Source organism: Pseudoalteromonas sp. SANK 73390, assembly GCF_054966645.1.
On sequence record NZ_ARPN01000114.1, the window covers coordinates 1 to 52,484 of the forward strand.

46 protein-coding genes and 1 tRNA gene are annotated in these 52,484 nt (G+C 40.2%); 38 read left to right on the forward strand and 9 right to left on the reverse strand.

From position 1 onward, the window contains the following. The first annotated feature begins 274 nt into the window (after nt 1–274). From tig to SANK73390_RS15875, 6 genes are all read left to right on the forward strand, one after another. Nucleotides 275–1,579, forward strand: coding sequence for a trigger factor (tig, locus tag SANK73390_RS15850; protein WP_462767178.1), 1,305 nt, complete (start codon nt 275–277; stop codon nt 1,577–1,579). Between the two features lie 149 nt (nt 1,580–1,728). Then, nucleotides 1,729–2,346 (forward strand): ATP-dependent Clp endopeptidase proteolytic subunit ClpP, encoded by a 618-nt coding sequence (gene clpP / locus SANK73390_RS15855; protein WP_261594833.1) that lies wholly within the window; start codon nt 1,729–1,731, stop codon nt 2,344–2,346. A 126-nt stretch (nt 2,347–2,472) separates the two neighbouring features. Continuing rightward, nucleotides 2,473–3,756 (forward strand): ATP-dependent protease ATP-binding subunit ClpX, encoded by a 1,284-nt coding sequence (gene clpX / locus SANK73390_RS15860; RefSeq protein ID WP_462767181.1) that lies wholly within the window; start codon nt 2,473–2,475, stop codon nt 3,754–3,756. 122 nt (nt 3,757–3,878) lie between these two features. Beyond that, nucleotides 3,879–6,248 carry an endopeptidase La gene (lon, locus tag SANK73390_RS15865; RefSeq protein WP_261627059.1) on the forward strand — a complete coding sequence of 790 codons (2,370 nt, stop codon included), beginning with the start codon at nt 3,879–3,881 and terminating at the stop codon, nt 6,246–6,248. 201 nt (nt 6,249–6,449) lie between these two features. Further along, nucleotides 6,450–6,722 (forward strand): nucleoid-associated protein HU-beta, encoded by a 273-nt coding sequence (gene hupB, locus SANK73390_RS15870; RefSeq protein WP_010371157.1) that lies wholly within the window; start codon nt 6,450–6,452, stop codon nt 6,720–6,722. Between the two features lie 168 nt (nt 6,723–6,890). Then, nucleotides 6,891–8,801, forward strand: coding sequence for a SurA N-terminal domain-containing protein (locus SANK73390_RS15875; RefSeq protein WP_462767188.1), 1,911 nt, complete (start codon nt 6,891–6,893; stop codon nt 8,799–8,801). 272 nt (nt 8,802–9,073) lie between these two features. On the opposite strand, the gene SANK73390_RS15880 is transcribed toward SANK73390_RS15875, so the two are convergent. The 4 genes from SANK73390_RS15880 to barA form a co-directional block, all read right to left on the reverse strand. Next, nucleotides 9,074–9,583, reverse strand: coding sequence for a YfiR family protein (locus tag SANK73390_RS15880; RefSeq protein WP_462767190.1), 510 nt, complete (start codon nt 9,581–9,583; stop codon nt 9,074–9,076). Further along, nucleotides 9,576–11,540, reverse strand: a complete 1,965-nt coding sequence (locus SANK73390_RS15885) for a TonB-dependent receptor plug domain-containing protein (RefSeq protein WP_462767193.1) — start codon at nt 11,538–11,540, stop codon at nt 9,576–9,578. Before SANK73390_RS15885 ends, SANK73390_RS15880 begins: the two co-directional genes overlap by 8 nt. Continuing rightward, the gene (locus SANK73390_RS15890) at nt 11,537–12,814 is read right to left on the reverse strand and encodes a diguanylate cyclase domain-containing protein (RefSeq protein ID WP_462767195.1); all 1,278 of its coding nucleotides are present in this window, start codon (nt 12,812–12,814) and stop codon (nt 11,537–11,539) included. Before SANK73390_RS15890 ends, SANK73390_RS15885 begins: the two co-directional genes overlap by 4 nt. A 502-nt stretch (nt 12,815–13,316) precedes the next feature. Further along, complete coding sequence (gene barA, locus SANK73390_RS15895; protein WP_462767198.1) at nt 13,317–16,073, reverse strand: two-component sensor histidine kinase BarA; 2,757 nt, start codon at nt 16,071–16,073, stop codon at nt 13,317–13,319. 81 nt (nt 16,074–16,154) lie between these two features. Here barA and rlmD point away from each other — a divergent pair, with 81 nt between their 5' ends. The 5 genes from rlmD to eno all read left to right on the forward strand — a co-directional run bounded on the left by rlmD (nt 16,155) and on the right by eno (nt 23,625). Next, nucleotides 16,155–17,462, forward strand: coding sequence for a 23S rRNA (uracil(1939)-C(5))-methyltransferase RlmD (gene rlmD / locus SANK73390_RS15900; RefSeq protein ID WP_462767201.1), 1,308 nt, complete (start codon nt 16,155–16,157; stop codon nt 17,460–17,462). A gap of 5 nt (nt 17,463–17,467) precedes the next feature. Next, nucleotides 17,468–19,624 carry a GTP diphosphokinase gene (relA, locus tag SANK73390_RS15905; protein ID WP_462767203.1) on the forward strand — a complete coding sequence of 719 codons (2,157 nt, stop codon included), beginning with the start codon at nt 17,468–17,470 and terminating at the stop codon, nt 19,622–19,624. 17 nt (nt 19,625–19,641) lie between these two features. Further along, nucleotides 19,642–20,433 carry a nucleoside triphosphate pyrophosphohydrolase gene (gene mazG, locus SANK73390_RS15910; protein ID WP_462767206.1) on the forward strand — a complete coding sequence of 264 codons (792 nt, stop codon included), beginning with the start codon at nt 19,642–19,644 and terminating at the stop codon, nt 20,431–20,433. 124 nt (nt 20,434–20,557) lie between these two features. Further along, nucleotides 20,558–22,192 carry a CTP synthase gene (locus SANK73390_RS15915; RefSeq protein ID WP_261594820.1) on the forward strand — a complete coding sequence of 545 codons (1,635 nt, stop codon included), beginning with the start codon at nt 20,558–20,560 and terminating at the stop codon, nt 22,190–22,192. A gap of 140 nt (nt 22,193–22,332) precedes the next feature. Continuing rightward, nucleotides 22,333–23,625 carry a phosphopyruvate hydratase gene (gene eno / locus SANK73390_RS15920; protein WP_462767208.1) on the forward strand — a complete coding sequence of 431 codons (1,293 nt, stop codon included), beginning with the start codon at nt 22,333–22,335 and terminating at the stop codon, nt 23,623–23,625. A gap of 257 nt (nt 23,626–23,882) precedes the next feature. On the opposite strand, the gene mutH is transcribed toward eno, so the two are convergent. Further along, nucleotides 23,883–24,557 (reverse strand): DNA mismatch repair endonuclease MutH, encoded by a 675-nt coding sequence (gene mutH, locus SANK73390_RS15925; protein ID WP_462767211.1) that lies wholly within the window; start codon nt 24,555–24,557, stop codon nt 23,883–23,885. 432 nt (nt 24,558–24,989) lie between these two features. Between mutH and rppH the strand changes: the two genes are divergently transcribed. The 13 genes from rppH to SANK73390_RS15990 all read left to right on the forward strand — a co-directional run bounded on the left by rppH (nt 24,990) and on the right by SANK73390_RS15990 (nt 35,792). Then, the gene (gene rppH / locus SANK73390_RS15930; RefSeq protein ID WP_261594817.1) at nt 24,990–25,517 is read left to right on the forward strand and encodes an RNA pyrophosphohydrolase; all 528 of its coding nucleotides are present in this window, start codon (nt 24,990–24,992) and stop codon (nt 25,515–25,517) included. Nucleotides 25,518–25,529: 12 nt separating this feature from the next. After that, nucleotides 25,530–27,800 carry a phosphoenolpyruvate--protein phosphotransferase gene (ptsP, locus tag SANK73390_RS15935; protein WP_462767214.1) on the forward strand — a complete coding sequence of 757 codons (2,271 nt, stop codon included), beginning with the start codon at nt 25,530–25,532 and terminating at the stop codon, nt 27,798–27,800. 76 nt (nt 27,801–27,876) lie between these two features. Further along, entirely contained in the window at nt 27,877–28,686 is an 810-nt protein-coding gene (locus tag SANK73390_RS15940; RefSeq protein WP_462767216.1) for a sulfite exporter TauE/SafE family protein, read from the forward strand. Between the two features lie 9 nt (nt 28,687–28,695). Further along, entirely contained in the window at nt 28,696–29,496 is an 801-nt protein-coding gene (gene lgt / locus SANK73390_RS15945) for a prolipoprotein diacylglyceryl transferase (RefSeq protein ID WP_261594814.1), read from the forward strand. 10 nt (nt 29,497–29,506) lie between these two features. After that, entirely contained in the window at nt 29,507–30,340 is an 834-nt protein-coding gene (locus SANK73390_RS15950) for a thymidylate synthase (RefSeq protein ID WP_462767219.1), read from the forward strand. Nucleotides 30,341–30,348: 8 nt separating this feature from the next. After that, entirely contained in the window at nt 30,349–31,227 is an 879-nt protein-coding gene (gene galU, locus SANK73390_RS15955; protein ID WP_462767222.1) for a UTP--glucose-1-phosphate uridylyltransferase GalU, read from the forward strand. 130 nt (nt 31,228–31,357) lie between these two features. Further along, nucleotides 31,358–31,909, forward strand: coding sequence for an SPOR domain-containing protein (locus SANK73390_RS15960; RefSeq protein ID WP_462767224.1), 552 nt, complete (start codon nt 31,358–31,360; stop codon nt 31,907–31,909). 225 nt (nt 31,910–32,134) lie between these two features. Next, nucleotides 32,135–32,938, forward strand: coding sequence for a carboxypeptidase-like regulatory domain-containing protein (locus SANK73390_RS15965; protein ID WP_462767227.1), 804 nt, complete (start codon nt 32,135–32,137; stop codon nt 32,936–32,938). Nucleotides 32,939–33,063: 125 nt separating this feature from the next. Further along, nucleotides 33,064–33,615 carry an SPOR domain-containing protein gene (locus SANK73390_RS15970; RefSeq protein ID WP_462767229.1) on the forward strand — a complete coding sequence of 184 codons (552 nt, stop codon included), beginning with the start codon at nt 33,064–33,066 and terminating at the stop codon, nt 33,613–33,615. Between the two features lie 63 nt (nt 33,616–33,678). Beyond that, nucleotides 33,679–34,275, forward strand: coding sequence for a FlgO family outer membrane protein (locus SANK73390_RS15975; protein WP_462767232.1), 597 nt, complete (start codon nt 33,679–33,681; stop codon nt 34,273–34,275). Nucleotides 34,276–34,288: 13 nt separating this feature from the next. Further along, nucleotides 34,289–34,966 carry a FlgO family outer membrane protein gene (locus SANK73390_RS15980; protein WP_462767270.1) on the forward strand — a complete coding sequence of 226 codons (678 nt, stop codon included), beginning with the start codon at nt 34,289–34,291 and terminating at the stop codon, nt 34,964–34,966. A gap of 8 nt (nt 34,967–34,974) precedes the next feature. Further along, entirely contained in the window at nt 34,975–35,628 is a 654-nt protein-coding gene (locus SANK73390_RS15985) for a FlgO family outer membrane protein (protein ID WP_462767234.1), read from the forward strand. 89 nt (nt 35,629–35,717) lie between these two features. Then, nucleotides 35,718–35,792: transfer RNA gene (locus SANK73390_RS15990), tRNA-Arg, on the forward strand. 237 nt (nt 35,793–36,029) lie between these two features. On the opposite strand, the gene SANK73390_RS15995 is transcribed toward SANK73390_RS15990, so the two are convergent. Beyond that, nucleotides 36,030–37,223: a flagellar assembly protein T N-terminal domain-containing protein gene (locus SANK73390_RS15995; protein WP_462767237.1), complete on the reverse strand. Its 1,194-nt coding sequence runs from the start codon at nt 37,221–37,223 to the stop codon at nt 36,030–36,032. Between the two features lie 109 nt (nt 37,224–37,332). Between SANK73390_RS15995 and SANK73390_RS16000 the strand changes: the two genes are divergently transcribed. Beyond that, entirely contained in the window at nt 37,333–37,812 is a 480-nt protein-coding gene (locus SANK73390_RS16000) for an LPP20 family lipoprotein (RefSeq protein ID WP_462767241.1), read from the forward strand. A gap of 65 nt (nt 37,813–37,877) precedes the next feature. Here SANK73390_RS16000 and flgN read toward each other — a convergent pair whose 3' ends face one another. From flgN to flgA, 3 genes are all read right to left on the reverse strand, one after another. Continuing rightward, on the reverse strand, nt 37,878–38,306 hold the full coding sequence (gene flgN / locus SANK73390_RS16005) for a flagellar export chaperone FlgN (RefSeq protein ID WP_462767244.1): 429 nt from the start codon (nt 38,304–38,306) through the stop codon (nt 37,878–37,880). Beyond that, nucleotides 38,299–38,622 (reverse strand): flagellar biosynthesis anti-sigma factor FlgM, encoded by a 324-nt coding sequence (gene flgM / locus SANK73390_RS16010; RefSeq protein ID WP_462767247.1) that lies wholly within the window; start codon nt 38,620–38,622, stop codon nt 38,299–38,301. Before flgM ends, flgN begins: the two co-directional genes overlap by 8 nt. Nucleotides 38,623–38,690: 68 nt before the next feature. Then, the gene (gene flgA / locus SANK73390_RS16015; RefSeq protein ID WP_462767249.1) at nt 38,691–39,398 is read right to left on the reverse strand and encodes a flagellar basal body P-ring formation chaperone FlgA; all 708 of its coding nucleotides are present in this window, start codon (nt 39,396–39,398) and stop codon (nt 38,691–38,693) included. Between the two features lie 140 nt (nt 39,399–39,538). On the opposite strand from flgA, the gene SANK73390_RS16020 reads away from it, so the two are divergent. From SANK73390_RS16020 to flgL, 13 genes are all read left to right on the forward strand, one after another. After that, entirely contained in the window at nt 39,539–40,471 is a 933-nt protein-coding gene (locus SANK73390_RS16020) for a chemotaxis protein (protein WP_261594795.1), read from the forward strand. A gap of 17 nt (nt 40,472–40,488) precedes the next feature. Continuing rightward, nucleotides 40,489–41,322: a CheR family methyltransferase gene (locus SANK73390_RS16025; RefSeq protein ID WP_462767252.1), complete on the forward strand. Its 834-nt coding sequence runs from the start codon at nt 40,489–40,491 to the stop codon at nt 41,320–41,322. An 82-nt stretch (nt 41,323–41,404) separates the two neighbouring features. Further along, nucleotides 41,405–41,818 (forward strand): flagellar basal body rod protein FlgB, encoded by a 414-nt coding sequence (gene flgB / locus SANK73390_RS16030; RefSeq protein WP_261594793.1) that lies wholly within the window; start codon nt 41,405–41,407, stop codon nt 41,816–41,818. Between the two features lie 5 nt (nt 41,819–41,823). Next, complete coding sequence (gene flgC, locus SANK73390_RS16035) at nt 41,824–42,258, forward strand: flagellar basal body rod protein FlgC (RefSeq protein WP_261594788.1); 435 nt, start codon at nt 41,824–41,826, stop codon at nt 42,256–42,258. A gap of 14 nt (nt 42,259–42,272) precedes the next feature. Further along, nucleotides 42,273–42,953 carry a flagellar hook assembly protein FlgD gene (locus SANK73390_RS16040; protein WP_462767256.1) on the forward strand — a complete coding sequence of 227 codons (681 nt, stop codon included), beginning with the start codon at nt 42,273–42,275 and terminating at the stop codon, nt 42,951–42,953. A 45-nt stretch (nt 42,954–42,998) separates the two neighbouring features. After that, entirely contained in the window at nt 42,999–44,387 is a 1,389-nt protein-coding gene (flgE, locus tag SANK73390_RS16045) for a flagellar hook protein FlgE (protein ID WP_462767258.1), read from the forward strand. Between the two features lie 161 nt (nt 44,388–44,548). Next, entirely contained in the window at nt 44,549–45,313 is a 765-nt protein-coding gene (locus SANK73390_RS16050; protein ID WP_261594785.1) for a flagellar basal body rod protein FlgF, read from the forward strand. 18 nt (nt 45,314–45,331) lie between these two features. Continuing rightward, nucleotides 45,332–46,120, forward strand: coding sequence for a flagellar basal-body rod protein FlgG (gene flgG, locus SANK73390_RS16055; RefSeq protein WP_261594784.1), 789 nt, complete (start codon nt 45,332–45,334; stop codon nt 46,118–46,120). 15 nt (nt 46,121–46,135) lie between these two features. Beyond that, the gene (gene flgH / locus SANK73390_RS16060) at nt 46,136–46,819 is read left to right on the forward strand and encodes a flagellar basal body L-ring protein FlgH (RefSeq protein WP_462767262.1); all 684 of its coding nucleotides are present in this window, start codon (nt 46,136–46,138) and stop codon (nt 46,817–46,819) included. A 12-nt stretch (nt 46,820–46,831) separates the two neighbouring features. Further along, nucleotides 46,832–47,926, forward strand: coding sequence for a flagellar basal body P-ring protein FlgI (locus SANK73390_RS16065; protein ID WP_261594782.1), 1,095 nt, complete (start codon nt 46,832–46,834; stop codon nt 47,924–47,926). 103 nt (nt 47,927–48,029) lie between these two features. After that, complete coding sequence (flgJ, locus tag SANK73390_RS16070; RefSeq protein ID WP_462767264.1) at nt 48,030–48,986, forward strand: flagellar assembly peptidoglycan hydrolase FlgJ; 957 nt, start codon at nt 48,030–48,032, stop codon at nt 48,984–48,986. A 1-nt stretch (nt 48,987) separates the two neighbouring features. After that, nucleotides 48,988–51,009 carry a flagellar hook-associated protein FlgK gene (flgK, locus tag SANK73390_RS16075; protein ID WP_462767266.1) on the forward strand — a complete coding sequence of 674 codons (2,022 nt, stop codon included), beginning with the start codon at nt 48,988–48,990 and terminating at the stop codon, nt 51,007–51,009. A gap of 2 nt (nt 51,010–51,011) precedes the next feature. Beyond that, the gene (flgL, locus tag SANK73390_RS16080; RefSeq protein WP_462767268.1) at nt 51,012–52,229 is read left to right on the forward strand and encodes a flagellar hook-associated protein FlgL; all 1,218 of its coding nucleotides are present in this window, start codon (nt 51,012–51,014) and stop codon (nt 52,227–52,229) included. Nucleotides 52,230–52,484 lie beyond the last annotated feature (255 nt).

The following is a 52,484-nucleotide window of genomic DNA, read 5'->3' on the forward strand; positions in this document are numbered from 1 at the left end:
TTTATACTCTTCTATATTTCTAAAATTAACTAACTTTTAACCGTTCAGCCCTTATTTCTTCATAAATTTATCCTGATTGCTCGACTAAACATTTTTATAGGTTATAATGCCGCGTCTATTGTTTAACATAGCGCCCATGAAGGGCAGGCAACAAGAATGACACATGCAATTGGTGCTCAAAACGGACTTCCGTGGATAGGCTGATTAAGGCATGATGTGTAACTTGTTTGTAAAGAAGGCGCGTTGTCGCCAAAATTGAAGATTGAGGTAAATCATGCAAGTTTCTGTTGAGACGACTCAAGGCCTTGAGCGCCGTCTGACTATCACCGTTCCTGCAGAGAACGTTGAGACTGAAGTAAAAAAACGCTTACAACAACTGTCTAAAACCCAGCGTATTGATGGTTTCCGTCCTGGTAAAGTACCAGTGTCTGTTATCCAAAAACGTTTTGGTGCTGCAGTTCGTCAAGAAGTTGCAGGTGAATTAATGCAACGTAACTACATTGAGGCGATTGTTGCTGAAAAAATCAACCCTGCTGGTGCACCTTCTTTTGCGCCAAAGTCATTAGATGCAGGCAAAGACTTAGAATTTGATGCAACTTTTGAGGTTTACCCAGAAGTTGCATTAAAAGACTTAGATAAAATCACGGTTGAAAAGCCTGTTGTAGATGTAACTGACGAAGACTTAGCAAATATGCTAGATACGCTTCGTAAGCAACACGCTACATGGGCTGAAAGTGATGCAGTTGCTGGCGAAAGCGACCGTGTAACGGTTGACTTCGTAGGTACTGTTGAGGGTGAAGAGTTTGAAGGTGGCAGAGCTGAAGACTTTCCACTTGAGCTTGGCCAAGGTCGTATGATCCCAGGTTTTGAAGACAACATCATTGGCAAAAAAGCGGGCGATGAAGTTGTTGCTGACGTGACTTTCCCTGAGGAATATCATGCAGAAAACTTAAAAGGTAAGCCTGCACAGTTCACAATTACAGTGAAAAAAGTTGAAGCTCAAGCACTTCCTGAGTTAGATGACGAATTCGCAACTAAGTTTGGTGTTGCTGAAGGCGGTGTAGATGCGCTCAAAGAAGAAGTTAAAAAGAATATGACACGTGAACTTTCACAAGCTATTAAAGCAAATGTGAAAGATCAAGCGATCAAGGGTCTTTTAGAGCATAACGAAACTGAAGTACCGAAATCACTAATCGATCAAGAAATCGATGCTTTACGTCAGCAAGCTGCACAGCGCTTTGGCGGTAATGCTCAAAACATGCCTGAGCTTCCTGCTGAGCTGTTCCATGAACAAGCTGTTACTCGCGTTAAAACAGGCCTTTTATTAGGTGAAGTTATCAAAGCGAGCGATATCAAAGTTGATGACGCAAAAGTTGATGAGTTAATTGATACTGTTGCATCAGCATATGAAGATCCAACAGAAGTTGTTGCTTATTATAAGAGCAATGATCAAATGATGCAGCAAATGCGTAATGTAGCAATGGAAGAGCAAGCAGTAGAATCTATTTTAGCTGGTGCGCAAGTTTCTGAAGTTGAAAAAGCATTTGATGAAATCATGAATCCACAGCAAGGCGCATAATAAGTCATTGACTTAACGCTAAGCTAACGATTTAATGGCTCGTGATGTTCTACACTGGTTTGTAGTTTATCCGGGCCATTTTTTTTGTAGGCAAGAATACCAACTAAACGCAGCCTGCCTAGAACGCTGCGGATTAAGGAATAAAAGATATGAATGACGGTATGATCGACCCTTTCAATGCATTAGTACCTATGGTTGTTGAACAAACTGCCAAAGGTGAGCGCTCTTTCGATATTTATTCGCGCCTTTTAAAAGAGCGTATTATTTTCTTAACTGGGCAAGTTGAAGATCAAATGGCAAATTTGATAGTCGCGCAGTTATTATTTTTAGAGTCTGAAAGCCCAGAGAAAGATATTTATCTATATATAAATTCACCAGGTGGTTCTGTAACTGCTGGTATGTCGATTTATGATACGATGAACTTTATTAAACCTGATATAAGCACGGTATGTGTTGGTCAAGCAGCAAGTATGGGCGCTTTCTTACTATCAGGTGGTGCTAAAGGTAAGCGCTATTGTTTACCCAATTCACGCGTGATGATTCATCAGCCGTTAGGTGGATTTCAAGGGCAGGCGTCGGATTTTGAAATTCATGCCAAAGAAATCTTATCGATTAAAGAGAAATTAAATCGATTAATGGCTGAACATACTGGACAGCCATTTGATGTTGTATCTCGTGATACTGACCGCGACAATTTCATGAGCGCACAAGATGCTGTGGAATACGGGTTAGTGGATGCTGTTCATACTCGCAGAGATATTAAGTAACTTTTCAAGGAGCGGGGTAGTTAAACCTCGCTCTACAACTATGCGAAAGTCCATTTTATTTGGTATAGTTAAAACAATGTATATGGTTACCGTAAGTAGGTAACAATGAAAATATGAGGTAGCTGAATGTCAGACACTCCAACAGACGGCGACAAAAGTAATAAACTCTTGTACTGCTCTTTTTGTGGTAAGAGCCAGCATGAAGTACGCAAATTAATTGCCGGTCCATCGGTATATATTTGCGATGAATGCGTCGAACTGTGTAACGACATCATTAGAGAAGAGATTAAGGATATTGCACCAAAGCATGATACAGGTGACAAACTTCCAGTTCCAAAAGAAATTAGACATCATTTGGATGATTATGTTATCGGCCAGGAACACGCGAAAAAGGTGTTGTCTGTAGCGGTATACAATCATTACAAAAGACTCCGTAGCCAAGGTGCTAAAAGTGATATAGAGCTTAGTAAAAGTAATATCTTGCTCATTGGGCCGACAGGCAGTGGTAAAACACTGTTAGCTGAAACGTTAGCAAGGTTGTTAGATGTGCCTTTTACTATGGCAGATGCAACAACGTTGACTGAAGCGGGCTATGTTGGCGAAGATGTTGAAAATATCATTCAAAAGCTACTACAAAAGTGTGATTACGATGTTGAGAAAGCGCAACGTGGCATCGTGTACATAGATGAAATTGATAAAATATCACGTAAATCTGATAACCCTTCAATTACGAGAGATGTGTCAGGCGAGGGCGTTCAACAAGCGCTATTAAAGCTGATTGAAGGTACCGTTGCGTCAGTGCCACCACAAGGTGGCAGAAAACATCCTCAGCAAGAATTTTTGCAGGTTGATACATCAAAAATCTTGTTTATCTGTGGTGGTGCGTTTGCAGGTTTAGACAAGGTGATTGAGCAGCGTAGTCATAAAAATACGGGCATAGGTTTTGGTGCTAATGTTAAGTCATCTGACTCATCACGCTCTTTAAGCGAGACATTTAAAAATGTAGAGCCAGAAGACTTAGTAAAATATGGTTTGATCCCTGAGTTCATTGGGCGCTTACCTGTTGTTGCTACGCTTACAGAATTAGACGAAGATGCTTTAATTCAAATTTTGAGTGAACCAAAGAATGCGCTAACCAAGCAATTCTCAGCGCTGTTTAAGATGGAAGATGTTGAGCTTGAGTTTAGAGAAGATGCGTTAAAGGCTATTGCACACAAAGCAATGGAGCGCAAAACGGGTGCTCGAGGCTTACGTTCAATCGTGGAGGGGGTTCTGCTAGATACTATGTATGAGCTGCCGTCGATTGAGGATGTAAGTAAGGTGGTAGTCGATGAAACTGTGATCAAAGGTGAATCTGACCCTATCTTAATTTATGAGAATAGCCCGCAGGATAAAGCTGTTTCAGAGTAAGCTTGTGAATCATGTAAAAAGGAGCCAATGGCTCCTTTTTTTATCAATGAGTTGAACTTTATAACCACTATCCCCATATAGTTTGGTATTAATAAAAATTAACGAAGTGTGAAGAGAATATAATGACGCTTGAGAGAACGGATCGAGTTGAAATTCCAGTACTGGCACTACGCGACGTAGTTGTGTACCCACATATGGTGATCCCGCTTTTTGTTGGTCGAGAAAAATCGATAAGATGCCTAGAAGCGGCGATGGAAAATGATAAGCAAATCTTTTTAGTCGCACAAAAAGATGCTACGGTCGATGACCCTAAAACAGATGAAATATATGACGTTGGTACTATAGCGACAGTTTTACAATTATTGAAGCTACCTGATGGCACGGTTAAGGTACTTGTAGAGGGGACGCAGCGCGCAAAAATCGAAGAATTTTTGGTATCAGATGATTATTTCCTAGCTCAAGCACAATTTCTTGAATCACAAGATATTGAAGAACAAGAGCAAGACATTTTTATTCGCAGTGCAGTGAGTCAGTTTGAAGGTTACGTAAAGCTTAATAAGAAGATACCACCAGAGGTATTGACTTCAGTGTCAGGTATAGATGAAGCATCGCGTCTAGCTGATACTATGGCTGCGCATATGCCTATTAAAGTCCCAGAGAAGCAAAAAGTATTAGAATTAGATAGCGTTACAGAGCGTTTAGAGTATCTAATGGCGTTGATGGAAGGAGAAATCGACTTATTGCAAGTTGAGAAAAAGATCCGTTCACGTGTTAAGAAGCAGATGGAAAAATCCCAGCGCGAATATTATTTGAATGAGCAAATGAAAGCAATTCAAAAAGAGTTGGGTGAACTGGATGACGTGCCAGACGAGTTTGAGGCGTTGAAAAAGCGTATTAGCGAAGCACAAATGCCAAAAGAAGCAGAAGATAAGGCACTAGGTGAGCTGAATAAACTCAAAATGATGTCACCGATGTCTGCAGAGGCAACTGTCGTGCGTTCTTACATTGATACCATGATTGGTGTTCCTTGGAAAAAACGTTCTAAGGTAAAAAAAGATTTAGCTGGTGCACAAAAGATTTTAGATGCTGATCATTATGGTTTAGAAAAAGTGAAAGACCGTATTATCGAGTATCTTGCGGTTCAACAACGCACTAATAAACTTAAGGGGCCGATTTTATGTCTAGTTGGTCCCCCGGGTGTAGGTAAAACCAGTTTAGGTCAATCAATTGCTCGCTCAACTGGTCGAAAATACGTTCGTATGGCACTAGGTGGTGTACGTGATGAGGCTGAAATTCGCGGCCATAGACGCACTTATATTGGCTCGATGCCAGGTAAACTTGTTCAGAGTATGAGTAAGGTTGGTGTTAAAAACCCATTATTCTTGTTAGATGAAATAGACAAAATGTCTTCGGATATGCGTGGCGATCCTGCATCGGCTCTACTTGAGGTTCTTGATCCAGAACAAAATAGTACGTTTGCTGATCATTACCTAGAAGTCGATTATGACCTGTCTGATGTTATGTTTGTTGCAACATCGAATAGCTTCAATATTCCGGGTCCACTGCTAGATCGTATGGAAGTGATACGTTTATCTGGTTACACCGAAGATGAAAAGCTAAATATTTCTAAGCAGCATTTGATACCCAAACAAATTAAACGTAACGGTTTAAAAGATTCGGAAGTCGTTATCGAAGATAGCGCAATTATTGGTATTATTCGTTATTACACTCGTGAAGCCGGTGTGCGTAACTTAGAACGTGAAATTTCTAAGCTTTGTCGTAAGGCTGTAAAAAATATCTTGTTAGATAAAGAGATTAAACAGGTAGTGATTAATCAAGATAACCTTGAATCATACCTTGGCGTTCAGCGCTTTGATTACGGAAAAGCTGAAGACGGAGATCGCATCGGTCAAGTTACAGGCTTAGCGTGGACTGAAGTGGGTGGTGATTTGTTGACGATTGAATGCGCAGCTGTTCCAGGTAAAGGTAAATTGACTTATACCGGATCCTTGGGTGATGTGATGCAAGAATCCATACAAGCAGCGATGACGGTGGTCAGAAATCGAGCTGATAAATTACGCATCAATAGTGATTTTTACGAAAAACGAGATATCCATGTACACGTGCCTGAAGGTGCTACACCTAAAGATGGCCCAAGTGCGGGTATTGCAATGGTGACCGGTTTAGTTTCTAGCTTAACAGGTAACCCTGTGCGCTCTGATGTTGCGATGACAGGTGAAATTACGCTTCGTGGCGAAGTATTGCCAATCGGTGGTTTAAAAGAAAAGCTGTTGGCTGCACACCGTGGTGGTATCAAAACTGTCGTCATTCCAAAAATTAATGAAAGAGACTTAAAAGAGATACCAGAGAATGTGCTTGAAGGGCTCGATATTCATCCAGTTACGTGGATTGATGAGGTTTTATCTCTTGCTTTAGCTAACCCATTAGAGAGTTTTGCTGTCGAAAACAGCAAAAATGAAGAAAAAGTCTAAAAAAGTGTGTGAAAGGGCTTTTCAAATCTAAAAGGTATGTTAACTTAAGCACTAGTTTTAAGCCTAGCCCTTATGTGGCCTAGGCTTGATAAAGATTTTCGAATTAGAGAGTCGCTGTGATGTCTCTAAATGAACAGCAAAAGTGGCGTTGTAAAGATAACGAGACCGCTTTTGATAATAACAATGTAAGAGGATGATATTGTGAATAAATCTCAATTAATCGATCAAATCGCAGCTGATGCTGATATTTCTAAAGCGGCTGCAGGTCGTGCCCTAGATTCATTCATCGAGTCAGTAACTGGTGCGCTTAAAGATGGTGACTCAGTAGCGCTTGTTGGTTTTGGTACTTTTTCAGTACGTGAGCGTGCAGCGCGTTCTGGTCGTAATCCACAGACAGGTGAAACTATTCAGATTGCTGCCGCTAACATCCCATCTTTCAAAGCAGGTAAAGCACTAAAAGACGCTGTAAACTAATCCCTAATCGGATCTTAAGCGCGGCTTTACCGTAGCTTCACAACTTTTACCTTATAAAAGCTGTGTGCAGCTTCAACAAAAAAAGCGTATCTGATAAGATACGCTTTTTTTACATTAGCGATAAACTCAAAGTGCAGTGGTGCTTTGGCTTAGATAAGAGAAGAACAAATGCTTGAAAAGATCAGAGAAGGGTCACAGGGCCCCGCAGCCAAAATTATACTTGGCGTAGTCATCTTGTCTTTTGCTTTGGCAGGGATTGGTGGTTACCTAGGTCAGACCACAGAGCAACCTGTAGCAGAGGTCAACGGTGTCAAAATTAGTCAAACAGAGTTTTCTCGTGCATATCAAAATGAGCGGGCGAGGTTAGAACAACAGTTTGGTGAGTATTTTACACAAATTTCAGCGGATCCTGCTTATATGGCTCGTATCCGAAAGGGTGTTGTTGATAGACTGGTACAGCAAGAGTTGCAAAATCAATTAGCTACTGAGCTTGGTTTACGTGTAAGCGATGAACAGGTAAGAAATGCTATTTTGGAAATGCCGTATTTTCAAATTGGTGGGCAGTTTAGTAACGACCGTTATTTACAGCTTATTCGTCAAATGAATTTTCAGCCAGACTCGTTCCGAGAATATTTGCGTGAAGAAATGACCAGAACTCAGTTAGTTTCAGCAGTAGCTGGCACAGAGTTCATGTTGACTTCTGAGCTTAAAAAGGCGGTTGCGCTACAGCAACAAACGCGTGATTTAGACTATGTATTATTGAGTAAAGAGTCATTTAAATCACAGGTAGAAGTAGCTGAGCAAGAAATTGAAGATTATTATCAATTAAATCAAAATTTATTCCAATCACCAGAACGCGTAGCACTGGAATATTTAGAGTTAAAAGCTGATGAGATTGAACCTAGTAAAGTAATTTCAGAAGAAGATGTTTTAGCTTATTACGAAGAAAGTAAATCTCAATACTTGGAGCCAGAAAAGCGACGTGTTTCTCACGTTCTTATCGAAGGTAGTGCAGATGATGCTGAAGCTCAACAAAAAGCACAAGATATCTTGAGTGAACTAAAAAGTGGTGCAGACTTTGCCCAAATCGCTCAAACACAATCAGATGATATTGTCAGTGCAGAACTTGGTGGTGATTTAGATTGGATCGAAAGAGACATGATGGACCCTGAGTTTGAAGAAGCGGCATTTTCATTAGAGAATGTTGGCGATATCACAGAAGTTGTAACATCTGAATTTGGGTTTCATGTTATTAAATTAACTGACATTCAACGTCAGCAAGTCAAAGCTTTTGATGAAGTGAAAGATGAACTTCGTGCAGAGTTGGAGAAAGCTGAGAAAGTTGACGCTTTTTACCAAAAACAAACAGAAGTAGCTGAGTTAGCATTTGAGGTTTCTGACTCTCTTCAAGATGCAGCGATTGCAGCTGATGCTGAAGTTAAAAAGACACAGTTACTAGCACGAAATGCGCTGCCTGCACCTTTAAATTCACCAACCGTGACAAGTGTTATTTTTAGTCCAGAAGTACTTGAAGATAGAGTGAACTCTGAAGTGTTAGAGGTTGCGAGTGAACATATTGTTGTAGTACGTGTGAGTGACTATCAAGCCGCTTCGACTAAACCTTTAGAAGAGGTAAGTGCTCAGATAAAAGAAACGCTAATTAATGATAAAGCATCTGAATTGGTAAAAGAGCAAGCGCAAGAATTGTTTGCACAGCTGCAAAATGGCTCTGCCCTTGATGATATTGCACAAGCTCAATCAGTGGAAGTAAAGTCTGAGTCGGCCCTTAAGCGTCAGACTTATACGATTGCACCGGCGATTGTGAGTGAGGCATTTCAACTACCTCATCCAGAGAAAGATAAAGCGCAGCTAGCAATGGTTGAGCTCAATAATGGAGATGCGGCACTACTTAAGCTTAAAGCGGTTAATTCACCACAGATAAGTGATGAGGTTGACCCTCAGCAAAAACAGAGTATTTCAATGACACATGTAAATAAAAATTATAATGTATTTATTGCAGCTCTTGAGGCAAAAGCACAGGTACAACGCCCTCAGATAAATGTAGTGCAAGAAAACTAACCTTATCGTTTTGAAAAAAAGGTGCCAAATTGGCACCTTTTTTATATTCTAGCTGCACGCTTGGTATTCATGTTTTATATTAATTTCATTAAAACAGTGATCACTCTAGGAGCTAAGTAACTCATGAACTGCGTTAAAAGTGACACCTGTAGAATAACTACATATCAAAAATCTTGTCTGGTTACTAAGTCGTTTATTCCGTGTAGTATCTGGTCATTTACTTAATGCAATTGGTATTACCTCATTTACAGGGGCTCCAGAGCGGAGACTATTCAACGTACCTCAGACGCAAGCTTGAGTAAGTGCGCACTAAAGTTTAGCCCTCGACGTTTTGCATCGGTTAGGTTAATACGAAAACTTAGATTATTGGCATCTGCAATTAACCCGATCATTGCACCTTGGCGAAATCCTTCGCTAGTATCTGCAACAACTAAAATAGGCTGGTGTTTTAGCTCTGCAAGCCAATATTGAGTTTGTTGTCTATTCTGTTGACTCAAAAATAAAATGTCACAAAGTTGTGCTTGTTTATTACTGGGCAGCTCAATTACTTCTGAGCTATTTTGAATGTCCTGAGTATCAAATAACGCAAGTACTGCTTTGTAAAGCTCATGATTACCCACGACGCAAAAGCTGAGCTTATCAGGAGGTGGAGGTGGCCACTTGCTAAACTGACTAAAACGATATAAAAATGCAGCCTTGAGTTCATTTTCGCTGAGCCCTTGAGCATAACTAAAGGGCAGGTAAGAGATAAAAATGCACAGAGCAATGATGGCTTTAGTCATTACTCCAACTCCAGTTTATTGATAAGTGTACTTGGCGACGGCGTTGTACATAGGGGATAAAACCATCACTTGTTATTTCTAGGATTTTTTCATTGGTGATATTTCTCACACCTAAAGCAATGAATAGGCTATTGGTGCTTTGCCAATTTATACTCGCATCATGACTTGAGAATGCAGGTAATTGATAACCAAATGATTTTCTCTTACTTACTGTGTTAGAATGTAGGCTTAATAAAAAATTAGAGGCACCAAGAGGTACACTAAAGCGAAGTTGACCTATAAACTTAGGTGAATTAGCAATACCAAAACCCCCCTCTAGTTCAGAGCGTTGAAATGCCATGCTGGCAACAAGTGACATACCAGCATGCCAGCGCTTATCAATACCTAGCTCTAAACCTTTACTCCTAATTGGCGGTGTATTGAAATAAATGGGTGCGAAAAAATCTTCGTGAATAAGGTTTTTAATATTTGCTTTATAAAGGGTTGTAAAAGAAGAAAGCGAAGGTGTCCATTTTTGTATTAAGCTAACTTCATTATATTTGATTGTTTCATTCTTGGGGATATCAATATTGAAAGCGGTATTTGCATAGCGCTCTAAAAAATTGGCAACTCTAAATGCGCGGTTATGTCGAATGAGTAAGCTGTGTTTATCTGCAAAGTTATACTTTAAACTAAAGCTAGGCGACCATCGGGCGGAACTAAAATCAGAGTTATCATATCGCAGTGCCCATTGAAACTTCAAGTCAGTCGTTAACCTCCATAAATCTTGAATATATAAACCATATCTAGACTCATTATTTTTTTGCTCGAAATTGAACTCATTTGGGATACTTGAGCTGGCGCTAAACTCTTGTCGATGATCTTTTTGAAAGTCAAATCCAACCATCAGCTCGTGAGAGTCTAGCCCTAAGAACATTAATTGGCCATCTAAATTACTCCACCTTCCCGAGTTTCTTGGCCTATCAAACTCTACATCACCATTTGGTAAGATAAATGGTATCGATCGTTCTAGATCATTGCCATGGGTAGAAATATGAAAATAGGCTTCAATATCTTCAGAGAGTGTGTCATCGAAAGTGAGTGCAAATAAATAAGCTTCGCTTGTTAACTCTTCAAGTTCTGGTGTAGCTTGACTGATTAGGCTAAAGCCATCGGGGAAAATGCGTTTACGTTTTGAGCCAGCAGCTTGAAACTGCAAGCTCCCTCTTTGATGACTGAACATTAATCGAGTACTTTCATCATCATTAAGGTGTTGCCATTTGATCAATTCAGCTGGCACATTCAATACCGGATATGGTATGGCGTTAATTTTTGTTTTACTTATTGAGAGCCAGCTGTCAGAGCCTGAACTCGACCGAAACCCTATCGTCGCTCTAGCGTGTTGTGCACCATCATTGGTGATTGAGACTGCTGTATTCACGCCGCGTAATTTGCTTGTTGTTTTGGTTACAATGTTTATCACACCAAGTAGTGCATTATTTCCATACAGAGCTGCGGAGGCTCCAGGACTGAACTCAACCCGTTCAATAAGCCCTACATCCACAAAGTTTTCATATCCTAAAAGCCCTGCATCTAATAGGTTTTCGTTTATTCTAGTGCCATCGAGTAGAAATAAAAATCGCGAATTAAAGTCCCCAGGGCGACCTATCCCTCTGGCACCAACATAAATAAATGAGCTATCATCCCGAGTTGTTACGCCTGCAAATAAGGCGACAATGTCAGCAATTGATTGCAAATTAAACTGTCTTATATCTTTGTCTGTTATTACATGCGTGATAGCCATGCTATCGCTGCTAGAGCGTTCAATTCGAGATGCAGTAGAGATTTGTGTATTAGTAGGTAGTTGATTTAATTGTTGTTCAAGTAATGCTTCCAGATCAGGTAAAGATTTACTTAGCACTTGTGTGCTAAAAAATACGCTAATGCTAAGTGATAAAGCAATGTAACTTCCGCTCATGCTGAGACCTTTTTACTATACACTTTAAAGTTGTTTTTACCTGCTCGCTTTGCAGCATACATGGCATCATCAGCACAGTTTAATAAGTCCATTGCAGAACTAGCGTCATTAGGTGTATAAGCTAACCCGATGCTAATACCGATTGGCATAATAGTATCTTTAATAATAATTGGTCGATTGATGATGGAGACAACACGCTCTGCCAATCTTTCTGCATTATCGGTCGACTCTATATTAGGTAATAATAATGCAAATTCGTCGCCACCGAGTCTACAGAGTAAGTCATCGCTTCGAATGATTGAGCTTATACGCACACCTACTTCAATGAGAGTCTCGTCGCCAGCATCGTGACCAAAATTATCATTCACATATTTAAAGTTATCTAAATCAATAAACATTAAACAGCTAAGGGGGTTTGGGTAGCTTGACTCGTTGGTAATTCTTTTCAGCATTTTATTTAGGGCAACGCGATTGGGTAAGTTAGTTAAGGGGTCGGTAAGTACCATTTGTTTGAGTTGTTGGCCTTGCAGTTGCTCTTGCTCTAATTGCTGCCTAAGCTCTGCTTGCGAGATATCAACGCGCTTTAGCAATTCATTAAAACTACGTGTTAAAATCCCAATTTCATCATTACGAATGACCTTTGCTCGCAGTTGAAAATTATGTTCTTTTGATACACGTTGTGCCAGCTCAGATAATGATAACAGAGGGGTTAAGGCTTTACGCTGAACTCGCGATAGCATAAAGGCAGAGAGCGTAAAGAGGACGGTAATTAAAAGTGCCAACATTAAAGTTAGGTGCAAAAACCAATACACCATGCCAGTTAAGTCAAGCACCATGATCAAATCGCCTTCAACTTTACCTTTAATTGCCACAGGATAATACAGACGCATTCTTACCCCATCATAGACCCTTCGTGGTCGCACCGGTAATTGTTGGTATAGTTCTGAAGAAGGAACAAAGCTAGGCTCAGCGTATTCACTAAAGACCTCTCCATTGGTTTTACGCAGGGCGATAAACAGCACTTCTTTTCTATTTCCAACTAGTGAAAGTTCGTTATTTGCTGTATCTGCATCGTTAAACACCAGCATTGGCACTACATTATGAGCTAGCTGGGCTAAATTAATCTCAGCGGTTTCTGCTTGGCGGTCTCTTACAACGTACCAAAGTAATATTGTGGTGAGAGCGAAAACCAGTAGCATACTGCTTGCCATAACAGACAAGTTGAGTTGGGTTAATCTTTTAACGAGTGACATGGTAGGCATAAGTTCGCTCAATGGCTCCTTACAAAACAAATAATTGTATTGTCTTAATAAATATAGATTAGAGATGCATAAAAGGCAGTAAAATGTCTGATAATTCATCGAATATATTGAATGTATATCAATTGAAAATCGCTTTATGGCAATATTAGAGCATTGCTTTAGGTCACTTTCAGAGGGTCCAAATCACCTTAATAAGTTCACCCGAAAATCGAGCCGTGTATCTTTTTATAATATACCTCAGTACTGGATTAGCGAATTTCCCTCTATCTGAGTTATTTTCAACGGTGATAGGCAGTCATTACAGTATAAAAAAGCCTGAATTTTGAACGCAACATCATCATTGAAGACGACTGTGAGGTAAGGAAAGTTGCTGAGGATCAAAGATAGTTGATGTTTTAAAAATCCAACTACTTATTTTCACTTTTTAGCAGAGACATAGAAGTTACTGAGGCAGAAGTAAGTTTGTAAAGCGCATGTTCTCATATTATCACTGCTACACACGCTAAATCGTCTATTATCGTGTATTAGCATCTCGATAGAGGTTTGTTAGTTCATCAATTAATTCCAATAGCTCTGGTTCAAATTCACTGATAGGGCGAGATTGCTTGAGTGACGTTTCCAGTATTTCAGCCAAGCTTTTAAGTTTAGGCACGCCGGTATAACAACAAGCGCCATGAAATTTGTGAATAACTTTTAACAGTGCCTGCGTATCTTGCTGCTCATAAGCTTGCTCAAGTGTCTCTAGCAGTCCTTCTAAACCATCTAAAAGCATGTTAAGCATTTCAAGTGCTAAATCAGGTTTTCCTCCAGCATGCTGTAGTGCTAATTGCCAATCTAGTAACGGGCTCTCAAAAGGTGCAACGCTTTCATCGTTGATTACTTTGGTCTTTTGTTTGCTCAATGGAGTCTTGGCACTGTGGTCAGAAATAGTTTGTCTGAGCATATCTTCATCGATAGGCTTGGTTAAATAACCTTTAAAGCCATCTTTTAATAGCTGGTCTTTTTCACCAGCCAAAGCATGAGCTGTTACAGCAATTATTGGCGTACCTTCATTTAAAGAACACTCCAATATAGTTTTACAGGCGGTAATGCCATCCATAATTGGCATTTGAATATCCATTAAAATTAAATCATATTTGTGTGTTTTGCATAAACCAACGGCTTGGGCACCGTTATGGGCGGTGTCAATAAGCTCTACTTGATCTTCTAACAATGTGGAGAGTAGTTTTAAATTAGCGTCATTATCATCAGCAATTAACACTTTCATTGGCAAAATCTGGGTACCGCCGTCATCAACGGCAATACTTGGGTGGTCCAAGCGGTATGGGGCGGCAAGTACTTCACATAACTTTCTATGGTTGAGTGGTTTGCTCAGACAGGCATCTGCACCACTGCCAATTAGAGACTCTCGCATATTATGTGAAATAGTATTTAGCATTAAATATAAGTAGTCGGCAGCGTCTCGCGCTTTTGCTATATAGCTTTTTACCAATTGCATATGCTCAACACTGGCCATGTTACCTATTAAACAAATATCAAAGTTAAACTCCTTGTTTAATGCGTCTAAGAAGGCCTGTTCACTTTCACATGAAGTAATTTGCATATCCCACTCTTCCAATTGAGAGACAACGGCTGAATGTGTATGTGCATGTGGCTCAAAATACAAAATACGCTTATTTAATAATGAACTATTTGGCAAATCATCATTGTAGATGCGATTAGGAAGCTCAAAAATCGCATTGAAGGTAAAACATGTGCCATTACCAGGTGCTGAGTTCAAGGTGATCCGACCTTTCATTGTTTCGACAATATGTTTAGTGATAATTAAACCAAGACCTGTCCCCCCAAATTTTCGGGTAATACTAGAATCAGCTTGTGCAAAAGGAATAAATAATGCGTCTTGTTTATCCATCGCAATACCCACACCTGTATCACTCACAGAGACTAGTAATGAGGCGTGAGAGTCATCTAATAAGCGATACGTCACATCTACCTTTACGGACCCTTTTTCAGTAAATTTAATGGCGTTGCTAACTAGGTTGATCAGCACTTGTTTAAATCGAGTGGGGTCACCGACAAGGTTGTCAGGGACTTGCCGGTTAATAGCGATAGACAGCTCCAAGTTTTTATCATGCGCACTGGGTGCCAATAAAGTCATGACTTCATTGACTGCATCACGTAATTGGAATTGAATATTCTCTAAATCCATGGCACCAGCTTCAAGTTTAGAAAAGTCTAAAATATCACTAATGATAGTGAGTAGGCTGTTTGCTGAGAGCTCTATGGTATCTAAATAGTCTTTTTGGTGTTTATTAAGTGGTGTTTTATACAGCTGGCGGGTAAAGCCAATTACGCCATTTAATGGGGTTCTTAGTTCGTGACTCATTTTAGCTAAAAAATCAGACTTTACTCGGTTCGCATCTTGTGCTTCTCGTTTAGCTATATTTAATTGAATATTTTGTGTTTCATACTGTTCAAGTGTTTCTTTATAGTCGCTTGTTGCTTGGTCAATGTGCTTTTGCATTTCGTCACGCTGCGCAATCATTTTTTCATTAATGGTATTGAGACCTTGGCGCAGTAATTCAAATTCACCAATCATCTGTCTCTCAATATCGATATCTCGCTTACCTTCTACTAATTTGTCGGTAGCGAGTAGTAATTGCGATAATGGTACGGTAAACATCTTGCTGATCCGAAAAGAAAGAAACCCGCCCAATAGTAGAGCAAATAAAATGATACAGCTGCTCCAAATCAATGCTTGTTGCTGTGAAATTAAAGCTTGATTTTGGCTTACTTCAATGGCTAACACCGATAAGGTTCTTGGATGTGTGGTATGCCATCGGTCTAGCTGTTTAGAAAAGTGTTTGATGGGTGTAAAAAATACAAAAGAGTCGTTTAGCTTAACTAATTCAGTTTTATGTAGCTGGGATACATCTCCAAAAAAATAAAGTTGCTCAAACTGTTCGTGATAATTACTTGTTAGCAGTAATTGGTTATCTTGATCAAATAACGCAATACTCTTAATCAATGGTGAGTGTTTATTGTGTGCAGTGCTAATAATCCGGTGCAATGCAGCTCTGTCTTGTGTTAAAACTGCTTGTTCAGCAGCAATAGCAAGTGGCTCTGAAATGCTACTACCTTGTTGATATAGAATTTCTTCAAGCTCAACATAGCGATTTACGGTAAAATACCCGCCAAGTATTAAGCCGATCAGCACTGTTGGAATGATGGTAAGTGCAAGAATGCTGTCACGAAGGCTAAGTTTTGTCATTGTAGGGCAGTGCGCAGAGTCATTAATTTATCAATAGATTATCTAGTTAGGCGCTGATTAGCAATGTTTAAGGGGTAGAGTATGGCGCAGTTTTTCCGAGCTAAGGCAGCAACATCAAAGGGAAAAAATATAGAATTGACTGTTGAGTCTATAGATCATCAAGGTCGAGGAGTGGCTAAATACCAAGGTAAAGTGTGCTTTGTTGAGGGGGCTTTGGCTGGTGAGTGTGTTAAAGCACAAATTCAGCAAGAAAAAGCAAAGTTGATTATTGCTAAAGCAGTTAAAATTGTCACCCCAAGTGAGCAAAGAGTAATGGCATTTTGTAAAGACTACCACCTATGCGGTGGTTGTCAGTTACAGCATTTAGATCATACGAATCAGTTGACTCATAAACATAAAGCGTTAGATGCTTTGTTTATGAAGTTTACAAAAGTAGCTAATTTGCCATGGCAAGCGGCAATAGAAAGTGAGTCAACGCACTACCGTCGCGCGGCGAGAGTAGCTTGCATATTTGATAATAAAGCACAGCGACTCAAATTGGGCTTTCGAGGCGCAAAGAGTAAGCAAATTGTGGAAGTTGCACAGTGCAATGTATTGACAGACCCATTTGTACACTGCTTTTCTCAACTTAGAGAGACTTTAAATAGACACACTGCGTGTTCTTCAATTAGCCATATTCAGTTATGTGATGCTGATAATGGTCAGTTTGTATTATTTCGGCACACTAAAAAGATAGAACAAAAAGTTAAAGATGAGCTTGCCACCGAGCTAAAACCTTACAATTTGCTATGGGATGATGGTTCTGGGCATACAGCTTATATGACTTTACCAAGTTATAAAGTCGCTCAATTGAGCTTTGAATTTAAACTAGATAACTTTGTTCAAGTTAATCGTGCTGTGAATGAGAAAATGCTGTTACAAGCTCAAAGTTGGCTTGATTTGTCTCACGAAGACACGGTACTTGATCTATTTTGTGGTATCGGTAATTTTTCCTTATTGGTGGCAAAACAAGCGAGTGAAGTGATCGGTGTTGAAGGTTCGCAGTCATCGGTTGCAATGGCCAAGCAAAATGCGCACACTAACCAACTTAACAATGTGCAGTTCTTCTGTTTCGATTTAACCCAATCATTGTCACAGGCAAGTTGGTTTAAAGAATCTTTAAATGTATTACTTTTAGACCCTTCACGAACCGGGGCCTATGAGATATTAAAACAGTTACCACTTATTCAGTTTGAAAAAGTGTTGTACGTATCGTGTGATCCGGTAACCCTTGCACGAGATTGTACTTTGTTGATAGAAGCCGGTTTTAAATTAGATAAAATTGGGCTAATGAATATGTTCCCGCATACAGGGCATATTGAAACTATGGCGTTGTTCCAAAGGAGGTAACAGGAATGGTTGCAACTCGCCAGTCGCATCAACAACAGCTTCCAGCTGACTTTTCAGCACGATTGTCACTGCTGGCATTGTCGGATGAGAAGCTAGCTCGTTTAAAGCAAGCGCATGGTTTGTGTCCAACAGAGCCAAGTGCTGAGATGCTTAACAATGCCATTGAAATGGTTGAGATCCTTGCTGAACTGAACCTTGACGCTGAATCATTAGCAACGGCTTATTTGACCCCCTATTATTTGGCTAACCTGATTGATATCGATAATGTTAAAAGCGAATTGGGTGACAATATTGCGTTATTGCTAAATGGCGTGGAGCAAATGGCGACAATCAGTACATTGGCTCATCAGGGGAAAGGCCATGTACAAATTGATAATATTCGCCGCATGTTGTTGGCAATGGTTGAAGATGTTCGAGCAGTGGTGATCAAACTTGCTGAGCAAATTTGCCATTTAAGAGCGGTGAAAGATGCAGATGAAGATGAGCGTGTTATTGCGGCCAAAGCAACGGCCAATATTTTTGCTCCTCTTGCTAATCGATTGGGCATCGGGCAACTAAAGTGGGAACTAGAAGATTTATCTTTTCGTTACTTACACCCACAGACGTATAAAAAAATTGCCAAACAACTTGCGGATAAGCGTCTAGACCGAGAAGCTTATATGGAAAATATGGTTACACAGGTCAGTGATAAACTCGGTGCGGCTGGTATTAAAGCTCAGGTATATGGCCGACCAAAACACATTTACAGCATTTATAAAAAGATGTCGCAAAAAAACTATGAATTTGACCAGCTATTTGATATTCGGGCTATGCGAGTTGTCGTGGATAAACTGCAAGATTGTTATGCAGCGCTTGGTATTGTGCATACAAGTTGGCGACACTTACCTAAAGAATTTGATGATTATGTTGCGACGCCCAAACAAAATGGCTATCAGTCTATTCACACTGTGGTATTTGGCCCTGACGGAAAAACGGTTGAAATTCAAATTCGCACCCAAGAAATGCATCAAGATGCTGAACTAGGTGTGGCGGCGCATTGGATGTATAAAGAAGGTGCTTTACCTGCACGTGGTTCTGGCTATGAACAAAAAATAAGTTGGCTAAGAAAGTTACTGCAATGGCAAGAAGAAGTGGTCGATGGCAGTGATTTAGCGGATGAACTAAAAAATCAAGTAGTTGAAGACCGTGTCTATGTGTTTACGCCAAGAGGCGATATATTTGATTTACCACTGGGCGCAACACCGCTAGATTTTGCATACTATATTCACTCGAATGTGGGGCATCGCTGTATTGGCGCTAAAGTGTTTGGAAAAATTGTACCGTTTACTTATAAGCTATCAACGGGTGATCAAATTGAAATTCTAACGCAAAAAAATGCCTCACCTAGTCGAGATTGGTTAAATCCTTCATTAGGTTATATCCATTCATCTCGAGCACGCAGTAAAATTCACCATTGGTTTAAGCAACAGGATAGGGATAAAAACCTACTAGCTGGAAAAGAAATTTTAGATACGCAGCTTGCTAAGCTTGATTTAACTTATAAGCAGCTAGAGCCAGCAATTGCACGTTTTAATTTTAAAAATGTAGATGACTTAATGGCTGCTGTGGGGGCGGGTGATATTCGCCTCAATCAGTTTTTAAATTATGTGCAGGATAAGCCCGAAGAGTTACCGAAGCTTAAAATAGCGTCACCTCGTAAAAGAAAAGGCGATAAAAACGGCGTTGTTGTTGATGGCGTAGGTTCTCTAATGAGTCATGTTGCCAAGTGCTGCCAACCAGTACCCGGTGATGAAATTGTTGGTTATATTACCCAAGGGAGAGGGATTGCAGTACATAGAACGGACTGCGATGCATTTGCGCATATTAGTGACCTTCATCCTGAACGTGAAGTTGCGGTAAGCTGGTCTGAAGAAATCCAGTCGGCATATGCCATCACGATAAGAGTAGAAGCGCATGATAGACAGGGGTTGATCAGAGATATTAGTTCGGTGTTGGCGAATGAAAAAGTCAATGTATTGAATATGAATGTGCAAACAAACGATGAGCGGGCGGTGGCTATTTTTGAAATGAAAGTAGAAGTGTCTGATTTATCTTCTATGAACCGTTTACTCACTAAATTGCACCAAATAGATGGTGTATTTGAATCAAAAAGGCAACACTAAAGTGAGCGTTAACTTACATGAGTGATCAAGTAGCAGAGTTGTTGTCAATTATGGCAACATTGCGTGACCCCGAAAAAGGGTGTGACTGGGATAAGCAACAAACGTTTAAATCTATTGTGCCACACACATTAGAAGAAGCATATGAAGTTGCTGATGCAATTGAAAGTAATAGTATGGATGCCTTAAAAGATGAATTGGGGGATTTATTATTTCAAGTTGTGTTTTATGCGCAAATGGCACAAGAACAAGGGACGTTTGACTTTAATGATATCGTAACTGGGTTGAACGACAAGCTAACACGTCGACACCCTCATGTATTTAAAGGGCAGCAACAATTGTCTGATGCTCAGCTCGAAGTGCAGTGGCAAGCTATTAAAGCACAAGAAAGGGCTGCTAAGCACTTAGCTAAAAAGCTACCTTTATGGGGTGATATTCCCAAAGTGTTACCGGCTTTATCAAGAGCACACAAGATTCAAAAGTGTGTTGCAGCATTAGGCTTTGATTGGCCTAGTTACCATGGTGCACTTGATAAAGTGAGCGAAGAAGTGCAAGAGGTCAGCGAAGCGCTAGCTCAAGACCCACATTCAGCGCATAGCGCAGAAGAATTGGGAGATTTATTATTTGCTACAGTCAATGTGGCCCGACACGCTAAGCACGACCCAGAACAAGTTCTGCGTTTGGCATGTGATAAGTTTACAGACCGCTTTGAGCGAGTAGACGAAACCTTGCGTCAGCAAGGGTTATGCCTCAAAGATGCAACGTTATCGCAAATGGACAGTGCTTGGGAGCAAGTTAAACAACAAAAATAGGGCGAGAAGACAAGGCATCGCTTAGTGTGATTTTTAGCTGGATTGATTTGAGGTGCTTTGCTATACTATCGCCCCGTCTTGATTCTTATTTAAATTCCATTTTTCCTGATATTCTAGGGTTCGCATGAGTACAAAATTTATCTTCGTAACGGGCGGAGTTGTTTCCTCCTTGGGTAAAGGTATTGCAGCTGCATCTTTAGCCGCTATTTTAGAAGCACGTGGCTTGAATGTAACGATTCTTAAGCTGGATCCCTATATCAATGTTGATCCGGGCACGATGAGCCCGATTCAACACGGTGAGGTGTTTGTAACAGAAGATGGCGCAGAAACTGACCTTGATTTAGGTCACTATGAGCGCTTTATTCGCACCAAAATGACAAGTCGTAATAACTTCACTCAAGGTCGAGTTTTTGAAGATGTATTACGTCGTGAGCGTAAGGGCGAATATTTAGGTGCCACTATTCAAGTTATTCCCCATATAACTAATGATATTAAGCGTCGTGTACTGGAAGGTGCTGAAGGCTATGATATTGCGATTGTTGAAGTGGGTGGTACTGTTGGTGATATCGAATCACAACCTTTTTTAGAAGCACTTCGTCAGCTAGGCACGGTGCTTGGTCGTGAACATGCACTATTCATGCACTTAACACTGGTGCCATTTCTTGGTACTGCAGGTGAAGTGAAAACAAAACCAACGCAACACTCTGTGAAAGAGCTTCGTTCAATTGGTATTCAACCAGATATTTTAGTTTGCCGCTCAAATTGTCGGTTACCCGCTAATGAACGTGCAAAAATTGCATTGTTCACCAATGTTGAAGAAAAAGCTGTTATTTCACTCCCTGATGTAGACAGCATTTATAAAATTCCAGCGCTCTTGAAATCGCAAGACTTAGATAATCTAGTTTGTCGTCGCTTTTACCTAGAAGCACCAGAAGCTGACTTGGTTGAGTGGGAGCAGGTACTTTATCAAGAGTCTAATCCAACGGGTGAAGTAACGATTGGTATGGTTGGTAAATATATTGAGTTGCCAGATGCCTATAAATCAGTAAACGAAGCGCTTAAGCACGCTGGCTTGAAAAATCGAGTAACGGTTAACATTGAGTATGTTGATTCACAAGACATTGAAAGTAAAGGTGTTGAAAGACTTTCTCATCTTGATGCTATTTTGGTACCTGGTGGTTTTGGTAACCGTGGCGTTGAAGGTAAAATTTTAGCTGCAAAATACGCACGTGAAAATAAAGTACCATACCTTGGTATCTGTTTAGGCATGCAGGTTGCTTTGATTGAATATGCTCGAAATGTTGCAGGCCTTGAAGGTGCAAACTCAACGGAGTTTGATGCAAAATCAGCACATCCAGTTATTGGCTTGATCACTGAATGGTTAGATGCAGAAGGTAATCTAGAAGTGCGTGATGAAGAGTCTGATTTAGGTGGCACTATGCGTTTAGGTGCGCAAAAGTGCCATCTTAAAAAGGGTTCTAAAGTCCGTGATGTTTATGGTAATGACGAAATTGTAGAGCGTCATCGCCACCGCTATGAAGTAAATAACCATTATGTTGAGCGTTTGGAAAAAGCAGGTTTACAATTTACCGGCTTATCGGAAGACAAAAAACTGGTGGAGATCATTGAAAATAAAGATCACCCTTGGTTCATTGCGGCTCAATTCCACCCTGAGTTTACCTCGACGCCTCGCGATGGGCACCCGCTATTTGAAGGGTTTATAGCAGCAGCTTATACTCACCAAAAAGCGCAATCGTAATTAAATAATAAGCCGTGCATTTGCGCGGCTTTTTTTATGAAGTAAGTATTGCTTTGCATTTAACATGTAAATGAAAACCAGTACTTATTTATAAGTATAAAAACATTACACTCACCACTTTGGGAATAAGAGGAATCAAGATGTCAAAAATCGTAAAAGTGATTGGCCGTGAAGTTATGGACTCACGTGGTAACCCGACAGTTGAAGCGGATGTTCATCTAGCTTCAGGCGCATGGGGTCGTGCATGTGCACCATCTGGTGCATCAACAGGAACTCGCGAAGCACTTGAACTACGTGATGGCGACAAATCTCGCTACTTAGGTAAAGGTGTTTTAACTGCTGTTAATTTCATTAACGCTGATATTGCTCAAGCACTTGAGGGCAAAGATGCTTTGAATCAACGCGCTGTTGACCAAGTTATGATCGATTTAGATGGCACTGAGAACAAAGAAAAACTAGGTGCAAATGCGATTTTAGCTGTATCACTTGCTAATGCAAAAGCAGCAGCAGAAGATAAAGGTGTTGCATTGTATGAGCATATTGCAGACATCAACGGTACATCAGGCCAGTATTCAATGCCTGTGCCTATGATGAATATTATCAACGGTGGTGAGCACGCAGATAACAACGTTGATATTCAAGAGTTTATGGTTCAGCCTGTGGGTGCTAAGAGCTTCCGTGAAGCATTACGTATGGGTGCTGAAATTTTCCATAGCTTGAAAAAAGTCCTTAATGCTCGTGGCTTAAACACAGCGGTAGGTGATGAAGGTGGATTTGCACCAGATTTAAAATCTAATGAAGAAGCGTTAGAAGTTATTGCTCAAGCAGTAAGTGACGCAGGCTATGAGCTAAACAAAGATATTACACTTGCTTTGGATTGTGCGGCATCAGAGTTTTACGTTGATGGTAAATACGACCTTAAAGGCGAAGGTAAAGCATTTGATTCAGCAGGCTTTGCTGATTTCTTAGCTGACCTTGCTGCTCGTTACCCAATTGTATCAATTGAAGATGGTTTAGATGAAAGTGATTGGGCAGGCTGGAAAGTACTAACAGATAAAATCGGCGACAAAGTGCAGCTAGTTGGTGATGATTTATTTGTAACTAACACGAAGATTCTTAAACGCGGTATCGATGAGAACATTGGTAACTCAATCTTAATTAAGTTTAACCAAATTGGTTCACTGTCAGAAACTTTAGATGCGATTAAGATGGCGCATGATGCTGGCTTTACTGCTGTTATCTCGCATCGCTCGGGTGAAACTGAAGATGCAACAATTGCTGATTTAGCAGTGGGTACAGCTGCGGGTCAAATCAAGACAGGATCACTGTGTCGCTCAGACCGTGTTGCTAAATATAACCAACTACTTCGCATCGAAGAAGCTTTGGGTGAGAAAGCAGCGTATAAAGGTCGTTCAGAAATTAAAGGTCAGTAATTTCTGAACAATAATTAAATGCTTTAAATACCGCTCAGCGTTAATGTAGCGGTATTTTTTTTGCTCAAAATAAACCAAGGTAGTGTCCATTGAATATCTGTAATATCAATTTTATTAAAACATTGATCATTGTAGCGAGCTAAATGATTCATTAACGACGTTAAAAATGACTCATGTAGAATAGCCACATACCGAAATTTATGCCTGCTTACTAAGCCATTTATCTGCCGTAATATCTCGTCATATTGATAATAGAATTATGCTTTAAACTCTTGCATGAGGATACTTTGTGTAAAGTTAGTTTTTAAGTAAAACCCCCTTGGTAATGTTTTTATAATCTTGCCTGCAGGTCCTATGGCATCAGTGGTTACTCTACTATTAGCCGCTTTAGGCCTGATTTGCATAACTTGCCCTAAGTGCCCCGAAATTTCATCTACACGACCCAACGCGATGAGCTCAATTTGTTCTTCCCAATCTCTTTGTAGTGCAGCTTGTTGAGCTGCTGATGGCTGCCATAAAAAACCACTGCCAATAGTGCGATCAACTGGCAGGATATCTCGTTCAGCCAGCACTGGCAGCCATAGTACATGGTTGAGCTTCTTTTTTACGGTACTGTTTTCCCACCTGATGCCTGTTAAGTTAGTAAGTGGGACAACAGAGACATAGGTTGTCTCTAGAGGTTTACCTGCATAATCAATAGGTAGCGATTTTAGTTCAATTCCTAATAATTCAAAGTCAGGTACAGGTTTTGAGCCTGCGCTTGCACCTAGCACATACTCTAAGAGCTGCCCAGGCCACCCCTTTTCACGTAATAAGTGCTCGGGGCTTTTAAATTGATATTGAGTTGCCAGGTCGCCCAGTGTAAGACCCGAAATCGCTTCAACACGCTGCATCAATTCTGCGATTGTTTGGGGCGGAGAGGGTTTAATCATGATAAGTAATAATAGCCAGATTATGGAACAGGCATTGTAACTAAAATTCGTAATATAGAGAAATTCAAGTTAAATGGCTGTGCGATTTTTAATCTAGTTTGTTTTTGTTTATTTAATCACCGCATGAATATACAGTGCTTTTCTTTATTGTATTGAAATAAAAGAAATTTTCTATTCTTAGTTGAGAGGAGCAACCTGTAAAAAATAGGAGGGATTGGATAAATACAACAATATGAACATAATTATCCACAGTTTCTGTGGAGAAAGTACTGTATATGCCGGTTAATTGTGGATTTGTTTGTAAATTAAGCGTAGTTATGAAAAATTATGTACAAGCTGTGAGTAACTTGAGTGAAAGCAGGAATAATATTTGCCGTGTGCTAGAAGTTGTGGAACAATCATTAAAAATCGACTTATAAAAGAGGCACTAAGGTGATTGATGCCGAAGGTTTTCGTGCCAATGTCGGAATAGTGATCTGTAATAATCAAGGTCAAGTATTTTGGGCTCGGCGTTTTGGACAGCATTCTTGGCAGTTTCCACAAGGTGGCGTTGATGAGGGGGAGACTCCTGAACAAACGATGTATAGAGAACTGTATGAGGAAGTGGGTTTAAAGCAAGAAGATGTAGAAATTGTTGCCAGTTCTAAGCACTGGTTACGTTATAAATTACCAAAGCGGTTGATCCGCCGAGATTCAAGTCCAGTGTGTATTGGGCAAAAGCAAAAATGGTTTTTGCTGAAGCTTAGGTGTAAAGATGAAGATGTAGATTTGTTGCATACACATCATCCTGAATTTGATGATTGGCGATGGGTCAGCTATTGGTATCCAGTTAGGCAAGTAGTATCTTTTAAAAGAGATGTATATCGGCGTGTGATGAAAGAGTTTGCACCGTTTGCAATGCCCTTTAATAGAAAAGAGCCTCAGGGCAGAGAGTCATCTAATTGGCGGCATCGCCGATAAAAGGAGTTAATAGTGTTAGCAACGTTGCGCTCAATTGTTGAATCGGTTTCACAACAAGCAAATCTTGATGATGCTTTGACGCAATTTGTAACTTTGGTCAAACAGGCCATGAATACTGAATGTTGCTCCATTTACTTTGCAGACTATAGCCAAGACAACTTTGTACTAATGGCCAGTGATGGCTTAAATCCAAATGCTATTGGTCAATTTAGAGTGGGCTTTACCGAGGGTTTAGTGGGGCTAGTGGCTCAAAGAGAAGAGCCAATTAATATTGCTTATGCGCAGTCTCATCCCCGTTTTAAATTATCACCAGAAGTAAATGAAGAAGGCTATAATGCGTTCTTATCTGTGCCCGTGGTTCACCAGCGCAAAGTGCTAGGTGTCATTGTTGTACAGCAAAAGATGGCTCGGGTATTTAGTCATGATGAAGAGTCATTTCTTATTACGTTGTCAGCTCAACTGGCCTCTCAACTCGCACATGCTGAAATGCAAAGTATTTTGACGCAAGAGGCAAGTGCGCACCATACATCTGTATTAAAAGGTGTATCTGGTTCGCCGGGTATCGCGATTGGTAAGGCGTTTGTGATACTTCCCAAGCTTAGTTTTGATAGCATTGAGCCACAAAAATCAGCGAATATTGAGCAGCAAAGACAGTTGTTTTTGCAGGCAGTCGCCACAACTCGTCAAGAATTTCATCTTCTGGCGAATACCCTTAGTGACACAATACCTAAAGAGGCGTTAGCAGTTTTTGAGGTTTATCAACAACTGTTAGATGCGCAAAGCTTGGGCCAACAAGTAGATACCCAGCTAAATTTAGGGTGGAACGCTAAAAGTGCCTTAAAGCATGTAATTGAAGGCTTAGTTAAACAATTTAATGCGATGCAAGACCCCTATATTAAAGAGCGTGCGGTTGACGTCAAAGATATTGGCTTAAGGGTGTTACACCACTTAGTCAGTACTGAGCATGTAGCTAAGTCATATCCTGAGGATACCGTATTAATAACACATACCCTCACACCGACTATGCTTGCAGAAATACCCAAAGATAAGTTAAAAGGCGTGGTGAGTGTGCAAGGTGCAGCTAATTCGCACGCGTCGATTTTAACAAAAGCAATGGGTATTCCAGCAATTTGGGGTGTGGAAGATATTCCCCTTTTACAGTTAGAAAATAAAGACATTATCTTAGATGGTTATGCTGGGCGGCTATATATTTCGCCTTCTAACGTACTGCGTCACGAATATGAGCAAATGCGTTACCAAGAAGGGCTACTGCATGATAAGTTTGAAGCAGAACATGCACTACCACCTATAACGCTAGATGGTGAGCGAGTGAGCTTATTACTTAACGCTGGACTTGATTTGAGCACTGAAACATTAACTGCTAAATATTGCGATGGCGTAGGTTTATATCGTACTGAAGCATGGTTTATGCAAAAAGGATGTTTTCCGTCCCAGAGCGAACAAGAGCAATGGTATCGCGAAGTTTTAACACGCTATCATCCAGAGCCTGTGGTGATGCGCACCTTAGATATAGGTGGGGATAAAGTTTTAGATTACTTTGATATTAAAGAAGAGAACCCTTTTTTGGGCTGGCGTGGTATCCGAGTATCGTTAGATCACCCTGAGCTGTTTCTCGATCAATTAAAAGCCATGATTAAAGCTAATGCAGGGTTAGGTAACTTGCGTATCATGTTACCTATGGTGAGTCACACAGAAGAAGTTGATGACTCTTTAGCTTTACTTGAGCAAGCGTATTTTGAGTTACAACAAGAGTGGGCTGATCAGTTTCTATTAATCGATAAGCCAGAGGTTGGGGTGATGTTAGAGGTTCCTTCAAGTGTGTTTTTATTGCCTGAATGGTCAAAAAAAGTCGACTTCTGTTCTGTGGGTAGTAATGATCTTACACAATACTTATTAGCCGTTGATAGAAATAATGCACAAGTTGCGGATTTATTTGACCCCTATCACCCTAGTGTACTTCGCGTGCTCAATAGTATTGCTAAAAGCTGTCAAAACTTTGAGCTACCCTTTAGTTTGTGTGGTGAGCTAGGTGGTGAACCAGAAGGGGCGATTTTATTGGTGGCTATGGGCTATCGACGACTCAGTATGAATATTTCCTCTTTAAGTAAAGTAAAGTGGGTACTAAGGCGTTTACATGTAAGTAGTATGGAAGAGTTGCTCGAGGAGTGTTTAGCACAGGCATGCGCTAAACAAGTTCATCGTTTATTACGTAACTTTATGATTGAACATAATTTCAGCGAACTACTCTATCAGTCAAACTAACCACGATAGTAAAGATGCACAGTCGCAAAGAATGCGTTACCATTACGCGCTTAAAAATAATAAGAGATATTGATTTATGAGCGACGTTATCTTGCTGATAGCCAGTTGCGCATTACTTGGAAGTGTTGTTGGTTTTCTTGCAGGGTTACTGGGGATCGGTGGCGGGCTAGTAATTGTCCCCATTTTATCCAGTATTTTACGTTATTTTAATATTGTTCCAGAGTCACAAATAGTTTTAGTGGCTATTGCTACTTCTTTAGCATCTATTTTATTCACCTCTACTTCGTCTGCATTAGCACATCACCGAAATGGCAATGTGCCATGGGATATTGCTCCTTTTGTAATGGGAGGGGTTGCAGTAGGGGCGTTAATTAGTGGCTTTTTAGCTGCACTACTGCCAGAGCCAATTATACGCGGTATATTTGCTACCAGTGTGGTGCTGATAGCAATTAGAATGCTCTATAGTAGCTCCAAAAAGACTGCACCTATACGAAGGCTCCCAAGTGGACCGGTTCTGTCAATGTTCACGACTATGATGGGTGGCTTATCAGCAATGATAGGAATAGGGGGTGGTGCTTTAATTGTACCTTTGCTTAGTTACTTTTCTTTAGATATTAGAAAGGCAATTGGGTGTGCATCGGCTTGTGGCATTGTCATCGCCTTATTTGGTTCGTTGGGATATATTACATCAGGAAGTGCTCATTATACTATTTTACAAGGTTTTGCTGGCTTTATCTATTTACCAGCATTGTTTGGTATTGTATTAACGTCTTGGTTTATGGCACCAGTAGGTGCTAAGTCGACTCAGTTTTTACCGGTTTCGACAATCAAGAAAATTTTCGCGGCGTTGCTGTTAGTCATCGCCACTCACATGATCATTAGTTAAGGGAAAGCGATGGCTTTGCAGTTTCCACAGATTGACCCCATTATATTTTCAATAGGGCCATTGAGCGTGCGTTGGTACGGCGTGATGTATTTAATTGGTTTTTTGTTTGCTATGTGGATGGCAAATAGGCAAGCCGAAAAGCCCAACTCAGGCTGGACCAAAGAGCAAGTTAGTGATTTGCTGTTTTACAGCATGTTAGGTGTGATCTTAGGTGGAAGAATTGGTTATGTGTTGTTTTATCAGTTTTCATATTTTATAGAGAATCCATTATATTTATTTAGAATTGACCAAGGTGGTATGTCTTTTCATGGTGGTGCATTGGGTGTGATCACAGCCATCATTGTATTTGCGTTACGAACCAAAAAGTCAATTGTATCCGTTGGTGACTTTGTTGTACCTCTGGTGCCAGTTGGCCTTATGGCGGGAAGAATAGGTAACTTTATTAATGGTGAGCTTTGGGGTCGAACGACCGACGTACCTTGGGCGTTTGTATTCCCGACAGGTGGACCATTACCAAGACATCCATCGCAATTGTATGAAGCGCTTTTTGAAGGCTTAGTATTATTTATTATGCTTGTCTGGTTCGCTAAAAAACCAAGACCAGCGGGAAGCATAGCAGGCTTATTCTTGCTCGGTTATGGTGTATTTCGCTTTGTGATAGAGTATTTCAGAGAGCCTGATGCGCATATTGGCTTGTATGCAGGCATGATTTCTCAAGGGCAAATATTGTCATTGCCTATGGTAATTGCCGGCGCTGCACTGATGGTGTGGGCATACAAAGTACAGCCAGAGTCAATAAAAAATAAATAAGATAGTCATTATGAAACAATATCTAGATTTGATGCGCCATGTAAAAGAGCATGGCACCAAAAAAGAAGACCGTACTGGCACAGGCACGATGAGTGTATTTGGTTATCAAATGCGCTTTGACTTGCAAGAAGGTTTTCCATTAGTAACAACGAAAAAATGTCATTTGCGCTCGATTATCCACGAATTACTTTGGTTCTTGAAAGGCGAAACAAACATTGCTTATTTGCAAGAAAATGGCGTGAAAATTTGGGATGAATGGGCAACTGATGAAGGTGAACTGGGCCCAGTTTACGGCAAGCAATGGCGCTCTTGGACCGGTGAAACTGGGCAAGTGGTTGATCAGATAAAAGACTTGGTTGAACAAATAAAAAACAATCCAGACTCGCGGCGTCTTATTGTTAGTGCTTGGAACCCCGCATTATTACCCGATACGCAGTATACACCAAAAGAAAATGCTGCCATGGGTAAGCAAGCTTTACCTCCATGTCATACTTTATTTCAATTTTATGTTTTAGATGGCAAGCTTTCTTGTCAATTATACCAGCGTAGTGGCGATATTTTCTTAGGAGTGCCTTTTAATATAGCCAGTTATGCGCTACTGACATTGATGGTGGCACAGGTCTGTGATTTACAACCCGGTGAGTTTATTCATACCTTTGGCGATGCGCATTTGTATCTGAATCACCTAGAGCAAGTCGATGAGCAGCTATCTCGTACGCCATTTGCAAAGCCAACGATGAATATAAACCGCAATGTAAAAGATATATTTGCTTTTACCTTTGAAGATTTTGAGCTTGAAGGATATCAAGCTCATCCACATATTAAAGCACCCGTGGCCATTTAGGAGAGAAAATGAAAGCCGTTATTCCAGTTGCCGGTTTAGGCACAAGAATGTTGCCTGCAACTAAAGCAATTCCAAAAGAAATGTTGCCTATCGTTGATAAGCCACTTATTCAATATGTTGTTAATGAAGCGGTCGCGGCAGGGGTTAAAGAAATTGTATTGGTAACGTATTCCAGTAAAAACTCAATAGAAAATCATTTTGATACTAGTTTTGAACTTGAAGCAACTTTGGAAAAGCGTGTAAAGCGCCAGCTTTTAGAAGAAGTTCAGGCTATTTGCCCAAAAGACGTGACCATTATTCATGTTCGTCAAGGTGAGGCTAAAGGCTTAGGCCATGCAATCAACTGTGCCAGACCGATTATTGGTGATGCGCCGTTTGTGGTTATGCTGCCAGATGTATTAATTGATGAAGCAGCCAGTGATTTATCAAAAGACAATTTAGCACAAATGATCCAGCGATTTATAGAGCAAGGTCAAAGCCAAATCATGGTTGAGCCTGTAGCGCACCAAGATGTTGACAAGTTCGGTATTGCCGATATTGGTGATGTGACGTTAACAGCGGGTGAAAGTGCAGATTTGTATACTTTGGTTGAAAAACCAGCGATTGAAGATGCGCCGTCTGATCTGGCGGTGGTTGGGCGTTATGTATTGAGTAAAGAAATATGGCCACTGCTTGCTAAAACTCCTTTGGGCGCAGGTGGTGAGATTCAGCTAACTGATGCTATCGCAATGCTAATGGAGCAAGAGAAAGTTCAAGCTTATGCAATGAAAGGCAAAAGCCATGATTGCGGCAGCAAATTAGGCTATTTACAGGCTAATGTTGAATATGCATTAAGGCGTAGTGAATTCAGTAGCGATTTGAAAGCACATATTAAATCTTTGCTTTAATACTAGCCGCGTCGAATGTAAATAGTGGGTTATATAATCTTTTGACTGTAAAAAGTGCCTTTATGGCACTTTTTTTGCTTTTGAATACACAAGGAATATTGCCTTTTTGAAGTATTAAGGGAGCATGAAGATGTTAGATGCCAAAAAATTCGTTTTATCCTTACTGGTTGGCTTGTTAAGTGTTTCTTGTTCCTTGATAGATATGAACAGGAGTGAAGACACGCAATTTGTCACTAAAGCCGAAGTACAGCCTTATTTAACGCAATGGCAGAATAGCCAAGACAGTATCACTCGCCTTAGTGAAATGGAAAATGATTTAGCACTACTAATAAGGCTAGTTGCATCACAAGCCGATTTAGAAGCGCTCCCTTCTGAGCTAAGGAGTGATTTACAGCAAGTGACTCATGCTGCTGCAGATAAAGAGAGTGACGCACAGCCGCAGTCTTTCGTTAAATTAGCAATGTTCATGCAAAAATCACGGGCTGATTCTTATTTAGCGCAGTTTAAAAAACGCCACCCTAAACTCGCGACAGTGATGACTTATCAAGTCAGTGGTTTTACCAAAGGGAATATAGAATATTATCGCGCTGTGGCAGGGCCATTTAGCCATAAAAGAGATGCAGAAAAAGTGTGCTATATATTGCGAACCATGTCGCAGTCATGCCAAGTGCTTATAGAGTAAGTGATTTATTTGAAATTTTTTGTCATTCTTTTTAACTTTGGCAAATAGTTTTAGTGTATCGACTAATTTACTCATATCTCCCACTCGTATTGTGTTTGATGGACGTACACGAACAGCGAAGGAGTATGTTATCAATAACTCTTCTGAGCGGAAAATGTATCGTTTGCAGTGGCAAGAGAAAAGACGAAGCTTGAAGGCGGATATTAATCATTTGTGAGGGTATTTTTGGATGAGAACAATAATGGTGAATTTGATGCGACAGAGCAACTAATAAAAGATGTAAAAGTACATGCATCGCAAGCTTATCGGCATGCTGTTACCAATGCAAAAGGTGTAGCTATATTGACGAGTATGCAAATAAATAGACAAACAGATATTGTATTGGATGAGACTAGCATAGCCGAGCCATTTATTATCCCTGCGCATGAGGGGGTTTCTATTACACCAAGAGCTGGATATGTGGAATACATCGACTTTCCATTAGTAAACTCAAGCGAAGTAGAGGGAAGTGTATATTTAGCCGATGGCAAAGTTTTGCCGTATGCCAAAGTAAAGTTAATAGATGAAAAAGGCAGTGAAGTTGCAAGTACAGAGTCGGCTTATGATGGCTATTACTTATTGACAGGTTTGAAACCAGGCGAATACACAGCAACAGTTGAGCAATCTCAAATGGAACAAAAAAGTCTTAAAGCAAAGCAGCGGGTTCATGTTGAACTACCGAATGAAGGGGAGGTACTTTCTGAAGTAAACCTGTCATTGCAAGCGCTAAGTAAAGTGGATGGTGTGGTGGCAAGCTTAGGTGAGTTTTCGTCTTTACCCATTTTAAAAACATACTTTGTTTTGATCAGTAATAAAATAAATAAGTTAGATGCTTATCAACCTTTTTACACATACGATCCGCAGCAAGAAAAATACATTCTAGCTTTAAGCTACACGAAAAAGTCGGTTGCTAATGCAGTGTCTGACTGCGAACAGGTAGAAAAACATGGATTAACGTGTAATGTTTTGCACACGTTGATTCGGTACTAATTTAAAGAAGGAATAAATGGTGCATAAAATAAACTTGCAAATATGGCAGCTCGTTATGATTGCTATTTATTGTTGTTAGCAGTGCCTGCACAAGTACAAAAAACACTGAAGAACAAGAAGTAACATTGACTAGAACACAGTTAGAGCAATTGCAAGAGTCTGCTAGGCAGTGGCAGGAGGCAAAAGCTGGCGTGGCAAGGTTATTGCGTATAGAGAAAGATCTAAGCGTTTTAATAACTCAGCTTGATAGCTTAGTTAAACAGCAAATCAATAGTGAAAATGGTAATAAGGGTACGTACGCAAGCGAGCAACCCCGTAAAAAGGTAACACAAGTAACAGCAGCAAAGCAGGCTAGAAAAGAGTCACAAATGACACCTGAGAAATTAGAGTCGTTACCTAAAATGACTCCTAAATATACATTGCAATTAAGCGCTGTAACACAAAAAAACAGGCTAGATAATTTAATTCCAAATTTGAAATCAAAGTTGCCAGACACATTAAGTGAAAATTTAAACATTGAAACCGCACAAATAAATAATATGACATTTTATCGTTTAAAAGCTGGTGGTTACTCAGACAAAAAGTTGGCTCTAGAAGCATGTCGCAACCTTAAGCTAAAATCAATAAACTGTATTGTTTGCCTTTCGAGTGAACAAACGACGAAAACCAAACTGTAATTAATATTTAGGTATGGTTTTTGCATTTATTTAAACAGAGTTATTTGTTTAGGTTTAATAAAAATGCGCTTAGTTCTATTTTTGTTATGCATTGGTCTTTCAGGGTGCCAAAACATAGGGTATGTAAACAAGCAACACCCTCTTTATATTACACCCGAGAAAAAGATGGCATCTTATACTGTTCATCAATATGTGAGTGATCTTAGTGTTCAGCTCAGTAACATATCAGGTGTTCGTAAGCGCAATGCCCGCATTGCAGTAATGAGTTTTTTTAAGGCTGAAGGCCTAGGAGAGGGACTTGCAACCCAACAAGCTGCAGGTCTAAGCCAACAAATACAAGAGAGTCTATTGACCCAATTTACACAATTGGGTTATCACATCGTGGAGCATCGATTAGAAAATCAGCTATCTCTGTTAGACAGTGCAGATAGTATGCTCAGTCGAAATATTGAGAATTTACGTGAGCGCCAGAGTATTGACTTTGTAGTGGCAGGCACTTTAACCCAGCAGCAACATGCTTATATTGTTAACGCAAGACTAATAGATACGCAAAATGGTCGAGTTGTTTCTGCTGCGACCACTGAGATTCCAGTGAACGTGATGTGGTCAGATGAAAAAATACAGCAACGCGATGGGTTTATCTATCGCAGTGAATATTGATGAGGAACATACAATGAAGAATTATTTGTATCTTTTGCTATTACCATTGAGCGTTGGCTGTGCAAACATGCTGGACAACTTTGGTTCTCAGAGCCAGCAAGTTCAGGGCAATAATAATGCACAACGTGGCGTTATAGCACCCAACACGTCAAAGGAACTATTCCAATCTCGTAACGCAATGCCAAATTTAGTCAGCCAAAGAGCGAATGTGAGCCGCAAGAACATCAACCATTATGTGCGTGGAATAATGCAAGACTTGGTAGAAAACTTGCAATATGTGAATGCAAAAACACCTTTGGCAGTATCAAGCTTTGTCTACCTAGATGATGATTATGATCAGGGGACCTTATTAGGTAACCAACTTTCAGAAAGCTTTATGCATGAATTACATAAATTTGGTGTATCTGTAGTTGACTTTAAAACGACAGACTACATGAGAGTAACTCCACAAGGTGACTTTGTTTTTAGTCGTGATTATTTGGAGCTTAATGAAACACATAGCTTTCAATATGTTTTAGCGGGCACTTTAGTTAATCATCAAGGTGGTGTATTAGTTAATGCTCGAATCGTAGGTATTAACAGTAAAGCCGTGGTTGGTTCCGCACAGGGTTTTATCCCTCAGCAAGTTGTTGATGCTTTGGGTAATAGTTATAGAACGGATGGCATTTTACTGAAAAAAACCAGTAATTGAGGTGTGAAATGAAGCAGCAAAATTATCTGTTGATAGCAATGGCATTTACCTTAGGTGGTTGCCAATTATTAAATAATACTCAAGCATCAATTGCACAGCAGCAAGTAGCGCCCAGTCAAATTGATGTGCTCTATCGTGAAGCCCATGAACAGCAGCAAGCAGATGAGCTACAGAGCTTGCCAAATTCACGTCGCTTTAGTCCCGTAATACATAACTTACAGTTGGCTAATTATGTTGAACAAATGGCTTTGGAACTTGTAGATACTTTGTATTCTGAGCAAGAGGTAAATATCGCGGTCACATCTTTTGTAGACTTTGATAATAACTTACGTACAACAAATCAGCTTGGTAATCAGCTTGCTGAAACCTTCATTCACCAACTGCAAAAATTTGGGTACGGTGTCGTGGACTTTAAAGCGACTCAGTCAGTGTCGGTGACAAAAGGCGGGGATTTTTCTTTTTCCAGAAGCTCTAAAGCGCTGACAAGTAAAAAAATCGCCAGTCATGTGCTTTCTGGCACCATGATATACAGAAGCACTGGTGTGGAAGTTAATGCGCGTGTTATTGATATTGATTCTAAACAAGTGGTCGCTAGCACGCGTAAAATGGTACCTGCATACGTGTTACATAATGCAGATATTGCATTGTCAGGGGCAAGATGAGGAATATTATTTAACTACATTAAGTGGCTGACTTTTATAAAAAAGCATTGAAATATAATAGAACCTACGGCTATAATTCCAGCCGTAGTGGCCCCTTAGTTAAATGGATATAACAGTCCCCTCCTAAGGGACGGTTGCAAGTTCGATTCTTGCAGGGGCCGCCAATATACCTACCTTATTATACATACCCTTAAATTATATTAAGATTCACTTTTATCAAGTCAAAGCCTTTGTTTGCTCTTGTTGTTTTAAAGCGTTTACTTGGCGCTCAAAATTTATTAGGTCAGTGAAACCTTAAATGATTCGTAAGATAAGTAGTTCAGTAATTGAAAATAAATATTTACAATAAAATCTATTCAAAGAAATTTAGCTGCGCTTAATGGGTTAGTGCAGCTATAAGGTTAATTGTCAAGTAAAAAGCTTTCTGCACTTTTCACTTTGATTTGAACTATGTCATTGATCTGTATATTACTTAACGGGCGCGAATTTAAATTAACGGCTGTTGCGCTTTGCATATTTACGTTAATGATTTTTACTTGCTCTATAGTTTGCATCGTGGAATTTATCACCGAACCTTTACTGGTGATGATGCTGCTCTGATGCATGATGGAGAGTATTTTTCCAGCCTCTAAACCATGGGCTTTTCCAAGGTTAATCACTACCTGATCATTATCTAAATATAAGATTTTTCCTTTGGTTGGAATACAAGAGACAGCTGCATTCATATCTTGGCTGACTTTATTAAATACTTCCTGGATCTCTTGAGCATAATGAGAGTTCCAAAACTTTTCACTGTGCACATCTATTAATTTTGTTTTTTCAAAAGGCCAAACCCCCTGTGTAGCATAGTGCTGCTGCCAGACTCTTTCATAGGTCAGCGCATCATACAAAGCAAAGTCGATTTTAAAGCTTCTTGCGTATTTATCACTTTGCCAAAAAGCATATTCACTGTTTAGTTTATCTGTATCAGCAATATCAGTAATCTGGCTTAATAAAACATATTGGCTATTACTGTTCATTGCGATTGTTTCGATAAGCAAAGGATTATAGTTAAATTGCTGAGAGAAGTACTCTGTTACGTCTATTGAGATATTAAGGTATGGAATTGGTTTTATAGTATTTGTCCGCTCATTCAAGGTATTAAACAGCCTTTGAGAGGTAGATTTAGCGATGTCAAATATTTGACCCATACGAGCTTGGTGCGGCTGTGTCAATTGGCTTTGAGTAATGGCTATCTGTTTATTAAATTGCTGTTCAAGGCACTTACCTTGCGTTGTATAAATATCTAGGTGAAGAGTAACGCTGTATTGGTCCTGTTCCTTATTTTCACTTACTAAGTTGACTTGCTGTATTTCACCATGAGATTGAATTTTTAGTTCATCTTGGCTTAATATGCCATCGGCCACGCTTTGCACGCTACTTACGGTTGCGCCAGAAAAAATAAGTGCTTGTGTTATAGCGTCTTTGACGGCTGCTTGTCTTGCTTGAGCAACATCGCGACCTTGAGTACTTGCATAACCAACAACTTCATACCATTCTGCTTTGACAGCAGTACTGATACAAATAAGTGCAAGTAAAGTGATAGCCTTAATCATAATTAGCGCCTCAAAAATATTATACTGAGTTAGAAGCAAATCATGTACCACAATTTATGGCAAGAATTGTGCATAAATAAATACTAGTAATCTTGTAAGGTGATCAACCATGAATATCGAAAAGCAAACAAACCGAGTCGGTCTTATAAGTATAGTGGTGCTTTTGTGCTTTATAAGTGGCTGTAGTAGTTTATTTGATAAGCACATTGAATACGAGTATGTACAACCTGATAACTACCCTGTGTTAAAAGCAATAGGGTATGCACCACTGAGTGCACAGCCTGGTATAAGCAGTTCACAGAAAATGTTAATGGCAGTTAAGGTCTCAAAACTTGAAGCATACCGTGAACTAACGGAGCAAGTGTATGGTCAGAGCGTCACGTCTAGTATGACTGTTAAAGGTGCTGTAGCCCAAAGTGATGGCTTAAAAAGTCAAGTGAGAGGGGTGATCCGTGGCGCTAAAGTTGTGAAAAGCTATGCTGCAGGTGATACATACGTTACAGAGCTAGAGTTAGATATGAAGCGTGTTCACGACCTTTATATAAGCCAAGCGAAGCCAAGAAAAATTAAGCGAGTTACTTATTATTAAGTGCCGATTGAACACGTTATGAGAGGCTTTAATCGGAACAATTGTGAAGATAGAGCCTTTAAACATTAAGCTTTAAGGTTTTTAACTAGTTCATTATTTTGAGAAACAACAGCACCGTCTTGGCTATATGTGACGGATGATGGAGCACCAATTAAAATTTCCTTCAGGTCTTTAATACTGAGGTTGGCTTGGTGGGCAGCTTGAGCATTGACTTCATTTTTTTGTTTACATTCTATCAGCAGGCTTTCTATCTTTGCAGTAATTACTTTAGCTTTTTCCTGTTCAAATAAGTACTTATCAAAACCAGATATCTCTTTATCTAGCTTTTGAATATTGTTAAGTAGTGTTAGTTTTTCTCTTGCTAAATCTTTGAGTCCATCACCTTTTCTTGCTGCCAATGACTTAAGCTCACTATCTAGCAACTGGGTCAAAGTTGATAAATGAGTGAGCTGTTTGTCTAGCTTATGGACACAAAGGTTTAGCTGATCATCCATACATATCAAACTCAAATGCGGCAATATTCTTCGCTAACTTTTCAGCATCAACCTGATATTTACCTTCGCTAATGGCCTTTTTCAGTTCAGCGACTTTATCGCTGTTAAAGGCTGGCGCTTCTTGTGCTTTGTCTTGTAAGTTTTTGAGTTGACGCGCTTGTGGTGTCAAACTTACAGAATCTGCAGCCGCTTTTTGTGGCGCTTTAGAAGGTGCGCTATTCGCGTTGACATCATTTTTTTGCAACTCAGCTTTTTGTTGCTTAATATTATTAAGCGCGCTGTTTGTTTGCGATTGACCTTTTACGTTATTTACCATGACCATGACCCAAATAAAGTTTCTTGCCTAATATATCGGCGTCTGTGACTATAACTTTAGCAAAAATTTTAGATATTCACCTCAACAGAATCAACATCTTTTACTCTTCCAGACACTATCTTTCCAGACTTTTGATTTTTAACCCGAATTTGTTCACCTAAATTACCGTCTTGCAATGCTATACCTGATGTTTTTATAGTCAAAGTCGGTGTTTTAGCATAAATGTTCACAATATCGCCTTTGCAAACCATACAAATTTGATTCATGCCTATGGGCATGCCTTCTCTTAGAGTACGCTTACTTCGGCTACCAATCAATAAATTAAAATCTTCAATATAAGATGATCTCACAAAGTGTTTAGGTCGATATTCAAGTTTCAAGTGTTGCTCAGTTAAAAGCTCTCCTTTGCTGATCATTTCTTTACTTACAATCACTGGGAATAATTCTTCTATGCGAATATGTACATATTGAGTCCAACCAGATAAGTCGTCACATTTAAGTTGTACAGTGACTTGTCGATTAAATGGTGGTGTGGCATTAGTCGATACGTCCAGTGGCGTTTTACATTGGCGTGTGGCAAGTCTCGAATCTAAGGGTATTGCATAAATTTGCAAATTAGAGTCGGGCTTAGTGATTGTTAGACTTGAGATATATGAACGAGCAGCTTCCTCGAGTGCTTGATTATTGAAACCTTGGGCATAAACTTCACAACTGAGTAGAATGTATACCATTGTGGTGAAAAACGCTGAAGTTTTGGTTTTTTTTAACAAACTCATGATGTTTCGACTATGCTTATCATGTGAAAAAGGGTATAAAGATTTTGCGTTAATTGTGACACCTCTTCAAGAGTTATTGTTTCTTCATTAACGTCTGCAAGTATCGTTCCGTTAAGCATTATTAAAGGTAGGAGATTGAAATGGCAGGTATTTTAGACTCAGTAAACCAACGGACTCAGTTGGTTGGGCAAAACCGCCTAGAGTTATTGCTATTCAGGCTTAAGGGTCGACAGCGTTTTGGCATTAACGTTTTTAAAGTACGTGAAGTGCTGCAATGCCCGCCACTAACTAGTATGCCTAAATCAAATTCATTTGTTAGGGGCGTTGCGCACATTCGTGGGCAAACTATTTCTGTGATCGATATGTCACTCGCTGTAGGGGGTCCTGCAATTGAAGATATACATAACTGCTTTATAATTATCGCAGAGTATAATCGTTCAGTTCAGGGGTTTTTGGTTGGTGCTGTGGAGCGTATCGTTAATATGAATTGGGAGAAAATAATGCCACCGCCATCGGGGGCTGGTCGTTATTCCTATCTTACTGCGGTAACAGAAATAGAAAATGAATTGGTTGAAATTCTTGATGTTGAGAAAATTCTCAACGAGATTTGTCCTGTAAATACAGAGGTTAGCCAAGATATCGTTTCTGATGGTGAGATGCAAAAAGACTTGGGTGAGAGAATTGTGTTCATTGCTGATGATTCAGCTGTTGCTCGAAACCAAGTTAAAAGAGCGCTTGAACCGCTGGGAGTGCAAACTGAACTAGCTAAAAATGGTAAAGAAGCATTGCTAAGGTTGCGTGAAATTGCCGAGATGGATTGCCAGAATAACATTACTGAGCGTGTTGGCTTATTGATTTCTGATGTTGAAATGCCAGAAATGGATGGATATACGCTCACTGCAGAAATAAAAGCAGATCCAAAATTGGCACCATTGCATGTTATCCTGCATACTTCTTTGAGTGGAGTATTTAATCAGGCAATGATCCAAAAGGTCGGTGCTGATGATTTTATCGCAAAGTTTAACCCTGATGAATTGGCAGCAGCCGTGAAAAAGTGGGTTCACTGTGACTAATGAATGGCGGTAATACATTGGAAAATAAGCATCTTCAACAAAGCGAATATGATCAGTTTAGAACTTTTCTAGAGCAGCAGTGCGGTATTGTGCTAGGCGATAATAAGCTTTATTTAGTTAAAAGTCGTTTGGCCCCCCTAATGGCAAGATTTGGGGTTGATACGTTATCAGCATTGGTGAGCAAAACGCTTAGTCCACATGAACGGCAATTACGTGCCGCAGTCGTGGATGCAATGACAACGAATGAAACATTATGGTTTCGTGACGCCTATCCGTTTGAGTTATTAAAAACAAAAATTTTTCCTGAGTTTAATGACTTGCGTAGACCTATCAAAATCTGGTCTGCAGCCAGTTCCTCTGGCCAAGAGCCTTACTCTATTGCTATGTCTGCAAGTGAGCATCAAAGCAAAAGTGCAGGGTCTTTGAAAATGGGTGTACAAATAACAGGCACTGACATCTCTAATACCATGTTAGATATGTGCAAAAACGCAGAATATGATGCTCTGGCTTTAGCGAGAGGGTTGTCTGCTGAACGTCGGAAGAAGTTTTTTAAAGACAGTGGCAATGGCATGGCGCAAGTTGTCGATCCTGTTAAAAAGATGGTGAACTTTAGGCACCTAAACTTGCTGGATTCTTACGCGTTGATGGGGAAATTTGATGTTATTTTTTGCCGAAATGTACTCATTTATTTTTCACCAGATGTAAAGGCAAAAATTATTTCTCAATTTGCTCAAGCACTAAACCCCAAAGGGTATTTATTCCTTGGTGCCTCAGAATCAATGGCTGGATTAAGCGATTCATTTGAGATGATACGTTGTAATCCAGGGATAATTTACCAGAAAAAACAATAGTCTATGGCGGTTTCTCCGCCATTTTCATTTTTGGCCCACCTTTTGCTTTAACTTCATAGAGTCAAATTTTTGGAGTTGTGTTATGGCAATTAGTTTTGATAAGGCTTTGGGCGTACATCCCCATACTATGCTTATTCGTTCACAGCGTGCTGAACTTTTAGCCAGTAATATAGCCAATGCTGACACCCCTGGATATAAAGCGAAAGATATTGATTTTGGGCAGGCATTTAAAGCGGCAAAGTCTAGTCAGCAAAGTGGCAACAGCATGGTTCGAACAAACGAAAATCACCTCAGTGGCGGTAGCAAACTGACCGGAGGGGTTGAGTTATTTCGTAATCCAAATCAAACAGATACAGGTGATGGTAACTCGGTTGATGTACAAGTGGAACGAAACTTGTATGTACAAAACTCATTAGAGTACCAAGCTAGTTTGCGATTTCTATCTGGTAAGTTTAAGGGCTTGAAAAAAGCCATTGGTAGTCAAGGTCAAGGGTAATTACTATGAGTTTATATAACGTATTTGATATAGCAGGTTCAGGTATGAGTGCTCAGAACATTCGCCTGAATACGACTGCCAGTAACATTTCAAACGCAAATAGTGTCAGTTCGAGTCAGGATAAAGTTTACCGAGCTCGTCATCCAGTATTTGCCGCTGAGTTAACTAAGGCGTCTTCTATACAAGACCCAACCAGTTTAGGAGCGTCAGTTGGGGTTAAGGTATTGGGAGTAGTAGAAAGCGATAAGCCTCTACAAGTTGAATATAATCCTAATCACCCAAGTGCAGATAAGGATGGTTACATCTATAAGCCAAATGTGAATGTGGTTGAAGAGATGACGAATATGATCTCAGCATCACGCTCATATCAAACTAATGTACAAGTAGCAGACGCTGCTAAGCAAATGCTTAGCAAAACCTTACTGCTTGGTCAGCGCTAACGGGAGTATAGCTGATGAGTAATGATATTAATGCGGCATCACCTTCAACATATATGGATTCTCTTCGTTGGTCTGAGCAAAAGAAACCAGAAGAGAAAAGTGATGAGTTAACTCAGGAAGACTTCTTTTCATTGTTAACTCAACAGTTGTCTTTTCAAGACCCAAGTAAGCCTGCTGATAACGATCAAATGATCGCGCAAATGACTAACTTTACTATGGCTGAAGGTATTTCAAATCTCAATAGTAAGTTTGAGCAACTATCTGCGTCAATGACCTCTAATTCGGCACTGCAAGCTTCAACTTTAGTTGGTAAAAAGGCGTTACTAGAGTCTGATACAATTGAGTTTGGGTCTGATGGATTATCTAAAGGTTCAGTCATTGCTCAGTCACCTGTAGAGAAGTTAACTATTAGCATTTATGACGATACAAATCAGCTTGTTAGACAAATTGACTTAGGTAGTAAGCCTGCAGGTGCTGTTCGCTTTGAATGGGATGGAAAGAACTCCGATGGCACAACAATGCCTGAAGGTGAATATTCAGTAAAAGCTGAGGGCAGTGTTAATGGGCAGTTTTCTAGTTTACCCATGGCAACATTTAAAAATATTGACAGTGTTAATATAAATGGCGCCAATGGCATCATTATTAATACTAAAGCGGGTGCAGTGAGACTCACTGATGTCGCCGAAATAGCATAAATATTTAAGTAACAGATTTAACCTTAAGTAAATAGAGGTGAGAACATGAGTTTCAATATAGCACTAACCGGTTTAGCAGCGGCCCAAAAAGATTTGGATACGACTGCAAATAACATCGCTAATGTAAATACCACAGGCTTTAAAGAGTCTAGGGCTGAGTTTTCTGACGTATATGCAGCATCTGTATTCAGTGCGGGTGCCACTAAAAATGGTGATGGTGCACAAACAACGATGGTTGCGCAACAATTTCACCAAGGGTCTTTAAAGTTTACACAAAACTCTTTAGATTTGGCCATTACGGGTGAAGGATATTTTGCCACCAGTGAAGATTTAAGCTCGCAAGATTATGCTTACACGCGAGCAGGGGCTTTCAAGTTAAATAAAGATAACTTTATTGTTGACTCCAAAGGTAATTTTTTACAAGGTTTTCCAGTTGATGCAAGTACTGGTGATACTACATCAGTGAGCTTAAGTACCTCAACGGCGTTGCAAATTCCTGATGCATCAGGGTCACCGCGTGCCACTAATAATGTCTATACATCATTTAATCTAGACTCACGGGCCTCGGTTCCTACGCTGGCTTTTGACCCAAATCAGTCAGCGTCGTATAATTCATCAACCTCTACTACATTATACGACTCACTAGGTGAGCCGCATGTTATGCAGCTATTTTTTAGAAAAACAGCCGACAATGACTGGAGTGTTTATGCCACCATGGATGGTAAACAGTTTAACCATCGAGGTGATGAAGTTGAAGCTGTAACGCCTGTGGCTAGTACACCTATTTCTATGTTTCGTTTTGACTCAAGCGGTTTACCTAGCGCAACAGTCGCTGACCCGCTTGCAGCACCACCCCTTTATAATGCAGTGGCACCGGGCACGACTTTTAATGCATTGACAATACCAGGCTTGGTGGCTGGCGGTAATCCAGGGTTGTCTGAACTACTAGGCAATGGCGCGACTTTTCCTAACGATGTAATTGTCAATTGGCGTGATGAGGCTAACACCACGAATAAGCTGCCAACGCAATACGCAAGTCGTTTTGAAGTAAAAGCATTGGAACAAGATGGCGCAACGGTTGGCAGATTAGCAGGCATTGATATTGGCGCTGATGGTAAAATTGTGGCGTCATACAGTAATGGCGATTCTACTTTCTTGGGTCAAGTTGCTATGGTTCGTTTTTCCAATTCTCAAGGCCTACAGCAAGTAGGAAATACGTCTTGGAAAAAGAGTCTAACCTCTGGTGAGCCAATTGCAGGAGAGCCAGCTTCTGGAACTTTAGGTACAATTAACTCATCTGCATTAGAGCAGTCAAATGTTAATTTAACCAATGAGTTGGTTGACTTGATCAGTGCACAACGTAACTTTCAGGCTAACTCTCGAGCACTTGAAGTTAACTCAACCATTCAACAAAACATCTTACAGATCCGATAGGTTCAGTTTGATAAAAAAGCCGCAATTTTTTGCGGCTTTTTTGTGGTCATATCTTTTCTATATTTCCGTCATATCTTTGGCAGTTCTTATTATATTGGCTGTGTTTTTCTGGCACTAAAATTGCTTTATTCATTATATGAAAAATTATTTAGGCCAGAACGATGGATAAAATGCTATATGTGGCGATGTCCGGTGCTAAGCAGAATTTGCGAGGTGTGGCGATAAAAGCCAATAATCTTGCCAATGCCAATACGACTGGTTTCAAAGCCGACTTTGCGCAAGCGCGTTCTATGCAAGCTTTCGGTGAAGGTTTACCAACACGTGTTTTTGCGATGCAAGAACGCCCTGGTACTAATATGACAGCAGGCCCTGTTGTAGAAACTGGTAGAGATTTAGATATATCCGTTGCACAAAAAACGTGGATCAGCGTAATGGATGAAAGTGGAAATGAAGCATACACCAAAGTAGGTAATTTTAATATTCGTGCAGATGGGGCATTGATCACCAGTCATGGACGTCAAGTTGTTGGCGAAGGTGGGCCAATTATCTTGCCAGTACCTGTTGATAAAGTGATATTTAGTGATGATGGCTCAATTCAAATTCGTCCTCAAGGCGCACCCGCTAATTTTATGGAAGTGGTAGATCGCTTAAAAATTATTGAAGCAGACAATAGCCAATTAGAAAAAGGCAATGACGGTTTGTTCAGGCCAAAAGAAGAAACACTGGTGAATGGTTTGTGTGGGTTTTGCGATATTTCGCCAACTGCACGAGTCATGAGCGGCACGTTAGAGCGTTCTAACGTAAATCCCGTGCATGAGATGGTTGATTTAATCAATCATCAACGCCAGTTTGAAATGCAAATGAAACTAATGAAAACAGCGGAAGAGATAGACGAGCGTCACGTGTCTCTACTGCGTATCGTCTAACCAAGTGAGGTAGATATTATGAACCCAGCATTGTGGATCAGTAAAACAGGCTTAGACGCCCAGCAAACTGACATAGCCGTTATTTCCAACAATTTAGCGAATGCGAGCACAGTTGGATACAAAAAAAGCCGTGCTATATTTGAAGATTTACTTTATCAAAATATTAATCAACCTGGCGGCCGATCCTCTCAAGATACCGAGCTGCCCTCTGGTTTGATGCTAGGTGCGGGCTCTAAAGTGGTAGCAAACCAAAAGAACTTCTCACAAGGTAATATGCTTAGTACTGAGAACTCGTTAGATTGGATGATACAAGGGCCTGGTTTTTTTGAAATTCAAATGCCAGATGGCACAACCGCTTATTCGCGTAATGGTCAGTTTACCACAGACGAAGAAGGGCGAGTTGTTACTCCTGGTGCTGGCTTTCCTATTCAGCCACAAATGAATATCCCTGATGATGCACAATCAGTGACGGTGTCACAAGATGGTGAAGTGTCTGTGGCAATCGCGGGTCAGGCAGAGAATGTGGTTATAGGGCAGTTGGTCATTAGCGACTTTATTAACCCATCAGGTTTAGAACCAATCGGGCAAAACTTGTATACCGAAACTGCTGTAAGTGGTGCACCGGTACAAGGTAATCCGAGTGTTGACGGTTTAGGCTCAATCGTGCAAGGCGCATTAGAGACATCTAATGTAAATGTAACGGAAGAGTTAGTTAATTTGATTGAAACTCAGCGAGTTTATGAAATGAACTCAAAGGTTATTTCAGCAGTAGATGAAATGCTAAGTTACATCAATCAACAGTTATAATTTTTAGGGGGCAGTATGCGTGATTTTAGCTTAGCAATTTTGGTAACCGTTTTACTTTCAGGATGCGTGTCAACACAAAACGCTGATGTGCAAAGAGATGACCCATACTATGCGCCAATGTATCCAGAACAACAAGCCGATCCTATTGTGGCAACAGGTTCGCTATTCAGTCAGCACCTTTCTAATGATTTATACTCTGATAAGAAGGCACTGCGTACAGGCGATATTATTACTGTCGTACTGAGAGAGTCTACACAGGCATCAAAGGCTGCTAATAATCAAACAGACAAAGAAACCGATGCTTCTCTTAACCCTGTGACTGGATTGGGTGGTTCTGCTATTAATATAGGTAAAGAGAGCCTTCAGTTTGGTTTGGAATCAGAGTCTTCATTTAAAGGAGATAGTCAAGCAAATCAGTCAAATAGCCTAGTTGGTAACATTTCAGTCAATGTGATGAGAGTTTTACCTAATGGTAACTTAGTGATTAGAGGCGAAAAGTGGTTAACGCTTAATACGGGTGAAGAGTTTATTAGGCTAGAAGGTTTGGTTAGGGCTGCGGATGTAAATGCTGACAATACAGTGCAGTCGAACAGAATTGCTAACGCGAGAATCCAATATTCGGGCAAAGGCCAGCATCAAGAAACACAAAGCGCTGGGTGGTTGGCTCGTTTCTTTATGAGTACATTACTGCCATTTTAAAAGGTAAAGACGATGAAAATGTTTCTTATAGTATGTGTTGTACTAGGTAGTTTGTTCTCACAGTGTGTACGTGCCGAACGAGTAAAAGACGTTAGTATGGTTGAAGGTGTGCGTTCAAATCAGTTAGTGGGTTACGGTTTAGTAGTTGGTCTGCCAGGTACGGGTGAGCAAAGTCGATTCACTGAGCAAAGTTTTAAAGCAATGCTAAGTAGTTTTGGTATCACCATGCCATCGAGTCTAAAACCAAAGATAAAGAATGTGGCTGCTGTTGCTGTGCATGCAGACTTACCGCCATTTGTAAAACCAGGTCAAAAAATTGATGTAACGGTTTCTTCTATCGGTAGTGCAGGGAGTTTGCGCGGTGGAACATTATTACAGACCTTTATGAAAGGTGTGGATGGCAATGTGTATGCGATTGCTCAGGGCAGCCTAATTGTGGGTGGTTTAGGTGCCGAAGGGTTAGATGGAAGTCGTGTGGTCATTAATACGCCTACAGTGGGGCGTGTGCCAAATGGAGCAATGGTTGAGCGTGCTGTCAAAAGCCCATTTACGCAAGGTGATCATATTACCTTTAATTTAAATAGCCCTGATTTTACAACGGCAAAGCGTTTAGCAGATACAATTAACGCTTTAGTGGGCCCTAATAGTGCTAAGCCTTTAGATGCAGCCTCAGTTAGGGTTATTGCGCCAAGAGATCCATCCCAGCGTGTGGCCTACTTATCAACACTTGAAAACTTAGAGTTTAAACCCGCGGATACGAATGCCAAAATTATTGTTAATTCACGCACTGGCACAATTGTTATTGGCAAAAATGTGAAGCTGCAGCCTGCAGCAATCACCCATGGTGGTTTAACTGTAACGATTGCAGAGCAGCAAAACGTTGCTCAGCCGCAGGCATTAGCACAAGGTGAAACGGTGGTAACACAACAAAGTATTATTGATGTTGATACCGATGATTCACGGGCATTTGTGTTTGACCCAGGTGTAAGCTTAGACGATCTTGTTCGTGCTATTAACCAAGTTGGCGCAGCACCTGGTGATTTAATGGCTATTCTTGAAGCGCTTAAAGAAGCTGGCGCTATCAATGGTCAATTAGTCGTCATCTAAAGTTTTATTTTTAATCATTCAGTTAGCCCCGAAATATCGGGGCTTTTTTTGGCTTACTTCTTGCATTTATTTACACATGATTTTCAACATGTGTCGTTAGCAGATGAATACTAATCCGTTAGACAAACAGAATTTTTTTGATTTAGGTGATCTTAATACCCTACGTCAAGATGCCTTAAAAAGCGGCACTGACCCTCAAGCATCTAATGAAGCACTTAAAAAAGCGGCGCAGCAATTTGAGTCGATTTTTACGCAAATGCTTTTAAAGAGTATGCGCAAAGCGAATGAGGCGATGGAAGATAAAGAAAGTCCATTTAATTCAAGTAGCGTCAAGTTCTTTGAAGAAATGCACGATCAGCAGTTATCTGTTGAGCTTGCAGGAAAAGGGAGTTTAGGCCTTGCAGAACTAATTGTTCAACAACTAGCTCCCAATGGTGAGGGCTATACGCCAGCTTCTGTTTTACGTACTAATGCAAACTTACAAAGCGATAAAATCGCCAATGGTGAAGCGACGTCTCATGTGGCACAAAAGTCAGCCGATAAATCAGAGAACCAGGATGATTTTAAAGACCCTGAGTCATTTGTTGGGGCCCTTTGGAGTCATGCAAAAGAAGCCGCACAAAAGATAGGGCTGAATCCTGCTGTAATGGTAGCTCAAGCTGCATTAGAAACAGGTTGGGGTAAGCATGTGATTGCAAAGCCGGATGGCTCTAGTAGTTTTAATTTGTTTAATATCAAATCTGATAAGTCTTGGCATGGTGAGAGCGCCAAAAAGCTGACACTGGAATTTGAGCAGGGGCTGCCAGTGCAAAAGCAAGCACACTTTAGAGCATATGATTCTATTAAAGAAAGCATTAGTGATTATGTCGATTTTTTACAAAATAACCCAAGGTATGAACAAGCGCTCAAAAAAGTAAAAGAGCCGGCCCAATACCTTGATGCTTTGCAAGAGGCAGGTTATGCCACGGACCCAAATTATGCTCAAAAGATTAAAAGTGTGCTACAGCGTGGAGAGTTTAAACAGATGCTCTCTTCTTTGATCCGCCAAGGAGTAAATTGATATGACCTATGATCTTATGAATATAGGCAGTCACGGCATTCGTGCCAGTAACGAGTTACTGCAAACAACCAGTAAAAACATCTCTAATATGAATACCAAAGGGTATATTAGAGAGCGTACTGAGCACACAACAATGATTGGCAATCAAGTTGGTCGTGGCGAAACAGTTAGGTTACTTAATGATTTTGCTCAAAAACAACTTAATAGAGACATATCGAGTAAGTCTTATTATGAGCAATTTGTAACCGAATCATCTCGTGTTGATACCTTGTTTTCACAAGAGTCGAATAGCCTAAGTACCAGCATCAATTCTTTGTTTAATAATTTACAAGAAGCTGCTAACCAACCTTCATCGTCTGTAACACGCTCTTTATTTATGACTGATTCACAAAACTTAGTTGACCAAATGCATCGCTTATCGGGTATTGTTTTTGATCAACAAGGGATTGTGAACGAGCAACTGAATGTATACACCAGTGAAGCAAATAATTTGATTGAAAATATCAGCAATCTAAATAGTAAAATTACAGCGAGCCGAGGACAAGAGGGTTCTAATGTTGCTAATTCAGTTTTTAATGAGCGAGATGAAGCAATTAAAGATCTTGCTGAGTTAGTTGATATCGAAACAATAGATGGTCCTAATGGTGAAAAGATGGTTTTTTTAGGATCTGGTCAATCGCTAGTTATGGAAAATGGTACGTTTAATACACTAGCTCTTAATGGTGACCCTGACCCAGAAGTTAAAGAACTCAAGTTGGATGTAGCAAATGGCAATGCAGTCGCATTAGATGTCGATATTGCTAACCTAAAAGGAAAAATTGGCGGCTTACTGGCGTTTAGAGATGAGATTTTGCACCCTGCTCAAAACCAAATTGGGCAAATAGGCCTTGCTTTGGCTGATGCATTTAATCAGCAGAATCGCTTAGGCATGGACCTTGATGGCAATATGGGGCAAGACATTTTTAAAATCCCAACCGTACAAGGTTATGCTTATCAAGATAATACTGGTACAGGCTCAGTGACCGCAACGGTAGAGGCAGGGTTGGGCGAAAATGTTCCTGCAACTGATTTTCGAGTTACTTTTTTAACAGCGACAAGTGTTGAAGTGGCAGCCATAGATGCCAAAGGTAACGTGATTGGTACTCCTACAACAGCCAATGTGACCGGTGGTGTTGTCAATTCAACGACAACGGTTCCAGCGGGCGCTGATTTATTTGGTTTGGACATATCCGTTGCTGCGGGTGCCGCAGTGAATGATAGCTTTTTAGTTAAACTTAATTCTACAACGGCAAGTTCTATTTCGCTAGAGACAGACAGGCCAAATCACTTGGCTTTAGCATCGCCTATACGCACAAACGCAGGTGCGAGTAATGTGGGTAGTGGTACTATATCAGCAGGGCAGGTAACGAGTATTGGCACTGGCTTTAATGCGACTTCCACGCCAGGTAATCCACCGGTACTGACAAATGGTGCGATCACCATTACCAAGACCGCAACAGCAAATGAATATCAAATTACAGATGGCAGTGGTACTAGTACTTTCACGATTACCCCACCTAGTAAGAATATGTTGACGCAAGCTGGGGCACCATTTAATGGCTATGGGTTTAACTTTGATATTGAAGGACAGCCTGCTACGGGTGATACATTTACTCTAGAAGTTAACACGGGTGGTTTTGATGATAACCGTAATGGTTCTGCTTTATCTCAATTACAATCGAGTGAGTTAGTACGAAAAGATGTGATAACCACGGCAGTGGCTGATAATTTAGCGACTTTCAATGAAGCATACGCTGGGCTAGTGACTGATATTGGTGTTGTGGCCAATCAAGCCAAAACCAATGGTGCTGCTTTTGAAGCGTTAGCGAATCAGTCAGAAGCGTGGTTTGAGTCAATGTCGGGCGTAAATTTAGATGAAGAAGCGGCTAATTTACTACGTTTTCAACAATCTTATTCGGCATCAGCTCAAATCATTTCAACAGCGCGATCTGTTTTCGATACACTACTTAGTGCTGCGAGGTAATTATGCGTTTATCAAATAATTTGATGTATAAAAATAGTTTAAACTCAATCTTGAACAATCAACAAGAGGTGAATAAATCGCAGCAGCAGGTTAGTACACAAAAGCGTGTGTTAAGTGCCAGTGATGACCCATCTGCTATGGCAAGAGCGCTGCTATATGGAGATAGAATTCAGACTAATGAGCAATACACGAAAAATACCAGTATGTTGAATAGTCGTCTTGAAACGCAAGAAACGGTGCTAGATAATATTAATGAATCGTTGTTAAAGGCGCAGCAACTAGCAATACAAGCAGGTAACGGTGCATTAACGGCCTCAGACCGGGCGGGTATCGCTGCAGAGGTCAATACCATTAAAACTGCTGTGCTTGATTGGATGAATGCAAAATCTGAAGACGGTCGGTATATTTTCTCTGGATATCAAGACAATACTCAAACTTATGAATTTGACCAAGTTGCCAATGAATATACATACAGGGGTGACCAAGGGCAGCATAAAATTAAAGTGGCGGAGGGAGTAGAAATACGCTCTAGTGATAATGGTTTTGATGTGTTTGAAAAGGTTAGCAAGCGATTGAATATAGATAGCACCTCAGTAGCACCTGCAACGGCTACAGTCTATGTTAATGAACAAGGCTCGTTTGATAATTTTCACAAAGCGAACTATAACGCTGATCCAGCAGCCCCTGCAACTGCCAATACAATCACTATAAATGTTACATCAGCAACAACATTTGATGTGGTTCAAGGTGGCGCAACCATCCAAAGCGGTACGTTTAGTGGTAATAGCTTAAGTGCTGCAGGTATGGATATGACTTTTGCTGGCGCAGCGCCAACTTCATTTAGTTTTGATTTGGAAAAACCAACAACTCAAAATGTGTTAAATACATTGGATAATCTGAGTACGGCGCTGACAGATTCAACACTTGGTAGTGTTGATTATCAGCAAGCACTTGCTGATGCTATGGTTGGCTTAACCAACGCTAAAAATGTTGTTTCTCAGACTCAATCGGGGTTAGGTGGCAGATCTAACACTGTTGAAAGTATCTTATCTGCAAATCAAGCACTTGATATAAATAATAAATCTGCCAAAGCAGACTTGGTTGAGATTGATATGGCAGAGGCAATCTCGAATTTAACTAAGCACGAGACAGCATTGCAGGCTTCTCAGGCAACATTTGGCAGGTTGTCGAGCTTAACGCTATTAGATTACATTCGTTAGTTCATGTTCATTGCAAGTACTTCAGGCTCCTAAATTTAGGCGTCTTTTTAATTGCAGTGAACAAGTAGTAAAATATGTCTCATTCTAGCCTTATTTAATGCAATTGCTATAAAAACAATAAATCTTACATAATATATTGATTAGTATTAAGTTAAATTTTAAGAACAAAATTCCCCCAAAAATATTGATGCTTCATAACTGTTAATTGAAACAATAAAAACAAATTTAAAACAAAAGGTTATAAAAAACAAAAAA

What these genes read in the sequence shown, in the direction of transcription:
- SANK73390_RS16065 (WP_261594782.1), top strand. Translation starts at nt 46,832, where the DNA reads ATGAAAATGTTTCTTATAGTATGTGTTGTACTAGGTAGTTTGTTCTCA.
- flgN (WP_462767244.1), bottom strand. Translation starts at nt 38,306, where the DNA reads ATGGATGATCAGCTAAACCTTTGTGTCCATAAGCTAGACAAACAGCTC.
- relA (WP_462767203.1), top strand. Translation starts at nt 17,468, where the DNA reads ATGGTTGCAACTCGCCAGTCGCATCAACAACAGCTTCCAGCTGACTTT.
- SANK73390_RS15950 (WP_462767219.1), top strand. Translation starts at nt 29,507, where the DNA reads ATGAAACAATATCTAGATTTGATGCGCCATGTAAAAGAGCATGGCACC.
- flgL (WP_462767268.1), top strand. Translation starts at nt 51,012, where the DNA reads ATGCGTTTATCAAATAATTTGATGTATAAAAATAGTTTAAACTCAATC.
- flgE (WP_462767258.1), top strand. Translation starts at nt 42,999, where the DNA reads ATGAGTTTCAATATAGCACTAACCGGTTTAGCAGCGGCCCAAAAAGAT.
- SANK73390_RS16050 (WP_261594785.1), top strand. Translation starts at nt 44,549, where the DNA reads ATGGATAAAATGCTATATGTGGCGATGTCCGGTGCTAAGCAGAATTTG.
- SANK73390_RS15880 (WP_462767190.1), bottom strand. Translation starts at nt 9,583, where the DNA reads ATGACTAAAGCCATCATTGCTCTGTGCATTTTTATCTCTTACCTGCCC.
- SANK73390_RS15915 (WP_261594820.1), top strand. Translation starts at nt 20,558, where the DNA reads ATGAGTACAAAATTTATCTTCGTAACGGGCGGAGTTGTTTCCTCCTTG.
- SANK73390_RS15985 (WP_462767234.1), top strand. Translation starts at nt 34,975, where the DNA reads ATGAAGCAGCAAAATTATCTGTTGATAGCAATGGCATTTACCTTAGGT.
- SANK73390_RS15885 (WP_462767193.1), bottom strand. Translation starts at nt 11,540, where the DNA reads ATGAGCGGAAGTTACATTGCTTTATCACTTAGCATTAGCGTATTTTTT.
- SANK73390_RS15875 (WP_462767188.1), top strand. Translation starts at nt 6,891, where the DNA reads ATGCTTGAAAAGATCAGAGAAGGGTCACAGGGCCCCGCAGCCAAAATT.
- SANK73390_RS16000 (WP_462767241.1), top strand. Translation starts at nt 37,333, where the DNA reads ATGAATATCGAAAAGCAAACAAACCGAGTCGGTCTTATAAGTATAGTG.
- rlmD (WP_462767201.1), top strand. Translation starts at nt 16,155, where the DNA reads ATGGCGCAGTTTTTCCGAGCTAAGGCAGCAACATCAAAGGGAAAAAAT.
- barA (WP_462767198.1), bottom strand. Translation starts at nt 16,073, where the DNA reads ATGACAAAACTTAGCCTTCGTGACAGCATTCTTGCACTTACCATCATT.
- flgH (WP_462767262.1), top strand. Translation starts at nt 46,136, where the DNA reads ATGCGTGATTTTAGCTTAGCAATTTTGGTAACCGTTTTACTTTCAGGA.
- SANK73390_RS15940 (WP_462767216.1), top strand. Translation starts at nt 27,877, where the DNA reads ATGAGCGACGTTATCTTGCTGATAGCCAGTTGCGCATTACTTGGAAGT.
- tig (WP_462767178.1), top strand. Translation starts at nt 275, where the DNA reads ATGCAAGTTTCTGTTGAGACGACTCAAGGCCTTGAGCGCCGTCTGACT.
- flgB (WP_261594793.1), top strand. Translation starts at nt 41,405, where the DNA reads ATGGCAATTAGTTTTGATAAGGCTTTGGGCGTACATCCCCATACTATG.
- mazG (WP_462767206.1), top strand. Translation starts at nt 19,642, where the DNA reads ATGAGTGATCAAGTAGCAGAGTTGTTGTCAATTATGGCAACATTGCGT.
- SANK73390_RS15975 (WP_462767232.1), top strand. Translation starts at nt 33,679, where the DNA reads ATGCGCTTAGTTCTATTTTTGTTATGCATTGGTCTTTCAGGGTGCCAA.
- mutH (WP_462767211.1), bottom strand. Translation starts at nt 24,557, where the DNA reads ATGATTAAACCCTCTCCGCCCCAAACAATCGCAGAATTGATGCAGCGT.
- lon (WP_261627059.1), top strand. Translation starts at nt 3,879, where the DNA reads ATGACGCTTGAGAGAACGGATCGAGTTGAAATTCCAGTACTGGCACTA.
- SANK73390_RS16020 (WP_261594795.1), top strand. Translation starts at nt 39,539, where the DNA reads ATGGCAGGTATTTTAGACTCAGTAAACCAACGGACTCAGTTGGTTGGG.
- SANK73390_RS15980 (WP_462767270.1), top strand. Translation starts at nt 34,289, where the DNA reads ATGAAGAATTATTTGTATCTTTTGCTATTACCATTGAGCGTTGGCTGT.
- flgC (WP_261594788.1), top strand. Translation starts at nt 41,824, where the DNA reads ATGAGTTTATATAACGTATTTGATATAGCAGGTTCAGGTATGAGTGCT.
- SANK73390_RS16040 (WP_462767256.1), top strand. Translation starts at nt 42,273, where the DNA reads ATGAGTAATGATATTAATGCGGCATCACCTTCAACATATATGGATTCT.
- clpP (WP_261594833.1), top strand. Translation starts at nt 1,729, where the DNA reads ATGAATGACGGTATGATCGACCCTTTCAATGCATTAGTACCTATGGTT.
- flgM (WP_462767247.1), bottom strand. Translation starts at nt 38,622, where the DNA reads ATGGTAAATAACGTAAAAGGTCAATCGCAAACAAACAGCGCGCTTAAT.
- SANK73390_RS15960 (WP_462767224.1), top strand. Translation starts at nt 31,358, where the DNA reads ATGTTAGATGCCAAAAAATTCGTTTTATCCTTACTGGTTGGCTTGTTA.
- flgJ (WP_462767264.1), top strand. Translation starts at nt 48,030, where the DNA reads ATGAATACTAATCCGTTAGACAAACAGAATTTTTTTGATTTAGGTGAT.
- flgG (WP_261594784.1), top strand. Translation starts at nt 45,332, where the DNA reads ATGAACCCAGCATTGTGGATCAGTAAAACAGGCTTAGACGCCCAGCAA.
- clpX (WP_462767181.1), top strand. Translation starts at nt 2,473, where the DNA reads ATGTCAGACACTCCAACAGACGGCGACAAAAGTAATAAACTCTTGTAC.
- lgt (WP_261594814.1), top strand. Translation starts at nt 28,696, where the DNA reads ATGGCTTTGCAGTTTCCACAGATTGACCCCATTATATTTTCAATAGGG.
- flgA (WP_462767249.1), bottom strand. Translation starts at nt 39,398, where the DNA reads ATGAGTTTGTTAAAAAAAACCAAAACTTCAGCGTTTTTCACCACAATG.
- SANK73390_RS15995 (WP_462767237.1), bottom strand. Translation starts at nt 37,223, where the DNA reads ATGATTAAGGCTATCACTTTACTTGCACTTATTTGTATCAGTACTGCT.
- galU (WP_462767222.1), top strand. Translation starts at nt 30,349, where the DNA reads ATGAAAGCCGTTATTCCAGTTGCCGGTTTAGGCACAAGAATGTTGCCT.
- flgK (WP_462767266.1), top strand. Translation starts at nt 48,988, where the DNA reads ATGACCTATGATCTTATGAATATAGGCAGTCACGGCATTCGTGCCAGT.
- eno (WP_462767208.1), top strand. Translation starts at nt 22,333, where the DNA reads ATGTCAAAAATCGTAAAAGTGATTGGCCGTGAAGTTATGGACTCACGT.